Raw genomic sequence first — 46,739 nt, 5'->3', positions numbered from 1 at the left:
TATCAAAAAAGAAAGGACGAAATTTGTCCTTTCTCGAGCTTAGCTTTTCATCAACCCACTACAGTTGACAAAGAGCCATAATTAGAAGGAATCGATCAAAGAGGGTTATTAGTCTTTAAAATTCCTTTGGAAGATGAGGAGAGACAAGATTGAAGTAATGGCTGCCAAGAAGAGGAAGGCAGTTGCTTCTTGTTCCCCAGTTGCAGGGAGTTCTCTTTCCTTGTCTTCTTTGATTGTAGCTGTAACAGGAGCTTTTTCATCTTTTGATGATGAATTGTCTGTTACGACTGGAGCAGGTTTTTCAGTCTCTCTTGGTAGAACATACTCAGGAAGAGTCACAACTGGTGGCGCTTCTGTTCCAACTGAGCTTTGTTTGCTACCTACCTCAATCACTCGATTTTGTGCTGGAGTTGCTTCTGTTTGGAGAACCTTGCGATTGTTACCGTTCACTTCAACATACTCGACTAAGAGACCGTCTTTCCCTTCTGATAGAACTTGCTCTTTTCCTTTGTCTAATTGTGGGTTTTCGCGACGGATAGTCTTGAATGGTACTACCTTATTGACGATTTCCAAGCTTGGAAGTGTAAAGACAAGGTCTTTAACCCCATCCTCAGGACTTGAAGAAGTAATTGGTTTTTCAGGTTGCGCTGGAGTTTCCGGTTGAGCTGGTTTTTCAGGCTGAGCAGGTTTCTCAGGTTGAGCAGGTTTCTCAGGTTGAACTGGTTTTTCAGGTTGAACTGGTTTTTCAGGTTGAACTGGATTCTCAGGTTGAGTCGGCTTTTCCGGTTGAGCTGGAATTTCCGGTTGAGCAGGTTGTTCAGGTTGAACTGGATTCTCAGGTTGAGCTGGCTTTTCAGGCTGAGCAGGTTTCTCAGGTTGAGCAGGTTTTTCAGGCTGAGCAGGCTTTTCCGGTTGCGCCGGTTTCTCAGGCTGAGCAGGCTTTTCGGGCTGAGCAGGCTTTTCCGGTTGAGTAGGTTTCTCAGGTTGAGCTGGTTTTTCAGGTTGAACTGGTTTTTCAGGTTGAGCAGGTTTCTCAGGCTGAGCTGCTTCGAGCTTGCTGATTTGTTCGAGAGCAGTTTCTAGCGCTTGATTGACTGCTTCCTGAGTTTTAGCTTCTTGGATTGCAGCAATGGCTTGGTCAGCAATTGCTAACAATTGCTTCTTAGCTTCCTTGTTGGATCCAAGTTCAGCGCCTTTTTTCTCGATAGCTTTCGTCAAGCTGTCCATAGCCTTATCGTACTCAATTTCCGGTTGTTTTGGTTCAGCTGGTTGTTCAGGTTGTTCAGGTTTAGAAGGTTCTTCAGGCTGCTCAGGTTGCTCTGGACTAGGTTCCTCTTGGCCTCTTTGATAGTTCTCGTCCTTGGATAGGATATCTTGTAAGGCGCTGACAGTCAACATGACTTCTTGAACATCCACAGCTTCGGTACTGAGTTGGTTTCTCAATTTTTCTAGATTTGCTTGGAAAGCTTGGCGTGCAGTAGCCGTATTTTTCAAACCTGCTGGATCAAAGTTTGACAGATCATCTTTCCATTTTGAGATAGACTGGATGATATCTGCCTTGCTGTAGAGTTCACTGCCTTCGCCACGAGTGATAAATTGGTCTACCTGAATACCGATATTTCGAGACAAATCGTTTCGATCAGGATCGAGTTGAAGGGTGACTGCGTGCAAGTTTTCGTCCAGACCTTTTAGGCTAACCAGAGTTTGATTGCCTTGGCGTTGGGCAGCGTGACCGCTAAAGTATTTCTTACCATCAATAGTCGAAGCATTTCCCATCCCCTCTTGGTAAGGAACTTCTTTGCCGTCGAGGAATACCTTGTAGATACCATGATTTGGATCAACATAGCCCTTGATATCAAGTCCAGTACCGTAGAAGTAAGCTGTTACGGTTGTCTTTTTCTTTTGTTCATCAGTTAAGCGACCAAAGGATGCCCAAGACTCCGTTTTTTGGTACTTGTCTGCCGAATTGGTTTCATGGTGCCAGCCAGGACTGTAATCCAACTGACTAGCTTGGTCATCATAACTTGTTTGATCCTTGATCAGCAATTCAGCTTTCATCACTTGGATTGTTGCATCGGTAGCAAAACCGAGCAAGGCACCATCAGAAACAGAAGTGAGCTTGGCTTTAAAGTCAAAGATAGAGTCGGCTTGTTCTGTAAAGTCAATCGTTGGGATGGTCACAGTCTTTTCTGTTTCTCCATCTTTAAAGGTCACATCTTGAGTTGTATCTTGGTAAACTTTACCGTGAACCCCAGTTCCAGGTTCTGTGATAAAGCGAACAGTAGCAGTTCCCTTGCTTCCACCAACACGTTTAATCTTAACAGTGACTGGTTTTCCTTTTTCGACTTCGTAGTTGGTAGACTCGAGTTCAAACATTCCCTTGCTATCATTGTTTAGGGTGTAGATCCCTTCTGTAGCAATTGGTTCGCCTGTTTTATTAACGAGAGTAATAGTGTGTTGGCCTGGTGCTAAATCACCTGTCTCAAAGACTTTTTGGCTGCGTTTACGGCTTGCGTTCTTAGTTTGTACATCTGCAACCTTTTGACCATCAACATAGACGGACATTTCTCCGTGCCCTGGATCGACTGTAGAGACGACATAGGCCTTGGTTCCTGTGAAGGTATAGCTGACTTTGGCATCTTTTTGATTGGTCCACATAGAAGTGCCACGAACACCTTCAGATTCATTGTACCAAGTTGTACCGGCTGTATCCGCTGTTGTATTTGAGTGGTATTCAAGTCCAAGAGGGTAGCCGTCTGTCTTTTCGATACTACTTGGTGTTTTGTAGACAGAGAAGTTGGTCAAGATTGGAGTTGCTTGAGCACCAGTGATAGTTACACGGATTTTTTGTGCTTCTACAGGTTTACCTTGAATCAAGCGACGGTAACCAACAGTTGAACCTTCCCCGTAAGTCACCCAGCGTCCGTTGATTTCGACTTCAATCTTGAAACCAGAGATACGTTGACCTTTGGCGATATCTTCTTTGAGTTCGACAACGTCAAAGCGTCTCTTTTGTCCTAAATCGACTGTGAAACTACCAGTTGTGGCATCATTTGAGAGCGCCCAGCTAGTATCATCTTTACCGTCAGTCAGGTGACTTTCTTTGTAGAGGTGGTTCTGACGAGTAGAACTTGCTGTTACAGTGGCCCCTTTGGCAAAGTCAGTCGCATACATTTGGTCTAGGGTTGCTTTGAATTCCTTCAAGCGAGCCACATCCGCATCTGCGAATTTTCCTTCTTTGTTTGGTGGAATGTTGAGAAGGAGTGGGGTTCCACGACCAACAGATTTGAAGTAGATATCCATCAACTCTTTGAGTGATTTCGGCTGTTGATTGTCATGGTAGAACCAGCCAGAACGAATCGAAACATCAGCTTCCCCTACAGAGTACATGTCACCATCAGGGTCACCATGGTTGAGGTATTCATTTTTTACATCATCTGTGATGTTGGCTCTCTTGACTTTATGCCAGACAGGGTCACCTGCGATACCACGTTCATTTCCGATCCAGCGAACGCTTGTCGGTTGAGCAGAGAAGATGGCGATATCTCCTTCAGCTTCTTTGATATATTTGAACCATTCATCAAAGGTATAGGTCACTTTTTGGGCACCGCTACCACGCGCACCGTCCATCCAAACCTCGATAAATTTCCCTTTATTTCCGTATTTTGGATTTCCAAGGATTTCTTTCAGTTGGTTGAGATAGTATTGGTTGTATTCCTTTTCGGTTGCGACATGGTATTTTGGATGATTGGCATCCCATGGTGACAAGTAAACACCCATATTCATGTCGTACTTGCTAGCAGACTTGGAAACTTCTTCGAGAAGGTCACCCTTTCCATCTTTCCATGGACTAGCAGCTACGGTATGATCCGTATACTTAGAAGGGTAAGCAACGAAACCGTCGTGGTGTTTAACAACCATAATGGTTCGTTTGAAGCCCGTTTCCTTCAGAGTACGAATCCACTGGTCAGTATCCAAGTTGGTTGGATTGAAGTATCGGGGGTCTTCTTTCCCATTACCCCATTCAGAATTGGTGTAAGTGTTCATTCCGTAGTGGATGAAAGCTGCCAATTCTTCCTTGTGGTAATCGAGTTGAGCCTTACTTGGAAGAGGTCCATGGTTGCCAATCTCAGTTTCCTTATCTTCTGGATGAGCTACTGGTGGTGTAGGAGTCATTGGATTAGCTGTATCAGCGACTGGCTCGTATTCAAAGACGACCTCATTCACCCCTTTTTGCTGGATCCTTGCTTCCAAGCTAGCTTTGACTGGACGGTAGCCAGCAATGTCTTTTGCATGGAAGGTGTTGACAAAGGAAACGTCGTACTCTTGGCCGTCATTGTTATCAACTGTCGCTTCCGCTAGTTCAGTAGTGGTTCCTTTTTGACGGTAGTAAACTTTGAAAGAGCCTTTGTTGGCTTTATAGACCACCTTGATGACACGTGTACCGGCAGGCGCTTTGCTGACAACATTGTAATCTTCAGCCCAAGTATCTTTTAGTTGTTTATTGACCGCTACACCATCAATGGATACAATTTCGTATTTATCTTTATTCTTCTGATAGAAGTCCGTCTTCTCGATTTCTTTTTTGAAATTGTAGTCAAATGGCGAATCAACAGCTGTCTGTTCGATAAAAGTATCATTATCTTTGACAGGATTTCCTTCTTCGTCTTCGTGTTGGATAACCACACGTCCGTATTCAACTCCCTTGGTTAAGGTAGCGATTCCATCTTGGTTGAAGGAATATTCGTTGCTTCCGATAACAGCTGTTTCGTTCCGAAGCATACGCCCCTCATCAGTAAAGTAGTAACGATTTCCGTTGTCTCCCTGGTACCAGCCTTTCACACCATACTTGGCAATCATGTCCTTCACCCATTTCAGTTGTTCAGGTGAAAGGACGAGTCCGCCACCAAAGCGATCCTTTTCAGCCACACCATTGTCAACGGTTCCGTGTTGGTGAATCCCCAGAACTTTTCCTTGGCTATCGACAATCCCGCCACCAGACAAACCAGATACAGAAGTGGTTTGGTAGGTGATACCAGTCGTTCCCTTATCATCGTAGGGCTCAACAGATCGGATAGTACCGTCTGCCTTGTAAAGCTGACCAGCTAGGATAGGTTGTTTCAGTTCTTTTGAGCTCGAGTCAGTTGGGTAGCCAATCGTACTGATGGCTTCTCCCGGCTGATGTGTCTTGTGCTCCGCTAAAGGCGCAAAGGTTGCTGCTTTGTTTGGACTAGCAATCGGAAGAGGAATAGGAGCTTCTACAAGAGCAAGGTCATTCTTATAGCCTTTTCCAAACTCTTTCTTGTTCCAGAAATGGATGTCCTTTTCTCTGAATAAAACCGTAGTTCCAGAAGATGGAAGTGAGTTTTTCTTTTCGCTGTTTGAACCAACGTTATAGTAGAACTGGGCAGATTTTCCACCACGAATGTGACCTTCGCCAGTTTCTTTATTGGCCTCTAGGAAGTTATGAGCAACGGTAAGGATTAGATTAGGAGCTACAAAGATACCAGATCCTGAAACGAGGTAGCGTTGTTCTCCTGCGTTGTAAGTGCTGTAAACCATAGTAGCAGCAGTAGCAGGTTGTCCCTCGTAGTTGATATGTTTGAGGTCTTGACCACCGTTAATGATAGCACGGTTTCCGTTCTCAGTTTCTTTTGGAGCTTCTTCCTTATCCTTTAGAATGCTCTTAGTTTCTACTTTTGGACTAGCTTTTTTGTCAACGATAGTTGTCGTGTCGAGTTCTTTGACAGGTGTGTCTGGATAGGCACGGTCTTGAATTTCTTCAGGGAGCAAATCAGCACTGCTGGTATCGGCAGCAGGTGTTTCTTGTTTTTCAGCTTCTACACGGTCTTCTTCTTTGACTGGTTCAGCCTTGGTCTCTTCTATATCTGCTACTTGTTTAATTTGCTGATCTAAATTGGATGTCGTGGTAGGAGACGTTTCGTCTGCACGCACAGTTCCAGAAGCAAAAAATGCCAGTCCGACGATAACAGAGGCCACTCCTACAGTCAACTTCCGAATGCTAAAAGTTTGCCCTTTTTCAAAAAGGTATCGATTCATAATATACTCCTAGTTTTTAGAAAGGCAGTCAGCTACTGCCCAAGCCCAAGTCTGACTTGGTTACAACTTGATTTAATGAAAAAACTCTCTGATAATTTGTAAGCCACCTTACCTCCTGTTTATAAAGCGCTTTCATTTTAAGATAAAAAAATTTAAAAGGTCATTTCTCCCTTAAAATGACTGAAAACTTTTAATATAACAAATATACTAAATTAATGAAAGAATTGCAAGAGCAAAAAGCAAAAAAATAAATATAAATTAAAGAAAATCAGTTACTTTTTAAAGAAAAAACGCATCCTTTCATGGCTCAAACTAAATGAAAGGATACGTTTTAAAAAGAAATTAGAGTATTTTTTGGAGAGAATCTTGGATGGTTTGGGGGTCTGTTTTGGAAGAGAAGCGCTCAAGGACTTGCCCATCTCGACCAATGAGAAACTTAGCAAAATTCCATTCGATTCGTTTTCCTAGCGGGCCAGACTTCTGGTCTTTTAGCCAAACATAAAGAGGATCTGCTTCCTTGCCGTTGACCTTGATCTTGGCAAAGCGAGGGAAAGTGGTCTGATAGTGTAGGCTACAGAAACTATTGATTTCCTCTGCGCTGCCGGGTGCTTGTCCCATAAACTGATTGCAAGGGAAATCTAGGATTTCAAAGCCCTGATCTTGATAGCGTTCATAGAGTTCTTGAAGCCCCTGGTACTGGGGCGTTAAACCACATCCTGTAGCAGTGTTGACAATCAAGAGAACCTTGCCACGATAGCTCTCCAGGGGAGTTGCTTGGTTGTTTTGGTTCAAAACGGAAAAATCATATACGCTGGTCATGAGAGCCTCTTTTCTTTTTCTACATTGTAACAGTTTTTACCCTTTTCGTCGAGTTGGATGAGAGAAGTTGTTGAAAAAATACACAATTGTAGATAAATCAGGACAAAATGATGCTCCTTTTATGAAACATGGTATAATAGGCCTATATAGCTAAATGGAGTGTACTTATCACTAGGGAATCAGAAAAAGGATAAAACAGCCATGTCAACAGTAAAAAGTGATATAAATCTTGCGCAAACATATGCGACTCAGCTTAAAAATGCTTGTCAATCGTTAACAGCGATCGCTGCGGCTAGTCAGGATGACTTAACGACCCTTCAAGGGAATAACAAGGCTCATCAATGTCTGACAAAGGATCAAAATCTAGCTAGTCAGATAACAGCCGCTGTCACCCTAACTTCCGAACGACTTCACTCTGTAGCGAGTGATTTTGAAGCGCTAGATAAGGCTGCGGCCAATGGTTTTGGGAGTCATACATGAGCACGTTAGATGAGTTGAAGAAAAGAGAGCGAGAACTCTTGTACCAGCTAGAAGACAATGGAAAAGAGAAATACCGCACTAAAGAACTGATAGAAACCTTTGAAGGATATGATAGAGCTAGCCACCGTTATCAAAGTGATTTGTGGGAGGCAGCCTATCAGAGCCGATACGCAGGACAGTTGGAAGAAACGCTCCTGCAAAGAAATCAACTCAAAAACCAAATCTTTGAGGACCTCACCTACCACATGGATGATTTGAAGAAAGAAAAGTTCCGATTAGAGGGAGACTTGGATGCGGTTTACTATGAAAGGCGCAAGGAACTAGAAAGAGAGGAGGAGACGCGTCATGGGCATTGATATGTATTTGGAACAATCGCAACTACAAAGTTCAAGTGTAGCGACCATGTGTCAATCTCAGGTGGAGGCTTATCAAGCCTTGCAATCAGCCATCCAAAAGTTTTCAGAGGATAAGGAAAGTCTAAAGGGCGACGCTTATGATTCGGCTAGAAGTTTTTTTGCAAGTGTCTTATTGCACTTGAGCAAAGGGGGACAACTCTATGCAGAAACCTTCTCTCAAGCTATCAAGAAATTACCAGAAGACTACCAAACGATGGTCGACAGCAAGAGTTGGCGTGAGGATGATCTGCTTGATAAGATCCGCCAGGAAGAGCAAATGATCGCCTATCTGGATGAAGTCAACCAATCCCTTTCTTCCTTGACCATGGATAGCGAAGAAAAAGGGAGATTGAGACGTAGTAATGTGGAACTCATGCGAGGACACCACGCGAATAAACGTGTCTATGAAACAATCTTGAGAGACCTGCGTGCCTATGATAGCTATTCAGGAGGACTGTTCGATGAACTAGACAGTATCGATGTGCAGTTGAGTCGTGGGCTGGCCCAGATCGAAACGAGCTGGGATGCCAAGACAGGCGTCTTTAAAGTCCCATCTGACCTGACTTGGGCAAACTACCTGACTGCCTATTCTGATACAAAGGACTTGAAGCTCAGTCGCCAAGAGAAGGCCTTTGTCCAGACCATGATGGCAGAATACGGCTTTGATGCAGAGACAGCCCAACAGCTCTTGACCATCAAGCAAGGGATAGATAAGAAATTCCCAACCTCAAGTCAAGAGTTCCGTGACTATATCTTTTTGCGTGTCGTCGGTGCGGCCAACTATGATGACTTTAAGTGGAACGAAACGGCAGGTGGATTGTGGCAATATTTTTATTACGAATTTGTGAGTGATCCGAATACAGGCCAAAAATTGAGAACTTTGAAACCAGTTCTTGAAATCTTTCAAGAACTGGGGTTGAAAGAAGAAAAGGCAAAAGAACTGTATTATAACCTTAGACTGCAGCATACACTAGCTGGTGGAGGGAGTGATTCGGAGACAATGAAGTCAAGAGACTTGTCAGAGTATAATGAAGCGAAAGATAAGTATGAAAAAGTTTATGGCAAAAATAATAAATTTGACGAATTTTGGGACAGCAAGTTAAAGGCCTATTCTAACAATGGAGCAGGTCATGCAGACTTCGCCCACCAGTCCATCACTATGGCGACTCATCTTAATCCTAACCAAGCTCAGTTATCCGATCTCTATGGCGGTAGAGAGCGTGTCAAGGACCTTTCTGGCTGGGAGGGAGATACGACCTTTAATGCAAACGATATGAAGCCAAGTATCGGAGAGGATGACTACAAGGCGGATTTGGACTCGGTTAACCTTATCGGCCGTATGCAAAATGGGCAATCCTATGACCAAGCCATCTCTTCTTACTATGCTGAACTTCAAAAAGACTCCTCTCAGAGAGAAAGAGAATTCCTAAAAAATAAGGATTGGGATACAGTCAGAGATACTATTTATGATAGTTTGCGACCAACGGATATTAAGCTAGATGGAGAGGATGCTCTTAAAGCATATATTGAAAGAAAATATCCAGGAGTGTCCAAGTTTTTAAATCGCTTGGAAGCCGTGGCGGACTAGGAGGAAGTCTATGAAGAAAATACTAGGTGTTTTAACAATAATTGTATTACTTGTATCAGTTTGTTTTTACTTTTTTCCTAAACAACCTAAAAACGTTTTTGATGAAATCTATCAGGAAACAGAGAAAACCTATCTAGGAAATAATGTCTTTAACAAGTTGAAAGATGTTGAGACACATAAATATCAAGAGTATAGTGATGATTCTAAATTTTATCCAAGTGTTGTCTATGAGGGAAATGCTTTACCAGATAGCTATGAGAAAATTGCTATAGATTTTAATTTTAAATCCGAAGCTCAATTAAGCTTGATTTCATTTGAAAAACGAATAGAGTCCAACGTTAGTATAAAAATGTGGACTGTATATTCTCATAAAGAAGGTAATTTAAAAAAATTTGTAAAAATAGTTTTGAAGAAGGCAGATACGAAAAATTACATCGAAGACGAAGCTCAGGTAAAATCCTACCTAGAGCAGTATGGTATCACTGCCAAGGATTTGGATTCTTACTACGACGAAATCGTCAACCAGAAAGTCTTGAAAGATTGGTGTACCTTTTATGACAGTAAGTATTCTCCAAGCAACTATGGCGATGTCAAGATTGAAACCCAGTGGGAGAATTGGTGATAACATGAAAAAAATATTAGGTCTAATAGGGTTATATGCACTAATTGTATTATTTTGTTTCTACTTTTTTATCCATCAACCTAAAAATATCTTTGATGAGATTTATCAGGAGACGGAGAAAACCTATCGGTCAAATAATATTTTAAGAAAAATAGATGGCTTTGAAATCAGAGAAGTTTGGCCTAATGATAGTGAATACTTTGCATACACCCCTTCTGGGAAGTATCAAACTCGTCTTGGAGACTATAAAGATATAAGTATTAGCTTTAATTTTGGAGAAGGTATCAAAGGGATGACGATACGTTTTGAAAAAAGGATTAATTCGGATATTACTCTATGGTATTCAGCACACTATAATATAAAAAAGAAAATTCTCAAAAAAGGGCTTGCGATTTTTGAAGAGCCAAGGCAACCAGGTCAATATCTAGAGGACGAAGAAAAAATAAGAGAATATCTCAGAAAATATAATATTTCTAAAGAAGAATTAGAGCAAGACTATGACAAAATCGTCAATCAAAAAGTCTTGAAGGACTGGTGTTCGATTTATGACAGCAAGTACTCGCCAAGCAACTATGGTGATGTCAAGGTTGAAACCCAGTGGGAGAATTGGTGACGAGGGTCAGTAGATATTTTGGAAAATATCCTATGAATTGAAGTGGAAATCCCACCTAGAACGAACTAGGTGGGATTCTTTACCTATAAAATGAGAAATTAGCGAATCTTGCTCTATTTTTTAACGTGTTCCGATAAAAAGGCATAGGTCATGCTTCCAAAGATAGCAGCAATACTCAAACCAAATACCAGTAAAGGGATGAGGATATCTGTTTGAAAAAGTTTTTCTAAAAAAATAGAAAGAGGAATTTGTTGGACATAGAGTTTATGGAAACATAGCAAAGTAAATAAACCAATTAGAATACCGAAAAACACAATCCAACTCCGAAATTTGATTTGAGCTTTGCTATAGGTTTTGAGGATGATTTCTGATTTGTCATCCTTTTCAAGATGAAGCTCTTGTACGGCTCTTTGAGCTTTTATACTCATGAACAGAATGAGTCCAAAATAGAGGTAGGGCATGGCATCTCGAACCAACTCTATGAAGCGTCCAAATAGGAGATAGAACAAGAAGAGTAGGAGGGAGGAGTATACGATTTGGATCAAGGCACGGGCACAAGCCTTGTAAATCATCTCTTGACGGCATTCATCAAAAGGCCCTTGTATGTGAAAGAATAGTTTGAGTAAGCGAGTGGTGAAATCTTCTTTTTTCATGGGAGTGATCTCCTAAATGAGCGATTTTTGATTGACTTCTTTAAAGAGTTGATAGAGAGTATAGAAGTAAACCAAACTAAAAATGATACAGATTATTAGAAATACCAGGTATCTCCAATCCATAGGATTTGTTAAAAGTTGTGGAAAGGATACGAGGATAAAACAGAGAGATGCGTTTAGAAGACGTATTTTTTTTGATTGGATTTTCTGGAATCTCTGTCCCTTGTTCAATACAGGAAGGAATAAAAGAAAGATAATCAAGAAAGGATGCTCAATATGTCCAGAAAGTAGGAAAAAGGTAACAAAGATACTGATAAAAACATGACTGATCAGTAGTCTAGCTAGTGATTTCATAAGGGACCTCCTAGTCGTCTTCTTGGTCTTTCTTGGCTTTTCGAATGCGAAGAGAGACGATAATTTGTATGGTCACTCCGAAGAAGAGGGTAGCTAGGATAGTTGATACAAAATGCCCTGTATTTAAAAGAGAACCAAGATAATCCTTGCTATCATCGGTTAGGACATTCAGAAGCGGTATTCCAAAGAACATGCCCATGCCATAGATTAGACCGGCTTTTAGACCCGGAAGATGTAGCTGTTTGCTTTCTTTTTGACTCAGCATTTCGGGATCAATAGCTGTGATGCCCGTTTTCTTGGTTTGGGAGATCACATAGAGGGCAGCTACCATCGAAATGCCAAACACCACGAGAGGATAGCCGATAGCGACAATTTGCGGGTATTTATAAGCAAGGACAAAGGGAATGAGATTACCTAAAGTCATGAGGTAAAAGAGAATCACAAAGATTTTATTTCCGATGCGGTCAGCTTCGCGTCGTTTGTGTTCATCAAGTGGTCCTGAAATGCCATAAATGCGTTTGATAAGTTTTTCAGTGAAGGTTTCTTTTTTCATGAGTTTGCTCCTTTTTTAAAAATTATCCTCCCAAAAGAGACTGTTGAGGTCAGTTTGGAGGCTGCGGGCGAGATTGAGACAGAGTTCCAGGGTTGGATTGTACTTGTCGTTTTCAATCATATTGATGGTCTGTCTCGAGACACCGATATCTTTGGCGAGTTCGAGCTGGGAAATGCCTAGTTCTTTGCGAAATTCTTTCACACGATTCATCTGTTCTCCTTTCTGATTTGTGTCGTATATATTTGACTACATTATATTCTTCTATAGAGCGAATGTCAAGCATATTTGACATATTTCTTAAAGAAATCTTACTTGTTTTTTGTCTATTTGTCTGACAAGTGCAAGCTGGTCAGATTTGTGGTAAAATAGATAGGATATGACAAAAGAATTTCATCATGTAACGGTCTTGCTTCATGAAACGATTGATATGCTTGACGTAAAACCTGACGGTATCTACGTTGATGCGACTTTGGGCGGAGCAGGCCATAGCGAATATTTATTAAGTAAATTGAGCGAAAAAGGGCATCTCTATGCCTTTGACCAGGACCAGAATGCCATTGATAACGCGCAAAAACGTTTGGCACCCTATATCGAAAAAGAGATGGTAACCTTTATCAAGGATAACTTCCGTCATTTGCAGGCACGTTTGCAGGAGGCTGGTGTCCAGGAAATTGATGGAATTTGTTATGACTTGGGAGTGTCCAGTCCTCAGCTAGATCAGCGTGAGCGTGGCTTTTCTTATAAAAAGGATGCGCCACTGGATATGCGCATGAATCAGGAAGCTAGTCTGACGGCCTATGAGGTGGTCAATCATTATGACTATCATGACCTAGTTCGGATTTTTTTCAAGTATGGTGAGGATAAATTCTCTAAACAGGTTGCCCGTAAGATTGAGCAAGCGCGTGAGTTGAAACCTATTGAGACAACGACAGAATTGGCCGAGATTATCAAGTCCGCCAAGCCTGCCAAGGAACTCAAGAAAAAAGGTCATCCAGCCAAGCAGATTTTCCAAGCTATCCGTATTGAGGTCAATGATGAACTGGGTGCTGCAGATGAGTCCATCCAACAAGCTATGGAATTACTAGCAGTGGACGGAAGAATCTCAGTCATTACCTTTCATTCGCTGGAAGACCGTTTGACCAAGCAATTGTTCAAAGAGGCTTCAACAGTTGAGATACCAAAAGGCTTGCCTTTCATTCCAGATGAGCTCAAGCCCAAGATGGAATTAGTCTCTCGTAAACCAATTCTACCAAGCAAGGAGGAGTTGGAGGCAAATAATCGTTCCCACTCAGCCAAGCTACGAGTAGCTAGAAAAATTCACAAGTAAGGGGATAAAATGGTAGACAAAAGAGAAACGACGAGCCAATTGCTGCAAGCTCGTATCAAGAGATTTTCGCGTGTTGAGAAGGCTTTTTACCTTTCGATTGCCATTACAGCCCTTGTCTTAGCCATCAGTGTGGTTTATATGCAAACCAAGCTCTTGCAAGTCCAGAGTGAATTAACAACTGTTAATACTCAGATTGAAGAAAAGAAGACGGAGCTAGATGATGCTAAGCAAGAAGTCAATGAATTGATCCGTTCAGAACGACTGACAGGGATTGCGAATTCGCAAGACTTGCAATTAAATAATGAAAATATCCGATCGGGGGAGTAGTATATGAAAACCTGGAAAGAAAAAATAGTACACTTTGCCATTAAGAATCGCAAAACTACCCTTGAAAACCGCAGACGAGTTGGGAAGAGCCTCAGTCTCTTGGCCGTTTTTCTCTTTGCTGTTTTTTTGGTTAACTTTGCGGTGATTATTGGTACGGGGAAAAAGTTTGGTGTTGACTTGGTCAAAGAAGCTAGTAGGGTCCACCAAACGACTCGAACAGTCCCTGCTAAGAGGGGGACCATTTATGATCGTAATGGAACGCCAATTGCAGAAGATGCAACCTCCTACAATGTTTATGCGGTCATTGATAAGGATTATAAGTCTGCGAATGGAGATATTCTATATGTTGAGGAATCTCAGTACAATAAGGTAGCCGAAATTTTCCATAAGTACTTGGATATGGAGGAGAGTTACGTCAAGGAACAACTCTCACAACCAAATCTCAAGCAGGTTTCCTTTGGTGCTAAAGGAAATGGGATTACCTACGCTAATATGATGTCCATTAAACAAGACTTAGAAGCTGCCAAGGTCGAGGGTGTCAATTTTACCACTAGTCCCAATCGAAGTTATCCAAATGGGAAATTTGCTTCATCCTTCATTGGTCTAGCTCAGCTCCATGAAAATGAAGATGGTTCAAAGAGCCTTATTGGAACATCTGGTATTGAAAGTTCCTTGAATAGCTTGTTAGCAGGGACAGACGGTATTATTACCTATGAAAAAGACCGTGTAGGAAATATCGTACCAGGTACAGAACTGGTATCGCAACAAACTGTGGATGGCAAGGATGTTTATACAACATTGTCTAGTCCGCTACAATCTTTCATGGAAACTCAGATGGATGCCTTTCTAGAAAAACTAAAAGGCAAGTATATGACTGCGACCTTGGTTAGTGCCAAGACCGGTGAAATCCTCGCTACCACCCAACGACCTACCTTTAATGCAGATACTAAAGAAGGAATCACTGAGGACTTTGTTTGGCGTGATATTCTTTATCAAAGTAACTATGAACCAGGATCAGGCATGAAGGTTATGACGTTAGCTTCTTCTATTGATAATAATACCTTCCCAAGTGGAGAATACTTCAATAGCAGTGAATTCAAAATAGCGGATGCGACGACTCGAGATTGGGATGTTAATGAAGGTTTGACTACTGGTGGGATGATGACTTTCTTACAAAGTTTCGCTCACTCCAGTAATGTTGGAATGAGTCTACTTGAACAAAAAATGGGAGATGCTACTTGGTTGGATTATCTAAAACGCTTTAAATTTGGGGTTCCAACTCGCTTTGGCTTGACAGATGAATACGCTGGTCAACTTCCAGCTGATAATATTGTTAGTATTTCTCAAAGCTCATTTGGGCAAGGAATTTCAGTGACACAAACACAAATGCTTCGTGCCTTTACAGCTATTGCTAATGATGGAGTTATGCTGGAGCCAAAATTTATAAGTGCTATTTATGATACTAACAATCAGTCTGTACGTAAGTCACAAAAAGAAATAGTAGGAAATCCTGTTTCCAAAGAGGCAGCAAGCACAACTCGAAATCACATGATCTTAGTTGGGACGGACCCTCTATATGGAACTATGTATAATCACTACACAGGAAAGCCAATTATAACAGTTCCTGGACAAAATGTAGCAGTTAAATCCGGTACGGCTCAAATCGCTGATGAGAAAAATGGAGGATACTTGGTTGGTTCTACCAATTATATTTTCTCAGTTGTGACTATGAATCCTGCTGAAAATCCTGATTTTATCTTGTATGTAACGGTTCAACAGCCTGAGCATTATTCAGGTATCCAGTTGGGAGAATTTGCCACCCCAATCTTGGAGCGGGCTTCAGCTATGAAAGAATCTCTCAATCTTCAATCTCCAGCCAAAAATTTAGATAAAGTTACGACAGAATCTTCTTATGCAATGCCTAGCATCAAGGATATTTCACCTGGTGAGTTGGCGGAAGCCTTACGCCGAAATATTGTGCAACCAATCGTTGTAGGTACTGGAACAAAGATTAAAGAGACTTCTGTAGAAGAAGGGACCAATCTTGCACCAAACCAACAAGTTCTCCTTTTATCGGATAAGGTAGAAGAAATTCCAGACATGTATGGCTGGAAAAAAGAGACTGCCGAGACCTTTGCTAAATGGTTGGATATTGAACTGGAATTTGAAGGTTCAGGTTCCGTTGTTCAGAAGCAAGATGTTCGGACTAATACAGCTATCAAAAACATTAAAAAAATTAAATTAACTTTAGGAGACTAATATGTTTATTTCTATTAGTGCTGGAATTGTGACATTTTTACTAACTTTAGTAGGAATTCCGGCCTTTATCCAATTTTATAGAAAGGCGCAAATTACAGGCCAACAGATGCATGAGGATGTTAAACAGCACCAAGCAAAAGCTGGGACGCCAACAATGGGAGGAATAGTCTTCCTCGTAACAAGTGTTTTAGTTAGTTTAGTTCTTGCACTTTTGACTAATCAACTAACCAACAATGTCGGAATGATCCTCTTTATTCTCGTTTTGTATGGTTTGGTTGGCTTCTTAGATGATTTCCTCAAGGTTTTTCGTAAAATCAATGAAGGGCTCAATCCTAAACAAAAGCTCTTGCTTCAATTAGTAGGAGGAGTTATCTTCTATCTCTTTTATGAAAGAGGAGGGGATGTCTTAAATGTATTTGGGTATCCATTGCACCTAGGCGTTCTTTACATTTTCTTTGCTCTCTTCTGGTTAGTTGGTTTTTCGAATGCTGTTAACTTGACTGACGGAATTGATGGGTTGGCAAGTATCTCAGTAGTGATTAGCCTATCTGCCTATGGAGTCATTGCTTATGTACAAAACCAATTGGATATTCTCCTAGTGATTCTTGCCATGATTGGTGGTCTTCTTGGTTTCTTTGTCTTTAACCATAAGCCTGCTAAAGTTTTTATGGGAGATGTGGGAAGTCTTGCTCTTGGAGGAATGTTGGCCGCTATTTCTATGGCGTTACACCAAGAATGGACCTTGCTCTTGATTGGGATAGTGTATGTTTTTGAAACAACATCTGTCATGATGCAAGTTACCTACTTTAAGTTGACTGGAGGAAAACGTATCTTCCGGATGACACCAGTTCATCACCATTTTGAGTTGGGTGGATTTTCAGGTAAAGGCCAAGCCTGGAGTGAGTGGAAGGTCGATTTCTTCTTCTGGGGAGTGGGCTTGCTTGCTAGTCTCGTGACCTTAGCCTTTTTATACCTACTGTAAAACTAACTTTTGATTACAAAATAAAACAGGATGAAGGGGATCTTCATCCTGTTTTTGTGTGCTTAAAGGTTAGTTGGAGTCATCCTTTCTCCCTTTTAACATAAAAGTGGCTGTGAGGGCTAGGCTGAGGCCTGCTAAGAAGAGGAGTGGGTTGGACGCATCTCCTGTTGCTGGAAGTTGTTCTTTAGGAGAATGATTTCCAGTTTTCGCAAGGCTAGGACTAGATGAAAGTTGTTCAGTCTCGTGTGTCAAGGTTTCTTCATCTGAAGCACTTGGTTTTTCCTCTGTGTTAGAGGTTGTTCCAGCAGCTTGATAGACGACAGCATAGGTGCTGAAATGACTAGTGATGAATTCTACCTTTCTGTCTCGAACGGTGAAATCAAGGACTTGCAACTCCTTGGTCGGAGTAATATAGTAGACCTTTTCTACGTTAGCTGAAATAGGCAAGCGAACTAAGACAGAGCCTTTTGGCTGCAAGCTATGATCTGTTGGATTTTTCAGTTGTAGGTCGTAAGCATCATAGGTCTTGCCAAAGAGTTCCTGAGCTAGGACACGTCGGCTAGAGATATGAGAAATTCCTTCTAAGTCAGTGACTCCACCAATAATTTCTACTCCAGTTTCCTTATCTTTTAAGACTCGAACTGGATAATCAGGAAGGGTAAGGGTTGGAGCAGCCTGATCCCCACTAGTTCCGATAGGGTCAGTGTACTCAGATTTTTCAACAGTAGGAGCTTCCTCTTGACCTGCCGTTCCGATAGGCTCGGTGTACTCAGGTTTTTCAACAGTAGGCGCATCTTCTTGCCCTGCCGTTCCGATAGGCTCGGTGTACTCAGGTTTTTCAACAGTAGGCGCATCTTCTTGCCCTGCCGTTCCGATAGGCTCGGTGTACTCAGGAATTTCAACTGTTGGAGCTTCTTGTTCTCCCGCAGTTCCGATAGAATCAGTGTATTCAGGTATTGTCACTGTAGGCGGTTCCTCTTGCCCTGCCGTTCCGATAGGCTCAGTGTATTCAGGAATGTCAACAGTTGGAGCTGGTTCGTCTTGCCCCGCAGTCCCGATAGGTTCAGTGTACTCAGGTTTCTCTACAGTAGGAGCTGGTTCATCCCCCTTGCTTGTAGTTAGCTGCTTCTCGTCAACTTTCTTTTCATCCTTTTTAGTAAAGACGGCCACGATGGGGCTGCTTGTGGCATTTCCTTGAATGGTATAAGCTTCAATGACATTTCCAGCTTTGCGATTGGTTTCGTCAGGGATTGGGATTTGAACTTGATTGTCTTGGATTGATAGGATAGTCTGATCCCCACTGGTAACCAGATGCGTTTCATCCACCTTACGCAAAACTAGAGGATCTTTGACACCTGGGAAGGTCACTGCGATGGCTTCCCAATCTCCAGCTGGTAGGCTTAAGGAAATGGTTTTGTCATTTTCCTTAAGAGGTGCGATACTTGGGCTATCTAAACCAACAGCTGGAGCTTTGATGATATCAAAGGAGTCTAGAGAGATTTTCTTGCGACCTTCTGGCGAATCTGGATCAACTTGTAATGTCAGGGTATGCGGACCGTCAGTGAGATTTGTAAATTCGCCAATAAAAGCTCTCTTTTCAGTTGCACCTGAAGTGTAGAAGTCTAGACTTGGCATTTCTTTGCCATCTAGTGTAACACGTGCTCGTCCAAGAGCGAGGCTCTTTAAGCCAAAGATACGAATACCCGTCCCTGTAAAGGAAATAGTTGCCTGAGCTTCTGAAGCTGCACTAGAGTCGCTATTGTTAATATCAGCGTACTTTTCCGTGCCTCCGTAGAGTTCAGGGTCAGACCAGTCCTTAAACTGGGAACCATACTGGATACGCGAATCACGATCATCCATTTTTTCAATCGTATTGCCTGTTCCAGCTAGGATCTTGAAGTAGTCTAAGGAAATTTTTGAGCGCTCACTACCACGTCCTTTGTGCTCACGTTTAACACTAAGAGTCAATGTGTGAGGTCCGTCAGATAATCCTGCGAAGCGACCGATGAGACTACCTTTTTCAGTTGTCCCAGCAGTATGGAAGTCAAGCTCCCCGACCTCTTTGCCATCAATTTTAGCAGTGGCAAGACCTAGTTCAGACGATTTCAGTCCATAGATTTCGATACCATCGCCAGTGAAAGGAATGGTGGCAGTGAGGTCTTCGTCTGTGTAGTCTCCTTTTGAAAGGTCAGCAAATTTCTCTGTTCCTCCAAATAATTCTGCGTCTGCCCAGTTTCCAAAGGCGGCTCCGTACTGGATACGGCTATCTCGGTCGTCCATCAACTCGCTATAGGTTTCGACAGTGGCCTGTTCAGATACTTGTGTGGAAACTTCGCCCAGCATCGCCTTGACGGTATAAGTATAGGCATGTTGAGGATTGAGTGATCGGTCGATAAAGTTAGTTTGATTGGTTACAAATTCTCTAGTTGCAGGGGTTTGGCCAGATTCATTTTTTACTTGTCTTTGGATGACATAGTGGGTAGCGCCTTCTACTTGGTTGAAGGTGAGTTCGGCAGTGACTCCATTTTGTCGAACTGCTGTCAGACTGGTTATGCGACCAGGGAAATGTTCAAAGGTAATGACATCACCTTTTTGTGTTGCCAGTTGGATGCGGCCATCTTTGAGGACAGTTGCCTTGACTGCTTTGCCATTGACCTTAACCTGACTGGCTTCGATATTTGGATAGTCTACAACCAAGTCTCCACCGACATTTGAAAGGAAGGACAAGCTTTGCAGATTTTTATCTTTCCACTTCATGCTGACTTCAAAGTTACCACGGGCAATCAAGCCAGAAACTTGACCGTCTTTCCATGCATCTGGAAGGGCTGGCAATGGTGCAATATAGCCAGTGTGTGATTGGAGAAGCATTTCGGCCATCCCACTAGTTGCCCCAAAGTTTCCGTCGATTTGGAAAGGCGCGTGGGTATCCCAAAGGTTTTCTAGGGTTGAATACTTGAGCTGTTCAGCGAGCAAGCGATGGGCACGGTTACCGTCCAGCAAACGAGCCCAGAGATTGATTTTATTGGCCTTAGACCAACCAGTCCCACCATCTCCACGGTGGTTCAAGGTAGCACGCGCAGCTTCTAGGTATTCGGCTTGGTCCTTGCTAAAGAGTGTACCTGGGAAGAGACCAACTAGATGGGAAACGTGGCGGTGGTGATTTTCAATCCCTTCATTTGTGAATTGCGGACTGTCCTCCTCGTACCATTCCTTGATGCGCCCCTCTTTATTGATATGAAGTGGTTTGAGTTTGTCAAATTTAGCCTTCACTTCTGTCACCAAGTCTTGGTCGACATTGAGATGATTAGCTGCCTCCATATAGTCGTGGAAGAGTTGCCAAACTAGAGATTGGTCAAATGTATTCCCAATCGTGATAGTTCCATGCTCTGGTGAGTAGGATGGAGAAGAAACCCAACGGTCACTGGCCTGGTCATAGTGCAAGAAGGAGTTCCAGAACTTAGCTGTTTCCTTGAGCATTGGATAAATCTTTTCTTTGAGATAAGTCTCATCCTTGGTGAATTTGTAGTAATCATAGACGTTCTGCATCATCCAAGCATTAGCAGCTGGAGACCAACCCCAATAGTAATTCCAACCAGGCGTAGTCCAGCCAAATGGTGTCGCCTGGGTGTGGACCAGCCAACCATTTTCTTGTCCGTCTTTGGATTCGATACCAGCGTATTCCTTGGCAGCAATACGACCATAGTAGCGCATGTCGTCAATGTAATTGATCATGGGCTTGGCTGTTTCAGCAAGGTTGCTCATGTAGGCGGGCCAATAGTTCATTTGCAAATTGACATTGAGGTGGTAGTCAGCGTTCCAAGGTGGATTGTCTACAGCATTCCAGACTCCTTGTAGGTTGGCAGGAAGGGCATCTGTCCGATCACGAGACGAACTGATGAGTAGATAACGTCCGTATTGGAAGAAGAGTTCTTCCAGTTTTTGTCCTTTTTCTGGGTTATAGCCTTGAAGGGCCTCTTTTGTCGTTTGAGCAGTCTTGTTTCCACCTAGGTTTAGTTTAACGCGGTTAAAGAGACTTTGATAGTCCTTGATATGGTCCTTTTTAAGTGTCTCGTAGTCTTTGGCCTTAGCTGCTTCGACAATCCCTTTAACTGTTTTTTCGAGGTCAATGTCTTTTCGATAGTTGGTTTTTGGATTCTGAGCAAAGTTAGTCTTGGCACTGAGATAGAGGGTTGCATAACTTGCGCCTGTAACGGTCAGAGTTTCGTCCTGAACAGTCACCTTTCCGTCCGTTTTAATTCCTAGATAGGATGCAAATTGGAGGCCGTTATCTTTGACAGTTCCCTTTAGAAGGATTCCGTTTGCATCTGTAGTGACATGACCATTCTTATAGTTAGAATATTCCCAAGAGTAGTTGCCATTAGCAAGCAAATCTTCTGTCAAACTGTTCCAAAGGGTAAAGTCAAGTGTCTTGTTTCCTTTTTTGGTCAAGTGGGTCACAGTGACATCATCAGGATAGCTGGAGAAGGTTTCGCGTTTGAAGGTCGTCCCATCTTGGGTGTAAGAAGTGGTCGTAGTGGCTTCTGTGATATCCAAACCACGATGATAATCAGTTACAGTATCTAGTTCTTTCTTCTGGTTATTAAAGACCATGAAGATATCTCCAAAGGCTAGGTAACGTCCATACTGGGCGTTGTTTGGTCCAACTAGATTTTGTTCAGCTAGCTGTTTTGCTTTTTGGCGGTCACCAGCTTCGAGGGCTTTACGTATCTCTGCTAAGACCTTGTAGCGATCCTTGTAGTTTCCTCCATTATAGTCGGTGCTATCGGGTTGTGGTCCTCCTGACCAGAGGGTCTTTTCATTGTACTGGATTCTTTCTTCGCCAATCAGTCCAAAGACCTTGGCTCCCATCTCGCCATTTCCGACAGGAAGGGCTTGTTTTTCCCATCCATCGTAGGAAGGAGCTGTTGGCTGATCGTAGTTGAGTTGATAGTTTTCTTGCTTTGTCACAGGCTGATCTGCTTTTTCAGGTTCCTTATTTTCTTTAGCTTCTACAATGGCTTCTTCACTAGCTTGACTATTTGTCTTCGGAGTCTCCTCAGCTGGCTTGCTTTCGGAAACTACTGGACTCTCGGCTAGAGACGGATTTGTAGTTTCAGTCGCTTCAGCTGCTTTGGGTTCACTATCAGGCTTAGTGATAGCTTCGACAGAGGTTGGTTCAGTTTGCTTAACCTCAACACTGTCTGCGGCTACAGTGTGGTTGACTAGAAAAACAGCCCCCAGCAAAACAGAAGCAGTCCCAACCGTTAGTTTGCGGATGCTATAGCGACAGGATTTCTCCCAAAATCTTTTATCCATAGAAATCTCCTTTAGTATTTGGAATCGTTTACATTTTGTAAAACAAATCCCTATATTTTTGTTTCTATTTACCTCCCATTCTACTGGTCATCTAGCATTTGTCAAGAGGTTTTTGGTGAAAAACATATTTGAGATTGCTTTTTCTTAAAATAGTAGAAGAAAGAGAGGAAAGGGTGGAATTATTCGTAATTTCATAGTTCAATCTGATTATAAGACTAGCTTAGAATTGACTTAAACCCCTCTTGAAAGCGTAAAACAAACTAGTCAGGAAAGTCACTTTATGGTATAATATAGAAGACTCAAAAAGAAACAGGAGAAAAAGAATGGATTTACTTTTAGCAATTATCTTGATTGTGTTAGCTTTTCTAGGAGGAGCTCTTGGAGGGATGTACTTGGTTCGTAAGCAAATCGAAAAAGAATTTGCGGACAACCCACGCTTGAACGCTGAGGCAGTTCGTGCTCTTTTGAGTGCAAATGGTCAAAAACCAAGCGAAGCCAAGGTACAACAAGTTTACCACCAAATTATCCGCCAACAAAAAGCAGCTCTTGCTAACAATAAAAAGAAATAAATAGGAAAAGTCTGGGATGAAAGTTCCAGACTTCTCACTATGTTCAATAGTTCTCAAGGATAAGACTTTTTCCTTGCATTCTATTGATATTTGATTATGATTAAAAGAGAGGCAGTTGCCATTCTATCAACCCGTCTATCCGTTCATTTAGGACAAGGAATCATAATGAACTATCAATCAGAAAAAAGACTAGAAAGAAGACTGTATGGATAATCGACCAATTGGTTTTTTGGATTCAGGTGTCGGGGGCTTGACTGTTGTTCGTGAGCTCATGCGCCAGCTTCCCCATGAAGAAATCGTCTATATTGGAGATTCGGCACGGGCGCCTTATGGTCCCCGTCCTGCTGAGCAAATTCGTGAATATACTTGGCAGTTGGTCAACTTTCTCTTGACCAAGGATGTCAAGATGATTGTCATTGCTTGTAATACTGCGACTGCGGTCGTCTGGGAAGAAATCAAGGCTCAACTAGACATTCCCGTCCTAGGTGTGATTTTGCCAGGAGCTTCGGCAGCCATCAAGTCCAGTCAAGGCGGGAAAATCGGAGTGATTGGAACTCCCATGACGGTACAATCAGACATCTATCGTCAGAAAATTCATGATTTGGATCCAGACTTACAGGTGGAAAGTTTGGCCTGTCCCAAGTTTGCCCCCTTGGTTGAATCTGGTGCCTTATCAACTAGTGTAACCAAGAAAGTGGTTTATGAAACCCTGCGTCCCTTGGTCGGCAAGGTGGATAGCTTGATTCTGGGTTGTACCCATTATCCACTCCTTCGCCCTATCATCCAAAATGTCATGGGACCAAAGGTTCAGCTCATCGATAGTGGGGCAGAGTGTGTACGGGATATCTCGGTTTTGCTGAACTATTTTGAAATCAACCGTAGCCGAGATGCGGGACCTCTTCAACATCGTTTTTACACAACAGCCAATAGCCAAAGTTTTGCCCAAATTGGAGCAGAATGGCTGGAAAAAGAGATTCATGTGGAGCATGTAACTTTATGACAAACAAAATTTACGAATACAAGGATGACCAGGACTGGTATGTCGGTGTCTGGGATGTCTATGGAGGCATCTATAGCCTTATCAAAGATCCTCTCGAGCTTGATTTTATAGATTTAGCGCGGATTTTTCGTGACGAGGAAAATGGCTTTCCAATTACGATAACGGTGATGCGCTGGTCTTCTAATTTTCGTCTGCTCTCCTTTATCGTTGAGATTTTAAATGCAGAAGCAGGTCGCAATCTAGAAGTCATCCAACGTCAGGGTGCCCTGCTCTTGATTGAAAATGGACAGCTTTTGCATGTCGAATTGCCTAAAGAAGGAGTTGAAGTGGAAACCTTCTTTGAAACTAGCAAGGTCAGAGAAACTCTGCTCATTGCGACTCGTAACGAAGGAAAGACCAAGGAATTCCGAGCTATCTTTGACAAGTTAGGCTACGATGTGGAAAATCTCAATGACTATCCAGATCTGCCTGAAGTTGCTGAAACTGGCATGACCTTTGAAGAAAATGCTCGACTTAAAGCAGAAACTATTTCCCAATTAACAGGCAAGATGGTTTTGGCAGATGACTCAGGTCTCAAAGTCGATGTCCTCGGCGGTTTGCCAGGAGTCTGGTCAGCTCGTTTTGCAGGTGTGGGAGCAACTGACCGTGAAAACAATGCCAAGCTCTTGCACGAATTGGCTATGGTCTTTGACCTCAAGGATCGCTCAGCTCAATTTCACACAACCCTAGTCGTAGCTAGTCCAAACAAGGAAAGCTTGGTTGTCGAAGCTGACTGGCCAGGTTATATCAACTTTGAACCCAAGGGTGAAAATGGTTTTGGCTATGATCCGCTCTTCTTAGTAGGAGAAACTGGTAAATCATCAGCCGAATTAACCCTTGAAGAAAAAAATAGTCAATCCCACCGTGCCTTAGCCGTTAAGAAACTTTTGGAGGTATTTCCATCATGGCAAAGCAAACCATCATTGTAATGAGTGACTCCCATGGCGATAGCTTGATTGTCGAAGAAATCCGTGACCGCTATCTGGGTAAAGTTGATGCCATTTTTCACGATGGTGACTCAGAACTCCGTCCAGACTCTCCGCTCTGGGAAGGCATCCATGTCGTCAAAGGAAATATGGACTTTTATGCTGGCTACCCAGAACGGTTGGTGACTCAACTTGGTCCAACCAAGATCATCCAGACGCATGGACACTTGTTTGATATCAATTTCAACTTTCAAAAGTTGGACTATTGGGCTCAGGAAGAAGATGCCGATATCTGTCTCTATGGTCACTTGCATGTGCCAAATGCTTGGATGGAAGGAAAGACTCTTTTTCTAAATCCAGGCTCCATCAGCCAACCACGAGGGACTATCAGAGAATGTCTCTATGCTCGAGTGGAGATTGATGACAGCTATTTTAAAGTAGACTTTTTGACACGTGACCATGAGGTTTATCCAGGCTTGTCCAAGGAGTTTGCTCGATGATTGCCAAGGAATTTGAAGCATTTTTATTGGAGCAGGAAGAGACTTTTCTTACCCCTGCTGAGAATCTAGCAGCTTTGATTGATACCCACAATGCTGATCATGCGATTTTAGTGTTGAGTCAAATCACCTATACTCGTATCCCTGTTGTGACATTTGACAAACGCTTTGTCGGAACCATTGGTCTGAGAGACATTTTGGCTTATCAAATGGAGCAAGGTTTGACAGATGAACAGATGGCAACGACAGATATCGTCAATATGACCAAGACAGATGTGGCAGTCGTCGCTCCAGACTATAACATCACTGAAGTCCTCCATAAACTGGTGGATGAGCCTTTCCTGCCTGTTGTGGATAGTAATGGCATCTTCCAGGGGATTATTACGCGCAAGTCCATTCTCAAAGCACTTAATGCCCTCTTGCATGACTTTAGTAAGGAATATGAGATTCGATGCAAATGAGAGATAGGATTTCAGACTTTTTAGAGGGAAAGCAGGGTTTGTCTGCCAATTCCAAGCAGTCCTATAAGTATGATCTGGAGCAATTTATAGACATTGTAGGTGAGCGGATCTCTGAAACTAGTCTCAAGATTTACCAATCCCAGCTAGCCAATCTAAAAATGAGTGCCCAGAAGCGAAAACTTTCGGCCTGTAATCAATTTCTCTACTTTCTCTATCAAATAGGAGAGGTGGACAGTTTTTACCGTCTGGAATTAACCAAACAAGCTGAAAAGAAGACTGAAAAGCCAGAGATTCTAGACCTAGACTCTTTTTGGCAGGAAAGTAATTATCCAGAAGGACGCTTGCTGGCGCTTCTTATCTTGGAGCTAGGGCTCTTGCCTAGTGAGATTTTAGCCCTTAAGGTTGCAGATATCAATCTGGATTTTCAGGTGTTGCGAATCAGCAAGGCTTCCCAACAGAGGATTGTCACCATACCCACGACCTTGATTCCAGAGCTAGAACCCTTGATGGGGCAGACCTATCTCTTTGAAAGGGGAGGGAAAGTCTATTCTCGTCAGTGGGCCTTTCGTCAGCTGGAGTCCTTTGTCAAGGAGAAAGGTTTCCCAACCTTATCCGCTCAAGCCTTGCGGGAACAGTTCATTCTAAGACAGATAGAAAACAAGGTCGATTTGTATGAAATTGCAAAAAAATTAGGATTAAAAACAGTCCTGACCTTAGAAAAATATAGATAATGGATATTAAATTAAAAGATTTTGAAGGACCCCTAGATCTGCTCTTGCACTTGGTTTCTAAGTACCAGATGGATATCTACGATGTGCCCATTACAGAAGTCATCGAACAGTATCTAGCCTATGTCTCAACTCTGCAGGCCATGCGTCTGGAAGTGACTGGTGAGTACATGGTCATGGCCAGTCAGCTCATGCTGATCAAGAGCCGCAAGCTCTTGCCAAAGGTAGCAGAAGTGACAGATTTGGAGGATGACCTGGAGCAGGATCTCCTCTCCCAAATCGAAGAATATCGTAAGTTTAAACTCTTGGGTGAGCACTTGGAGGCTAAGCACCAAGATCGGGCCCAGTATTATTCCAAAGCGCCGACAGAGTTGATTTACGAGGGTGCGGAGCTTGTACATGACAAGACGACCATTGACCTCTTTTTGGCTTTTTCAAATATCCTAGCCAAGAAAAAAGAGGAGTTCGCTCAGAACCACACGACCATCTTGCGGGATGAGTATAAGATTGAGGACATGATGGTTATCGTGAAAGAGTCCTTGACTGGACGAGACCAGTTACGTTTGCAGGATTTGTTCAAGGAAGCTCAGAATGTCCAAGAGGTCATTACCCTCTTTTTGGCTACCCTAGAGTTAATCAAAACCCAGGAACTGACCCTCGTGCAAGAGGAGAGTTTCGGAGATATCTATCTCATGGAAAAGAAGGAAGAAAGTCAAGAGGCACAAAGCTAGACTTGATAGAGAGGAAAGATGAGTACTTTAGCAGAAATAGAAGCGCTCTTGTTTGTGGCAGGTGAAGATGGGATTCGGGTTCGTCAGTTGGCTGAACTCCTGTCGCTTCCCCCGACAGGCATCCAGCAGAGTTTAGAAAAATTAGCCCAAAAGTATGAAAAAGACCAGGATTCGAGCTTGTCCCTGATTGAGACAGCGGGAGCATACAGATTGGTGACCAAGCCTCAATTTGCAGCGATTTTGAAGGAATACTCCAAGGCACCCATCAACCAAAGTTTGTCTCGGGCTGCTCTTGAAACCTTGTCCATCATTGCCTACAAGCAGCCGATTACCCGAATTGAGATTGATGCTATTCGTGGGGTTAACTCGAGTGGAGCCTTGGCAAAGTTGCAGGCTTTTGACTTGATACAAGAAGACGGGAAAAAAGAAGTGTTGGGTCGCCCCAACCTCTATGTGACTACGGATTATTTCCTAGATTACATGGGGATTAACCATTTGGAAGAACTGCCAGTGATTGATGAGCTTGAGATTCAAGCTCAAGAGAGCCAATTATTTGGTGAAAGGATAGAAGAAGATGAGAATCAATAAATATATTGCCCACGCAGGTGTGGCCAGTAGGAGAAAAGCAGAAGAGCTGATCAAGCAAGGCTTGGTGACGGTCAACGGCCAAGTGGTGCGTGAACTAGCAACGACCATCAAGGCTGGCGACAAGGTTGAAGTTGAAGGACAACCTATCTACAACGAAGAAAAGGTCTACTATCTGCTTAACAAACCACGTGGAGTGATTTCCAGTGTGACAGATGACAAGGGCCGCAAGACTGTTGTTGACCTCTTGCCCAATGTCAAAGAGCGCATCTACCCTGTGGGACGTTTGGACTGGGATACGTCAGGGGTCTTGATTTTGACCAATGATGGGGACTTTACAGACGAGATGATTCACCCACGTAATGAGATTGACAAGGTCTATGTCGCGCGTGTTAAAGGTGTTGCCAATAAGGAAAATCTTCGCCCCTTGACTCGTGGAGTGGAGATTGAGGGCAAGAAAACCAAGCCAGCTGTTTATGAAATTCTCAAAGTAGATCCAGTTAAAAATCGCTCTGTAGTACAGTTGACTATCCATGAAGGGCGCAACCATCAGGTTAAAAAGATGTTTGAAGCTGTCGGCCTCCAAGTGGATAAGTTGTCTCGGACACGTTTTGGACATCTAGACTTGACGGGGCTTCGTCCAGGTGAAGCTCGTCGCCTCAATAAAAAAGAAATCAGCCAACTACACACCATGGCGGTAACCAAGAAATAATGAAACGAATTTTAATAGCGCCAGTACGCTTTTACCAACGTTTTATCTCACCAGCCTTTCCACCCTCTTGTCGCTTTGAGCCTACTTGTTCCAACTACATGATTCAGGCTATTGAAAAACATGGTTTCAAGGGTGTTTTGATGGGCTTGGCTCGGATTTTGCGTTGTCATCCCTGGTCGAAAATAGGAAAGGATCCCGTCCCAGATCACTTTTCACTCAAACGGAATCATAAACAAAAAGAATCAGCCTGATTCTTTTTGTTTACTCTAGAAAGGAAGTTGGAAGATTAAGATTTCCACTACCCTTCTCCTATAAAAAGTGGTAAAATGGAGGACAGAAAGAAGGAACTGATATGACAACATTATTTTCAAAAATCAAAGAAGTAACAGAAATCCCTGCAATCTCAGGTCATGAAGCGCCTGTCCGGACTTATCTTCGTGAAAAGATGACACCGCATGTGGATGAAGTGGTGACAGATGGCTTGGGCGGTATTTTTGGTATTAAACATTCAGAAGCTGCGGATGCACCGCGTGTTTTGGTCGCTTCTCACATGGACGAAGTTGGTTTTATGGTCAGCGAAATCAAGCTAGATGGTACCTTCCGTGTCGTTGAAATCGGTGGTTGGAATCCCATGGTGGTCAGCAGCCAACGCTTTAAACTCTTTACTCGTGATGGTCGTGAAATTCCTGTGATTTCAGGTTCTGTTCCGCCACATTTGACACGTGGAACAGGTGGACCAACCATGCCAGCTATTTCGGATATCATTTTTGATGGCGGTTTTGCGGACAAGGCTGAAGCAGAAAGTTTTGGAATCCGTCCAGGTGACACCATCGTACCAGATAGCTCAGCGATCTTGACAGCCAATGAAAAAAATATCATCTCAAAAGCTTGGGACAACCGCTACGGTGTTCTCATGGTAAGCGAGCTAGCTCAAGCCTTGTCAGGTCAAAAACTTGGCAATGAACTCTATCTTGGCTCCAATGTCCAAGAAGAAGTTGGTCTCCGTGGCGCTCATACTTCCACAACTAAGTTTGACCCAGAAGTCTTTCTGGCAGTTGATTGTTCACCTGCTGGTGATGTCTACGGTGGGCAAGGCAAGATTGGGGATGGCACCTTGATTCGCTTCTACGATCCAGGTCACTTGCTTCTCCCGGGTATGAAGGATTTCCTTTTGACAACGGCTGAAGAAGCTGGAATCAAGTACCAATACTACTGTGGAAAAGGCGGAACGGACGCTGGAGCAGCTCATCTGAAAAATGGTGGTGTCCCATCTACAACTATCGGTGTCTGCGCTCGTTATATCCATTCTCACCAAACTCTCTACGCGATGGATGACTTCCTAGAAGCTCAAGCTTTCTTGCAAGCCTTGGTGAAAAAATTGGATCGTTCAACGGTTGATTTGATTAAAAATTATTAAACATAAGGGAGGTGCCGGATGGCGGAAGCAAATCTAGAAAGCTTAATAAAAGACCTCTACAACCATGCCCGTCAGGGCTTGAGTGACGATTTAGTCGCTGCTCTCCTAGAGACTGCTAAGAAACTGCCTACTACAAATGAGCAGTTACTAGCAGTCCGTCTCTCAGGACTGGTCACCCGTGAATTGCTCACCAATCCCAAACACCCAGCACCTGAATTGATCAATTTGGCGCGTTTTATCAAAAAAGAAGAAGCCAAGTACAGAGGCACTGCAGTTTCTGCTATTATGTTTGGAGAGCTATTTAAAATGCTTTGATTCCATTGTGAATCAAAGCATTTTTTTATGTCAGAAAAGCCATTCTTGATGAGGAGACGAAAAAAACCACCTAAATTAAGGTGGCTTCTTACCTTTTAAATTTGTTCAGCAATGACCTTTTCAGCAAGGTTCATGGCGTGGTCAGACACACGAGTGTAGTGGGAAATGATGTCGATGAAGTTGACCCCGGCTTGTGTAGAACACTCACCCTTGTTAAGGCGTTTGATATGGGTCTTTCTGAGAATGCGTTCCATATTGTTGATTTTTTTATGGCGTTCAATTAGACTTTGAGCTTTCTCAGTGTCGTTGTTTTCCACACTATCAAGGGCATCTTTGATGAACTCAGTGGTAGCGTGATAAATCTCAGCTAGCTCTTCCAAAGCGGCCTCAGAGAACTGAACATTCTTGCGTTGGAGATAGTCTGTTAGGTTGATTAACCCTTCTGCGTGGTCTCCAATCCGTTCCAAATCACGGGATGAATCCAGGATGTTGGTGAGCACTTCGCTTTCTTTCTGGCTAAGGGCTTCACTTGAAAGAGTAATAAGGTAACGAGTCAATTTTTCATCAATGGTATTGATGGCTTCTTCTGTCTTGTGGCCTTTTTCAGCTACCTTTTCATTAAGGTCAATGATGTAGTTGTATGAAAGGTCAAAGGCTTTAGAAGCATAATTTCCCAAGTGAAGGAGTTCTTTTTTGGCATTTCCGAGAGCGATTGATGGAGCTTGTTTAATCAAATGCTCATCAAGATAAAGTGGCTCGTACTTGACAACTTCATCTTCACCAGGGATGAGCTTGGTTACAAAGTAGGCCAAGGCTCCGATGAATGGAAATTGGATAATAGTATTTGTGATATTAAAGGTTCCGTGGGCGAAGGCAATGGTCATTTCTGGAGCCAGATTGAGTGTAGATTCAAACCATTGAATCAAGCCAGTGAAAGGTACAAGGAAGACAATACAGATAACCGTACCAATCACGTTAAAGGCGACATGGGCACCAGCAACACGTTTGGCAGCGATATTAGCTCCAAGAGAAGCAATAATAGCTGTAATGGTCGTTCCGATATTATCACCAAACAAGACTGGTAGGGCACCTTGTAGATCAATCAAACCACTTGCGTAAAGATTCTGTAGGATACCGATAGTGGCGGATGAAGCCTGAATGAGTAGGGTTAGTCCAGTTCCGACAAAGACACCTAGAATAGGACTCTTGCTTAGTTCAACCATATAGTCTCTAAAGACTTGCAGGTCTTTTAGAGGTTCCATTGCACCGCTCATAAGATTGAGAGCGAAGAAGATACCACCTACACCAAAAATGATACGTCCGATGTTATTGATAGAGCGATTCTTGGTGAAGAAGAGACAAATCGCTCCGATGAAAAGCATTGGTAAGGCGTAATCTCCTAGCTTAAAACCGATGATAAAGGATGTAACGGTAGTTCCAATATTGGCACCCATGACAATACCGATAGCTTGACGCAAGGTCAAAAGTCCTGCGCTGACTAGCCCCACTGTAATGACTGTGACACCAGAACTTGACTGAATTAGCGCCGTCATACCGATACCAACTAGCACACCGAAGAACGGATTGCTGGTATATTTGTCAATGTAAAAACGAAGGCGATCTCCAGCAGCTTGTTGCAAACCGTCTCCCATGGTCTTGATACTATATAAGAATAGTCCCAGACCACCTAAAAAGTGAAATAAAATTTCCTGCCAATTAATGGACATTTCTTTTTCCTCCGAAAAATAATCGCGGAATTTCTCCTATTCTATTTTAAAGGATAATAGGAAATCTAACAAGTGTTTAATGGAAATTTTCATAAGAAAAAGGTAACTTTCTCTAAAAATAGAGGATAAATTTACTGTAAGAGAGTCAAATGATAGGATTGTGTCCAAATTTTACTGATTATTATCCTAGTTATAGTTTTTGTGTCAAGTATATTGACATCGCTTTCATATAAGATAAAATGAAGATGATCCTGTTCGGGTGGTGCCCACTAAGAACAGTTGCTTTTTATCTAAAAAGTAAAGCGCTTACTTTTTATTATATTAGGAGGATAAGATGAAAGATCTATTTTTTGAAAAACGTTGCCGTTACAGTATTCGTAAGCTGTCCATCGGGGCTTGTTCCTTGATGATTGGTTCAGCTCTATTTGCGAGCCCAGCTCTTGCAGAACAGGTTGCTGTCCCTGAGGCAGTTGCAAATACGAGCGCTCAAGCTACAAGTACTAGTGAGACAACTAATCCAGATACTGCAGCTATCGAAAAGCAATTAGAGGAAACAGAGAACAAAGTAGCTGAGCAACCAATTTCAGAAAACACTCCAGCAATAGCTGATTTTCTCAATGAAAAAGAAGAGGCAAAGCCAGCTCCGACAGATAAAACTGAAAAACCTGCTCAACCAACTGAAAAAGAAGAAATCAAACCAGAGGAAGCTCCTCAAGTGGCTGAGAAGAAGGCCGACAAACCGACTCTAGCAGACGTTCCTAAAAATGAAGAAAAGAGTCTCCGACCAAAAGAAATCAAATTTGATACTTGGGATGATTTGTTGAAATGGGAACCGGGTGCGCGTGAGGATGATCCCATCAATCGTTCCTCAGTTGAACTCGCCAAGCGCCATAGAGGTCAGTTGGTTAACGAAAAAGCAAGCAGAAGAGCCAAGGTTCAGGCGCTAGCAAATACCAACTCAAAGGCTAAAGACCACGCTTCTGTCGGTGGTGAGGAATTCAAGGCCTATGCTTTTGACTACTGGCAATACTTGGATTCAATGGTCTTCTGGGAAGGTCTAGTTCCAACTCCAGATGTCATTGATGCAGGGCACCGCAACGGAGTTCCCGTTTATGGAACACTCTTTTTCAACTGGTCAAACAGCATTGCTGACCAAGAGAAATTTGCCGCCGCCTTGAAACAAGATGAAGATGGCACTTTCCCAATTGCACGCAAACTCGTTGATCTCGCTAAATACTATGGATTTGATGGCTATTTCATCAACCAAGAAACAACGGGGGAATTGGTAGCACCTCTTGGTGAAAAAATGCGCCAATTCATGCTCTATACAAAAGAATACGCAGCTAAGGTCAACCACCCAATCAAGTATGCTTGGTACGATGCCATGACCTACAAATACGGCCGTTACCACGAAGATGGCTTGGGAGACTACAACTACCAATTCATGCAAAAGGAAGGTGACAAGGTCCCTGCAGATCAATTCTTTGCTAACTTCAACTGGAACAAGGAAAAGAATGACCACTCTGTAGAGATGGCAAAATGGCTAGAACGTAGCCAGTATGATGTCTTTGCAGGCTTGGAATTACAACAAGGTGGATCATATAAGACCAAGGTCAACTGGGATGCTCTCTTAGATGAAAATGGCAAGTTGCGCTTGTCACTTGGACTTTTTGCGCCGGATACGATTACCAGTCTAGGAAAAACAGGTGAAGACTACCACAAGAACGAAGACATCTTCTTCACAGGTTACCAAGGGGATCCAACGGCTCAAAAACCAGGTGATAAAGAGTGGTATGGAATTGCCAATTTAGTTGCGGACCGCACTCCAGCAGTAGGCCGGACCTTCACTACCTCTTTTAATACAGGTCATGGTAGAAAGTGGTTTGTAGATGGCAAAGTTTCTAAGGATTCTGAATGGAACTACCGTTCTGTTTCAGGTGTCTTGCCAACATGGCGCTGGTGGCAGACTTCAACAGGTGAAAAACTCCGTGCAGAATATGACTTTACAGATGCCTACAATGGCGGAAACTCCCTTAAATTCTCAGGTGATGTAGCTGGTAAGACGGACCAAGATGTGAATTTGTATTCTACTAAACTAGAAGTAACGGAGAAAACCAAACTTCGGGTTGCCCACAAGGGAGGAAAAGGCTCCAAAGTTTATATGGCCTTCTCTACGACTCCAGACTACAAATTTGAGGATGCAGCTGCATGGAAAGAACTGACTCTCTCTGATGACTGGAAGAATGAAGAATTTGACCTTAGCTCACTGGCAGGTAAAACCATCTATGCAGTTAAACTCTTCTTCGAACATGAAGGTGCTGTAAAAGATTATCAGTTCAACCTAGGACAATTAACGATCACGGACAATCACCAAGCGCCACAAGTACCTACAGGTCTCTCTGTGGTGAAGCAATCTCTTAAGAACGCCCAAGAAGCTGAAGCAGTGGTTCAATTTTCGGGTAACCAAGACGCAGATTTCTATGAAGTCTACGAAAAAGACGGTGACAACTGGCGTTTGTTGACAGGTTCATCTGCTTCAACCATCTACTTGCCAAAAGTTAGCCGTTCTGCTAATGCGACTGGTACGACTCAAGAATTGAAAGTCGTTGCAGTTGGTAAAAATGGACTCCGTTCAGAAGCGGCGACGGCATCCTTCAACTGGGGCATGACTGTTCAGGATACAACTCTCCCAAGACCTTTGGCTGAAAATATTGTTCCAGGGGCAACGGTTATTGGTAGCACTTTCCCCAATACTGAAGGCGGGGAAGGCATCGAAGGTATGTTGAACGGTACCATTACAAGTCTGTCAGACAAGTGGTCTTCAGGACAATTGAGCGGTAGTGTCGATATTCGTTTGACTCAACCACGTCGTGTTGTCAGATGGGTGATGGATCATGCGGGAGCTGGTGGTGAGTCTGTTAACGATGGTTTGATGAACACCAAGGACTTTGATCTTTATTACAAGGATACTGATGGCGAGTGGAAACTAGCTAAGGAAGTCCGTGGCAATAAAGCGCACGTTACGGATATCACTCTTGATAAACCAATCACCGCGCAAGACTGGCGTTTGCATGTCATTACATCTGATAACGGAACACCTTGGAAGGCCATTCGTATCTACAACTGGAAGATGTACGAAACCTTGGACACAGAAAGTCAAAATATTCCAATGGCTAAGGTAGCTGCTCGTTCACTTGGAAACCACCAAGTTCAACTAGGCTTCTCTGATGTTCCAGCAGGTGCGACCATCACCGTTTACGACAAGGCAGATTCACAAACACCAATTGCAACCTTGAAGACTGAAACTGGTGGCGATTTGGCAACAGCACCATTGGCCTTTGACAAACAACCAAATCTCCTCTATTATCGTACCCAACTACCTGGCAAAGAAATCAGTAACACCTTGGCTGTAGCGATTCCGCAGGATGAAAGAAAAATTAAATCTGTTAGCCTTGAAAAAGGACCTAAGAAGACAGTTTATAAAGAAGGTGAAAATCTCGACCTCAGAGGCGGAACCCTCCGTGTTCAATACGAAGGGGGACAAGCCGACGAGCTGATTAACCTTACTCACTCAGGTGTGACGGTATCTGGATACGACGCTCATCAAAAAGGGGAACAAAACCTAACACTTCAATACCTTGGTTTACCAGTGTCAGGTGATCTGAAAGTCCAAGTGACAGGACAAGATGAAGGAAAACCAAAAGAAGTAGCGGGCTTGTATATTACTAAGAAACCAAAAACAGACTATCTAGTAGGGGGTCAACTGGATCTCTCTGAAGGTCGCTTCGGTGTCCTCTATGATGATGAGACGGAAGAAAGTCATGCCTTTACGGATCAAGGTGTTGAAATCACGGGCTATGATGCTCAGAAGACTGGACGACAAACCTTGACCTTGCATTACAAGGGACACACTGCTGAGTTCGATGTCTTGGTTTCTCCAAAAGCAGCTGTCAACGATGAGTACCTCAAACAAGAAATCACTGCTGCCCAAGGTCGCCAGTCAACCCTTGCCTATACCTTCTCAAGTGAGAACAAACAAGCTGTACTAGTAGAGAAACTTAATGCAGCGAAAGCTGTTGCAGAAAACCATGATGCCAGTCAAGAAGAAGTCAACAAAGCCTTGAATGAATTAAAACAAGCAGGGACAGACTTGGATGGAAATCAACGTTATCAAACTGCTAGAGAAGAATTGGAAGGCTTGCTCGAATCCGTCCGTGAAAAAGATTCTCAAGATGAGTTGATTGCCCAAGCTGAAGCTTTGTTGTCTTCACAAACACCAACTCCACAAGCTTTTGCGGACATGAAAGAAAAGTTGAATAAGAAACTAGCACCTGCAGAAGAAAGCAATCATGTTGGAAGCATGGATCCAAATGAAGTGGCTCCAACAGTTGAAGTCCTCCCTGAACTAGTTGTTGAAACTGAAACAACAGCCTTTGAACGTCAGGAGCGACCAAATGCCGAGCTTCTCAAAGGACAACGCCAGCTAGTTCAAGCAGGAGCGGAAGGCCAAGTTCGTCGTCTAGTAGAAGTAGATGCCCAAGGCAATCGCACTCTTCGTTCAACTGAAGTTCTTAAGGAAGCTATCCCAGAAATCACAGAAGTTGGAACAAAAGAAGAGCTAGACTCACAAACAACAGACCAAGCGTCTTTAGCAGCATCGGCAAAAGTTGAAAAGGCAACAAATCAACTTCCAAATACTGGTGTAGAAACAGATGCCAGTCTAGTAGCCTTGGGACTTCTCGGAGTAATGAGCGGCTATGGCTTGCTTGCTAGAAAGAAGAAAGAAGACTAATCGGATTTACGAATTTTGGATTTTCTCATGAAAATTAAAAAACAAGGCTTGACTGTAAAGCAGTCAGGCCTTATTTTAACTAGTTTTTCTTTCAATTATTAGTTATTTGGCAAGGTTTTTCTAGGTTTTATCATAAAAAATGCTAGTTTCAATTATAAGAAAGAACAAGAAAAGTTTAGGGTTTTTCTATCTCTTTTGCTGATTTTGTGATATAATTAACACGTATAAAAAAAGAAGGAGTCATATCTAATGGCAAAATTGACTGTTAAAGACGTTGACTTGAAAGGGGAAAAAGTTCTCGTTCGTGTTGACTTCAACGTACCTGTTAAAGATGGCGTGATTACCAATGACAACCGTATCACTGCAGCTCTTCCAACTATCAAGTACATCCTTGAACAAGGTGGACGTGCAATCCTCTTCTCTCACCTTGGACGTGTAAAAGAAGAAGCAGACAAAGAAGGTAAATCACTTGCTCCTGTAGCTGCTGACTTGGCTGCTAAATTGGGACAAGAAGTTAAATTTATCCCAGGTGTTACACGTGGTGCTGAATTGGAAGCCGCTGTTAACGCTCTTGAAGATGGACAAGTTCTCTTGGTTGAAAACACTCGTTTCGAAGATGTTGACGGCAAGAAAGAATCTAAAAACGATCCTGAACTTGGTAAATACTGGGCATCACTTGGAGATGGTATCTTCGTAAACGATGCATTCGGTACAGCTCACCGTGCACACGCATCTAACGTTGGTATCTCAGCAAACGTTGAAAAAGCAGTTGCTGGTTTCCTTCTTGAAAACGAGATTGCCTACATCCAAGAAGCAGTTGAAGCTCCAGAACGTCCATTCGTGGCTATCCTTGGTGGTTCAAAAGTTTCTGACAAGATCGGTGTTATCGAAAACTTACTTGAAAAAGCTAATAAAGTCCTTATCGGTGGTGGGATGACTTACACATTCTACAAAGCTCAAGGTATCGAAATCGGTAACTCACTTGTAGAAGAGGACAAATTGGATGTTGCGAAAGCTCTTCTTGAAAAAGCAAACGGTAAATTGATCTTGCCAGTTGACTCAAAAGAAGCAAACGCATTTGCTGACTATACTGAAGTGAAGGACACTGAAGGTGAAGCGGTTGATCCTGGATTCCTTGGTTTGGATATCGGTCCAAAATCTATCGCTAAATTCGATCAAGAGTTAACTGGTGCGAAGACAGTTGTATGGAACGGACCAATGGGTGTATTTGAAAACCCAGACTTCCAAGCTGGTACAATCGGTGTTATGGACGCTATCGTGAAACAACCAGGCGTGAAATCAATCATCGGTGGTGGTGACTCAGCTGCCGCAGCTATCAACCTTGGTCGTGCAGACAAGTTCTCATGGATCTCTACTGGTGGTGGGGCATCAATGGAACTTCTTGAAGGTAAAGTTCTTCCAGGACTTGCAGCCTTGACAGAAAAATAAGATTTCATAAATGGATCAAAGAAGAGAGGAGTGAAAGTTCCTCTTTTCTTTTGCTTAAAATAAAAACGCTTCCTCTCAACTATTGCTCATAAAATCAGCCAATTTATGATAAAATGGAAAGAGAAAGTTGAGATTATGAGTTATTTTAAAAAATATAAATTCGATAAATCCCAGTTCAAACTTGGTATGCGAACCTTTAAAACAGGTATTGCTGTTTTTCTAGTTCTCTTGATTTTTGGCTTTTTTGGCTGGAAAGGTCTTCAAATCGGTGCTTTGACAGCCGTTTTTAGCTTGAGGGAGAGCTTTGATAAGAGTGTTCATTTTGGGACTTCGCGTATTCTAGGAAATAGTATCGGTGGCCTCTATGCACTGGTCTTCTTCCTATTAAATACCTTTTTCCATGAAGCCTTTTGGGTAACTTTAGTAGTTGTTCCAATCTGCACCATGTTAACCATTATGACAAATGTAGCCATGAATAATAAAGCAGGTGTAATTGGTGGTGTAGCGGCTATGTTAATCATTACCCTATCGATTCCGAGTGGCGAGACGATTTTGTACGTATTTGCGCGTATATCAGAAACTTTCATGGGAGTTTTTGTCGCAATTCTCGTAAATTATGATATTGACCGCATTCGGCTCTTTTTTGAGAAAAAAGAAAAATAATGTTACATTTTATAACATTATCAATTGACGTTTGTCTTTTTTTAGACTATAATAGACAGAAAGAAGGAAATTGTAAATGAAGGAAAAAGAATTTCGCCGAAATATGGCTGTTTTTCCTATCGGCAGTGTTATGAAGTTGACCGATCTATCGGCGCGTCAGATTCGTTATTATGAAGATCAAGAGTTGATTAAGCCTGATCGAAACGAAGGGAACCGTCGCATGTATTCCTTGAATGACATGGATCGTCTGCTTGAAATCAAAGATTATATCTCTGAAGGTTATAATATCGCTGCCATTAAGAAAAAATATGCTGAACGTGAAGCGAAATCCAAGAAAGCGGTGAGTCAGACTGAGGTGCGTCGTGCACTTCACAATGAACTCCTCCAACAGGGTCGCTTTGCTTCAGTACGGTCACCTTTTGGTCGCGGTTAGGCAACCGCAAGTAGTCATACATTAAGGAGAAAACTCATGCCAATCACAGCTGCAGATATTCGTCGTGAAGTCAAGGAAAAAAATGTTACCTTTATCCGTCTCATGTTCTCAGATATTTTGGGAACCATGAAAAACGTCGAAATTCCTGCTACAGATGAACAGTTAGATAAAGTCTTGTCAAATAAGGCTATGTTTGATGGATCTTCTATCGAAGGTTTTGTACGTATCAATGAGTCAGATATGTACTTGTACCCAGACTTGGATACATGGACAGTCTTCCCATGGGGAGATGAAAATGGAAGTGTTGCAGGTTTGATCTGTGATGTCTATACAACAGAAGGTGAACCATTTGCAGGTGACCCTCGTGGTAATTTGAAACGTGCTCTTCGTCATATGGAAGAAGTAGGATTCAAATCTTTCAACCTTGGGCCAGAGCCAGAATTCTTCCTATTTAAGCTCGATGAAAATGGAGACCCAACACTTGAAGTGAATGACAAGGGTGGCTACTTTGATTTGGCGCCTACTGACCTTGCGGACAATACACGTCGTGAGATTGTGAATGTCTTGACCAAAATGGGATTTGAAGTAGAGGCAAGTCACCACGAGGTTGCGGTTGGACAACATGAGATTGACTTTAAGTACGATGAAGTTCTCCGTGCTTGCGATAAGATTCAAATCTTTAAACTCGTTGTTAAAACCATTGCTCGTAAACACGGACTTTATGCAACCTTTATGGCCAAACCAAAATTTGGTATTGCTGGATCAGGTATGCACTGTAATATGTCCTTGTTTGATGCAGAAGGAAATAACGCCTTTTTTGATCCAAATGATCCAAAAGGAATGCAGTTGTCAGAAACGGCCTACCATTTCCTTGGCGGTTTGATTAATCATGCCTACAACTATACTGCCATCATGAACCCGACAGTTAACTCATACAAACGTTTGGTTCCAGGTTATGAAGCGCCTGTTTACATTGCTTGGGCTGGTCGTAACCGTTCGCCACTTGTGCGCGTACCTGCTTCACGTGGTATGGGAACTCGTCTTGAGTTGCGTTCAGTGGACCCAATGGCAAACCCATACATCGCTATGGCGGTTCTTTTGGAAGTTGGTTTGCATGGTATTGAAAACAAAATCGAAGCACCAGCTCCTATCGAAGAAAATATCTACATCATGACAGCAGAAGAGCGTAAGGAAGCTGGGATTACCGACCTTCCATCAACTCTTCATAATGCTTTGAAAGCTTTGACTGAGGATGAAGTGGTCAAGGCAGCCCTAGGTGAACACATCTATACGAGCTTCCTTGAAGCCAAACGTATCGAGTGGGCTAGCTATGCAACCTTTGTTTCACAATGGGAAGTTGATAATTATCTTGATTTGTATTAATAGCAGAAAAGAGGTTGTCCGAATGGGCAATCTTTTTTATTTTTTGCAATGTTATAAAAGTATTTTGATGCAAATATTAGTATAGGTAATATAGGCAATTCATATTTCTTGGCTTGCTTACAATTATGCATCGGAAACGGGAATATTCTGACAAATCTCAGAAAACGAAATCAAGTTTATGGTTAGAAAAACTGTACAATGATGCTATTTAATGGCGATTTTCTACTTTTAAAAAAAAAATTTACTATCTGACAACGTATTGCTTGTATAAATGAATAGTAAATGATAAAATATTATTTGGAATGAATGAGTCGCAGTTTTTGTTTGATTGTATTAATATGTTATTTACTCAAGACTTATTCGTTGTATTATACTATTAAAGGAAAGGAGATGTTATGCAAAAAGACAAGTGGTGGCTACCATTTTTAGCGGTGGGTGTCATCATAGGTTTAGCGGTGGGTTTACTTTATTACACCCGCCCCACTAAGGATGGAGATATAGGTTCATCGTCAGTTTCGCAATCAACTTCTAGTGATAAGAACAATACGGCTTTGAGTTTAAAAGGTCAACAACTTCCAGAATTTAAAATGACCTCTCAAGATGGCAAATTGATTGCTATCTCGGAACTGTATGATAAACCTATGTTAGTTGTCGAATGGGCTAGTTGGTGTCCGCATTGCCAGAAACAACTACCCATTGTTCAGCAGATGTATGAAAAGTATGGAGATCAAATTCATTTTGTTCTTCTGAATATGAACGAACCAGGAAAAGAAACAAAGGAAACTGCTGATCAGTATATCAAAGAAAAAGGATATACTTTCCCCTATTATTATGACGAAGATCAGTCCGCAGCCGATCTTTTACAGGTTCAAACCATACCAAGTATGTATCTTGTGACAAAACAGCAACAGGTAAAGAATGTATTAGTAAATCATACCACTGCTGAAAATTTCTCGACAGAGTTACAAGAATTGCTAAACTAACATACATTCATTTCGGGAAAAAGGAGGAAGAAGAAATCACAATAGGATTTCAGAGAAAATTATGAGAGATTTCATTAAAAAGGTCTCCATTTTGTTCATGATTTTGTTCATATCTATTCCGTTAGGATTTGCAAGTGTGCTTTTCGGTAGAACGGCTTCAGCAGAAGGTATTGAAACAACACAAGTCGGGAAAAGAACAAAAATCACACAAAGTGGATGTAGCCGTAAAATAGAGACGACAGAAGAAATTAACTGGCGTCTACCAAGAAAACCAATTGACTTGGTTATCTTGCAGGATGCGAGTGGATCTTTTAAAGACACTATTCCTAGTGTTAAAAAAGCCCTCAAAACGTTGACGACTTTTGTCACGGAAGAAGAGTACGACGAGAACAACCCTCGTTTGGTTAAGACTGATAACCCAGACACAACAGACCGCGTCATGATTGCTAGCTTCCAAGGTGCGGACGGATATAACTGGTATAACACCCAAGACTTTACAGGAACTCCGACTATCTATCATGGTTGGGGAGCCGCATATAATTATAAGTATAAGTCTTCTAACTTGACATCAGATGAAAGCACCGTCCATAGCTTCATTGACGACATTAAGGTAAACGGAGGAACTCCAACAGTTCCAGCCATCGAAGACGCTATCAAAGAGTATAACGATAGTAAAGGTAGTATGGCTAACGATCGTAAGACCGTCTTCCTCGTGATTACGGACGGTGTTGCTAATGGTAAACGTAATGCTGATGGTAAGGTTCGATTGGACTATAGTGGCCCTCGTAACACCATTCTTGGGCAAAAATGGAACTTTAGAGGAATTTCTGAAGCTTCCCAAGATATTATAAGTCGTGTGAAGGAAGTAAAAGATGCTGGGGAAACTCTTAAGGGAGTTGTTGGACCAAATGGAACCGTAGTTGTAGGTTTCTGGGAAGACGTTAAGGTTTTTGCTAATAATAAGGACCAGTACTACGATGTTTATAAAAATGGTTTTGGCAATTACTTCGACATCGGAGACGACCGTTCGGTTCAAGCAATCTTCCACGAAGCATTGGAAGGCATGGCTTCTCCGAACAAAACCATCAATGGTAAGGATGTTTCCTTCTATGTTAATGAGCAAAACGACATCGAGAAATTCTCATCTCGTGTATTGAAATCTGTAGGTGCCGCTCTCGTTAAGGAAGACATCAAGGGACAATTTACTGTTACTTCTGGTTACAAGGTCGACGCTGTTCGTATCAACGGTAAGACAATTGTGTCTGAAGTGAAAGATCCTGCCAAGGAAATCCGTGGTAAGATTGAACAGGATGGTGACAATGTTACGATCTCTGTACCAGAAAGTGTCTTCAACCCTGGTAAGAACGACTTTGACTATGACTTGAGTAAAGAAGCTCACGCTGAACAATTAGACGAAGACGATGAACAAGATCCTCCAGCTGACTATAAACCAGCTAAGGAAAAAGTTCCAGTTCCTGAATTGACAGGTACGTTTAAAGTCGGTGACTTTGAAACTCAAAAAATCGGTGGCCACGACGAAACAGTAGAAGTTCAAAAACTTGAATACTGTTACCCAAGTGCTACCAAGAAAATTGTCGATGCAGATGCAAGTAATGACACTGGTACTATTGAAGATCCACTTCAATTGAGCAAAAAACCATCATATGCTGCAAACTTGTCTGCGAAAGACGAGACATTTACTTATACAGTAGATTACAACTTCAACAACGTTCCTTATGAATTTAAGAAAAACGTTATGTTGACTGACCCACTTGACTACCGTTTGGAAGTCGTAGGTCATCATGCTTCTGGACCACAAGGTCAAATCTTGACTCGTGTAGTGAAACAAAATGACGATCTCGGAAACGAACGTGAAGTTGTTGTTGCTGATGTACCAAGTGTGAATGGTTATGAATACTTAGTGCTTCAAAAAGCTAAAATGACCATTACCGTTCGCTTGAAGGAGCAATATCGCAATAATCAAGCGAGCAAAGAATTCATGGCCCTTCTTCAGGATAATGATGGCTTCGGTTTGCTGAACCAGGGTAATATCATGTGGAATGGTGAGGATAATAATCCTGATCCAAGTAAACATGCTAAAACAGCTGACAAACCAAGTACCATTCGCCGTTCAAATCCAGTTTACGTGAAACCTCCAGTTGTAACAGAAATTACGAAGAAGGTTAATGACAAAGAACATGAAGATTTGAAGGCAGAAGAGGAACTCTTTGAGTACAAAGTGACTGTTCCATGGCCAGGCATTGCAGATACATTTAGCCTTACGGATACAGTTGTTTCAGAGTTGGAAGTTCAGGCAGATAGCTTGAATGTAAAACTTGGTGAAAAAGATAATACTGACTTGAAAACTGCTGCAAAAGTTGAAGGTCAAACTGTTTCACTGACTCTTGATAAAACTCAACTCGAAAAGATCTCACGTAAGGTAACGCGTCGTAAGACTAAAGATGTTCAATACCTAGAATTGACCTTCAAGGCTAAGATTCGTCCGGGTGCTGACCTTTCTAAATATAAGGAAGATGGTCAAATTAAAGTACCTAACACGGCAGATGTTTCCTTGAATGATATCAAGAAAACATCGAATAAAGTAACGGTTACACCACCAAAACCACAAGAACCTTCTATTGATAAGAAGATTAATGAGAACTTGGATAGCTTCCAAACGTTTGATGGGCAACCATACAACTACAACATTACAACAGCAGTACCAAGTGATGTTGCTAATTACAAGAAATTTGTGATTCGTGATACACTGGATGCTAATTTGGAACTTGCAGGAGACGTAAGTATTAAAGGTTCTGCAGCGGCACTCTTTGATATCCACACCAATGGCCAAGAGATTACGGCAACGGTGAAGGATGGTCAGTTTGGTGAACTTGCAAAATACTCAACTGTTGAACTAGTCATTCCTGCAAAAGTTAAAAATGGTGTGACAGGCACAATCATTGAAAACAAGGCTTCTATTTCCTTTACAAATGAGAATAATGTAGAGAAAGAAGTTGAATCGAAACCTGTCACCGTAACGCCACCTCCTGTAACGAAGAAGATCAATGAAACTCTTGATCACTTAGATATCGCGACAGGTCAAGCGTATAACTACAACATTAAGACAAAACTTCCAACAGATATTACAGATTACAAGAAATTTGTGATTACAGATACACTTGAAGGAGATTTGTCAGTTATCAATGAAACTTCAAGCAAACCAGTTATCAAAGGAGCAGCTGCAGCCTTCTTCGATGTAACAGTTGAGGGTCAAACCGTGACTGCAACGATGAAGGACTTTGCGAACGCTACAGCTCTTGCTGGTCAAGAAGTGGAATTGATTATTCCGGCTAAGATCAATGATGGAGTGACTCGTATCAACATTCCAAATACTGCGAAGTTCAGCTTCACAGATAAGAACGGTCATAGCGGAGAAAAAGAAACGAAACCTGTCACCGTAACCCCTCCATCAGAACCAGGTGTTGATAAGAAAATCAACGAAACACTGACAGAGGCAACAATCGGGGCAGAAACCGACTTTACTTATAATATCAAAGCGAAATTGCCAAATGATATTACAACGTACAAGTCCTTCGTTGTAACGGATACCTTGGATGAGAACTTGACTCCAGGTCAAGCTGAAATCAAGGGAGCGGCAGCGAAATTCTTCGATGTAACAGTTCAAGGTCAAACCGTGACTGCAACGATGAAAGATTTTGCGAATGCGGGTGACTACGGTAACCAAGAAGTAGAGCTCGTGATTCATGCCAAAGTGAAGAAAGGCTCAACTGTTCCATCTATTGAGAACAAAGCTAAGATTACTTACACCAACAAGAATGACCAACAAGGTGAGAAAGAAACCAAGCCGGTCACTGTTACACCACCACCAATCACGAAGAAGGTGAATGGTCAGGAACACGCAGATCTTGGTAAGTTATCAGAAATCTTTACTTATACGATTGACTCAACGGTTCCACATGTGGCAGATAGCTTCACCATTTCAGATGATATCGTCAAAGAATTGGCATTTGAAGGAGAAGCAACGGTCACTGTTGATGGCCAAGCTGTTCAAGACCTCACTGTAACAACAGAAGGTCAACGTTTGACGGTCACATTTGGTAAAGAGCAAGTGAAACAATATGCTGGTAAAGCTGTACAAGTTTCATTTAAGGCTAAGGTGAAGGAAGGCATTACCTTTGATGCACTCTTAGCGACTTATCCAAATGAATCAAAAGACAAGCCGGTAGTACCAAATACTGCTAGCTACATCATTAATGATAATCCTGATTCTAAGAAAGAATCAAAACCAGTTACAGTTACACCACCACCAACCACTACTCCAGAGCTTAAGAAGGAAGTAAACGGAGCAGAACGTTACGATCTTGCAAAACGTAATGAAGAATTTACTTATACTTTGAAAACAACAATGCCTGCCAGCGCAACTGTGTTTGAGATGACAGACGAGTTGAAAGAAGTTCTAGAATTTGTCGGTGAGAATGCTTCAGCTACTGTTAAACTTGATGGTGAGGATGCAGGATCGAAGGCGACAGTGACACTTTCTGGTCAAGTCATCAAAGTTGCCTTTACAGAAGCTTCTGTAAAAGCAGATGCTGGTAAGTCTATTGAAGTGAATTTCAAGGCTAAGATTAGAGATAATGCCAACTTGTCTGCTTATGTAACCAAAGATGGTAAGACTGAAATTCCAAACAAGGCATCTTACGACATCGATCACAATCCGAAATATCACAAGGATTCCAATGAAGTTCCAGTAACGCCACCAACACCAGAAGAACCAGAAATCAAGAAAGATGTGAACGGCAAAGAAGCTGAAACTCTTGACAAACGTGACCAAGTCTTCACTTACAACGTGAAAACAACAGTAGCGCAAGATGCGACAGCCTTCTCAGTCACAGATACACTAGTAGACGTTCTTGAATTCGCAGGAACTTCAAGTGCTAAATTGAATGGTCAAGCGCTTGAG

35 protein-coding genes and 1 pseudogene are annotated in these 46,739 nt (G+C 42.3%); 28 read left to right on the top strand and 8 right to left on the bottom strand.

The window, feature by feature from the left end; genetic code table 11:
- Window positions 1–108 precede the first annotated feature (108 nt).
- Both ACIY19_RS06800 and ACIY19_RS06795 read right to left on the bottom strand, forming a co-directional pair.
- On the bottom strand, window positions 109–6,060 hold the full coding sequence (locus tag ACIY19_RS06800) for an alpha-L-fucosidase (RefSeq protein ID WP_409003022.1): 5,952 nt from the start codon (window positions 6,058–6,060) through the stop codon (window positions 109–111).
- Between the two features lie 342 nt (window positions 6,061–6,402).
- Entirely contained in the window at window positions 6,403–6,879 is a 477-nt protein-coding gene (locus tag ACIY19_RS06795; RefSeq protein WP_049505165.1) for a glutathione peroxidase, read from the bottom strand.
- Window positions 6,880–7,080: 201 nt separating this feature from the next.
- Between ACIY19_RS06795 and ACIY19_RS06790 the strand changes: the two genes are divergently transcribed.
- Genes ACIY19_RS06790 through ACIY19_RS06770 form a run of 5 tightly spaced genes read left to right on the top strand, consistent with a single transcriptional unit; the run spans window position 7,081 to window position 10,577 of the window.
- Window positions 7,081–7,359 carry a TIGR04197 family type VII secretion effector gene (locus ACIY19_RS06790; protein ID WP_049505164.1) on the top strand — a complete coding sequence of 93 codons (279 nt, stop codon included), beginning with the start codon at window positions 7,081–7,083 and terminating at the stop codon, window positions 7,357–7,359.
- The gene (locus tag ACIY19_RS06785; protein ID WP_049505163.1) at window positions 7,356–7,715 is read left to right on the top strand and encodes a DUF3958 family protein; all 360 of its coding nucleotides are present in this window, start codon (window positions 7,356–7,358) and stop codon (window positions 7,713–7,715) included. The genes ACIY19_RS06790 and ACIY19_RS06785 overlap by 4 nt, the downstream gene beginning before the upstream one ends.
- The gene (locus ACIY19_RS06780) at window positions 7,705–9,342 is read left to right on the top strand and encodes a hypothetical protein (RefSeq protein WP_409003021.1); all 1,638 of its coding nucleotides are present in this window, start codon (window positions 7,705–7,707) and stop codon (window positions 9,340–9,342) included. Before ACIY19_RS06785 ends, ACIY19_RS06780 begins: the two co-directional genes overlap by 11 nt.
- Before the next feature lie 10 nt (window positions 9,343–9,352).
- Window positions 9,353–9,964 (top strand): TipC family immunity protein, encoded by a 612-nt coding sequence (locus tag ACIY19_RS06775; RefSeq protein ID WP_409003020.1) that lies wholly within the window; start codon window positions 9,353–9,355, stop codon window positions 9,962–9,964.
- A gap of 4 nt (window positions 9,965–9,968) precedes the next feature.
- Window positions 9,969–10,577 (top strand): TipC family immunity protein, encoded by a 609-nt coding sequence (locus tag ACIY19_RS06770; RefSeq protein WP_409003023.1) that lies wholly within the window; start codon window positions 9,969–9,971, stop codon window positions 10,575–10,577.
- A gap of 113 nt (window positions 10,578–10,690) precedes the next feature.
- On the opposite strand, the gene ACIY19_RS06765 is transcribed toward ACIY19_RS06770, so the two are convergent.
- From ACIY19_RS06765 to ACIY19_RS06750, 4 genes are read right to left on the bottom strand one after another with little or no spacing between them, the layout of a single operon-like run.
- A complete protein-coding gene (locus tag ACIY19_RS06765; RefSeq protein ID WP_409003019.1) occupies window positions 10,691–11,230 on the bottom strand; it encodes a DUF3278 domain-containing protein in 540 nt (179 codons plus the stop codon).
- Window positions 11,231–11,242: 12 nt separating this feature from the next.
- Window positions 11,243–11,584, bottom strand: coding sequence for a hypothetical protein (locus ACIY19_RS06760; RefSeq protein ID WP_000838131.1), 342 nt, complete (start codon window positions 11,582–11,584; stop codon window positions 11,243–11,245).
- A gap of 10 nt (window positions 11,585–11,594) precedes the next feature.
- Window positions 11,595–12,137: a DUF3278 domain-containing protein gene (locus ACIY19_RS06755; protein ID WP_409003018.1), complete on the bottom strand. Its 543-nt coding sequence runs from the start codon at window positions 12,135–12,137 to the stop codon at window positions 11,595–11,597.
- A gap of 15 nt (window positions 12,138–12,152) precedes the next feature.
- Window positions 12,153–12,347 (bottom strand): helix-turn-helix transcriptional regulator, encoded by a 195-nt coding sequence (locus ACIY19_RS06750; RefSeq protein ID WP_001082471.1) that lies wholly within the window; start codon window positions 12,345–12,347, stop codon window positions 12,153–12,155.
- A gap of 166 nt (window positions 12,348–12,513) precedes the next feature.
- Here ACIY19_RS06750 and rsmH point away from each other — a divergent pair, with 166 nt between their 5' ends.
- The 4 genes from rsmH to mraY are packed head-to-tail and all read left to right on the top strand — an operon-like array spanning window position 12,514 to window position 17,032.
- Complete coding sequence (gene rsmH, locus ACIY19_RS06745) at window positions 12,514–13,464, top strand: 16S rRNA (cytosine(1402)-N(4))-methyltransferase RsmH (protein ID WP_000159379.1); 951 nt, start codon at window positions 12,514–12,516, stop codon at window positions 13,462–13,464.
- Between the two features lie 9 nt (window positions 13,465–13,473).
- Window positions 13,474–13,791 carry a cell division protein FtsL gene (gene ftsL, locus ACIY19_RS06740; RefSeq protein WP_000227931.1) on the top strand — a complete coding sequence of 106 codons (318 nt, stop codon included), beginning with the start codon at window positions 13,474–13,476 and terminating at the stop codon, window positions 13,789–13,791.
- 3 nt (window positions 13,792–13,794) lie between these two features.
- The gene (pbp2X, locus tag ACIY19_RS06735; protein WP_409003017.1) at window positions 13,795–16,050 is read left to right on the top strand and encodes a penicillin-binding protein PBP2X; all 2,256 of its coding nucleotides are present in this window, start codon (window positions 13,795–13,797) and stop codon (window positions 16,048–16,050) included.
- 1 nt (window position 16,051) lies between these two features.
- Window positions 16,052–17,032, top strand: a complete 981-nt coding sequence (gene mraY / locus ACIY19_RS06730; protein WP_000470791.1) for a phospho-N-acetylmuramoyl-pentapeptide-transferase — start codon at window positions 16,052–16,054, stop codon at window positions 17,030–17,032.
- A gap of 69 nt (window positions 17,033–17,101) precedes the next feature.
- Here the strand turns inward: mraY and ACIY19_RS06725 are convergent, their stop codons facing one another.
- Complete coding sequence (locus ACIY19_RS06725) at window positions 17,102–22,348, bottom strand: SIALI-17 repeat-containing surface protein (RefSeq protein WP_409003016.1); 5,247 nt, start codon at window positions 22,346–22,348, stop codon at window positions 17,102–17,104.
- A gap of 323 nt (window positions 22,349–22,671) precedes the next feature.
- Between ACIY19_RS06725 and ACIY19_RS06720 the strand changes: the two genes are divergently transcribed.
- The 12 genes from ACIY19_RS06720 (at window position 22,672) to ACIY19_RS06665 (ending at window position 30,328) form a co-directional block, all read left to right on the top strand.
- Window positions 22,672–22,917, top strand: a complete 246-nt coding sequence (locus tag ACIY19_RS06720; RefSeq protein ID WP_000364980.1) for a YneF family protein — start codon at window positions 22,672–22,674, stop codon at window positions 22,915–22,917.
- A gap of 205 nt (window positions 22,918–23,122) precedes the next feature.
- Window positions 23,123–23,917: a glutamate racemase gene (racE, locus tag ACIY19_RS06715; protein ID WP_000370379.1), complete on the top strand. Its 795-nt coding sequence runs from the start codon at window positions 23,123–23,125 to the stop codon at window positions 23,915–23,917.
- Window positions 23,875–24,885: a nucleoside-triphosphate diphosphatase gene (locus ACIY19_RS06710; protein WP_409003015.1), complete on the top strand. Its 1,011-nt coding sequence runs from the start codon at window positions 23,875–23,877 to the stop codon at window positions 24,883–24,885. Before racE ends, ACIY19_RS06710 begins: the two co-directional genes overlap by 43 nt.
- Complete coding sequence (locus ACIY19_RS06705) at window positions 24,861–25,382, top strand: metallophosphoesterase (protein ID WP_001118939.1); 522 nt, start codon at window positions 24,861–24,863, stop codon at window positions 25,380–25,382. Before ACIY19_RS06710 ends, ACIY19_RS06705 begins: the two co-directional genes overlap by 25 nt.
- On the top strand, window positions 25,379–25,840 hold the full coding sequence (cbpB, locus tag ACIY19_RS06700; RefSeq protein WP_409003014.1) for a cyclic-di-AMP-binding protein CbpB: 462 nt from the start codon (window positions 25,379–25,381) through the stop codon (window positions 25,838–25,840). The genes ACIY19_RS06705 and cbpB overlap by 4 nt, the downstream gene beginning before the upstream one ends.
- Window positions 25,837–26,571 carry a site-specific tyrosine recombinase XerD gene (gene xerD / locus ACIY19_RS06695; RefSeq protein WP_409003013.1) on the top strand — a complete coding sequence of 245 codons (735 nt, stop codon included), beginning with the start codon at window positions 25,837–25,839 and terminating at the stop codon, window positions 26,569–26,571. The genes cbpB and xerD overlap by 4 nt, the downstream gene beginning before the upstream one ends.
- Complete coding sequence (locus ACIY19_RS06690) at window positions 26,571–27,299, top strand: segregation/condensation protein A (protein ID WP_409003012.1); 729 nt, start codon at window positions 26,571–26,573, stop codon at window positions 27,297–27,299. The genes xerD and ACIY19_RS06690 overlap by 1 nt, the downstream gene beginning before the upstream one ends.
- A gap of 18 nt (window positions 27,300–27,317) precedes the next feature.
- Window positions 27,318–27,887 carry an SMC-Scp complex subunit ScpB gene (gene scpB, locus ACIY19_RS06685; protein WP_409003011.1) on the top strand — a complete coding sequence of 190 codons (570 nt, stop codon included), beginning with the start codon at window positions 27,318–27,320 and terminating at the stop codon, window positions 27,885–27,887.
- Window positions 27,874–28,596 carry a pseudouridine synthase gene (locus ACIY19_RS06680; RefSeq protein ID WP_084942783.1) on the top strand — a complete coding sequence of 241 codons (723 nt, stop codon included), beginning with the start codon at window positions 27,874–27,876 and terminating at the stop codon, window positions 28,594–28,596. Before scpB ends, ACIY19_RS06680 begins: the two co-directional genes overlap by 14 nt.
- Window positions 28,596–28,847, top strand: a complete 252-nt coding sequence (gene yidD, locus ACIY19_RS06675; RefSeq protein ID WP_000821620.1) for a membrane protein insertion efficiency factor YidD — start codon at window positions 28,596–28,598, stop codon at window positions 28,845–28,847. The genes ACIY19_RS06680 and yidD overlap by 1 nt, the downstream gene beginning before the upstream one ends.
- A gap of 101 nt (window positions 28,848–28,948) precedes the next feature.
- Window positions 28,949–30,013: a glutamyl aminopeptidase gene (pepA, locus tag ACIY19_RS06670; protein WP_409003010.1), complete on the top strand. Its 1,065-nt coding sequence runs from the start codon at window positions 28,949–28,951 to the stop codon at window positions 30,011–30,013.
- A gap of 18 nt (window positions 30,014–30,031) precedes the next feature.
- Window positions 30,032–30,328, top strand: a complete 297-nt coding sequence (locus ACIY19_RS06665; RefSeq protein ID WP_409003009.1) for a bacteriocin immunity protein — start codon at window positions 30,032–30,034, stop codon at window positions 30,326–30,328.
- 95 nt (window positions 30,329–30,423) lie between these two features.
- Here ACIY19_RS06665 and ACIY19_RS06660 read toward each other — a convergent pair whose 3' ends face one another.
- Window positions 30,424–32,055 (bottom strand): Na/Pi cotransporter family protein, encoded by a 1,632-nt coding sequence (locus ACIY19_RS06660; RefSeq protein WP_409003008.1) that lies wholly within the window; start codon window positions 32,053–32,055, stop codon window positions 30,424–30,426.
- Between the two features lie 334 nt (window positions 32,056–32,389).
- On the opposite strand from ACIY19_RS06660, the gene ACIY19_RS06655 reads away from it, so the two are divergent.
- The 7 genes and pseudogenes from ACIY19_RS06655 to padA all read left to right on the top strand — a co-directional run.
- A complete protein-coding gene (locus ACIY19_RS06655) occupies window positions 32,390–36,847 on the top strand; it encodes an endo-beta-N-acetylglucosaminidase (RefSeq protein ID WP_409003007.1) in 4,458 nt (1,485 codons plus the stop codon).
- A 249-nt stretch (window positions 36,848–37,096) separates the two neighbouring features.
- The gene (locus ACIY19_RS06650) at window positions 37,097–38,296 is read left to right on the top strand and encodes a phosphoglycerate kinase (protein ID WP_409003006.1); all 1,200 of its coding nucleotides are present in this window, start codon (window positions 37,097–37,099) and stop codon (window positions 38,294–38,296) included.
- Between the two features lie 135 nt (window positions 38,297–38,431).
- The gene (locus ACIY19_RS06645; RefSeq protein ID WP_409003005.1) at window positions 38,432–38,959 is read left to right on the top strand and encodes an FUSC family protein; all 528 of its coding nucleotides are present in this window, start codon (window positions 38,432–38,434) and stop codon (window positions 38,957–38,959) included.
- 76 nt (window positions 38,960–39,035) lie between these two features.
- Window positions 39,036–39,392 (top strand): transcriptional repressor GlnR, encoded by a 357-nt coding sequence (gene glnR, locus ACIY19_RS06640; RefSeq protein ID WP_000659548.1) that lies wholly within the window; start codon window positions 39,036–39,038, stop codon window positions 39,390–39,392.
- Between the two features lie 36 nt (window positions 39,393–39,428).
- Window positions 39,429–40,775 (top strand): type I glutamate--ammonia ligase, encoded by a 1,347-nt coding sequence (gene glnA, locus ACIY19_RS06635; RefSeq protein ID WP_409003004.1) that lies wholly within the window; start codon window positions 39,429–39,431, stop codon window positions 40,773–40,775.
- A 395-nt stretch (window positions 40,776–41,170) separates the two neighbouring features.
- Window positions 41,171–41,758, top strand: a complete 588-nt coding sequence (locus ACIY19_RS06630) for a TlpA disulfide reductase family protein (protein WP_070696344.1) — start codon at window positions 41,171–41,173, stop codon at window positions 41,756–41,758.
- A gap of 61 nt (window positions 41,759–41,819) precedes the next feature.
- Window positions 41,820–46,739, top strand: a pseudogene (padA, locus tag ACIY19_RS06625) (LPXTG-anchored isopeptide-forming adhesin PadA); the annotation flags it as partial.

The organism is Streptococcus sp. ST14 (assembly GCF_046098195.1).
Taxonomy (GTDB): domain Bacteria; phylum Bacillota; class Bacilli; order Lactobacillales; family Streptococcaceae; genus Streptococcus.
This window is presented reverse-complemented; position numbering and strand designations above follow the sequence as displayed.

Coding starts and splice junctions, on each gene's coding strand:
- ACIY19_RS06800 (WP_409003022.1), bottom strand. CDS start 6,060: ATGAATCGATACCTTTTTGAAAAAGGGCAAACTTTTAGCATTCGGAAG.
- ACIY19_RS06795 (WP_049505165.1), bottom strand. CDS start 6,879: ATGACCAGCGTATATGATTTTTCCGTTTTGAACCAAAACAACCAAGCA.
- ACIY19_RS06790 (WP_049505164.1), top strand. CDS start 7,081: ATGTCAACAGTAAAAAGTGATATAAATCTTGCGCAAACATATGCGACT.
- ACIY19_RS06785 (WP_049505163.1), top strand. CDS start 7,356: ATGAGCACGTTAGATGAGTTGAAGAAAAGAGAGCGAGAACTCTTGTAC.
- ACIY19_RS06780 (WP_409003021.1), top strand. CDS start 7,705: ATGGGCATTGATATGTATTTGGAACAATCGCAACTACAAAGTTCAAGT.
- ACIY19_RS06775 (WP_409003020.1), top strand. CDS start 9,353: ATGAAGAAAATACTAGGTGTTTTAACAATAATTGTATTACTTGTATCA.
- ACIY19_RS06770 (WP_409003023.1), top strand. CDS start 9,969: ATGAAAAAAATATTAGGTCTAATAGGGTTATATGCACTAATTGTATTA.
- ACIY19_RS06765 (WP_409003019.1), bottom strand. CDS start 11,230: ATGAAAAAAGAAGATTTCACCACTCGCTTACTCAAACTATTCTTTCAC.
- ACIY19_RS06760 (WP_000838131.1), bottom strand. CDS start 11,584: ATGAAATCACTAGCTAGACTACTGATCAGTCATGTTTTTATCAGTATC.
- ACIY19_RS06755 (WP_409003018.1), bottom strand. CDS start 12,137: ATGAAAAAAGAAACCTTCACTGAAAAACTTATCAAACGCATTTATGGC.
- ACIY19_RS06750 (WP_001082471.1), bottom strand. CDS start 12,347: ATGAATCGTGTGAAAGAATTTCGCAAAGAACTAGGCATTTCCCAGCTC.
- rsmH (WP_000159379.1), top strand. CDS start 12,514: ATGACAAAAGAATTTCATCATGTAACGGTCTTGCTTCATGAAACGATT.
- ftsL (WP_000227931.1), top strand. CDS start 13,474: ATGGTAGACAAAAGAGAAACGACGAGCCAATTGCTGCAAGCTCGTATC.
- pbp2X (WP_409003017.1), top strand. CDS start 13,795: ATGAAAACCTGGAAAGAAAAAATAGTACACTTTGCCATTAAGAATCGC.
- mraY (WP_000470791.1), top strand. CDS start 16,052: ATGTTTATTTCTATTAGTGCTGGAATTGTGACATTTTTACTAACTTTA.
- ACIY19_RS06725 (WP_409003016.1), bottom strand. CDS start 22,348: ATGGATAAAAGATTTTGGGAGAAATCCTGTCGCTATAGCATCCGCAAA.
- ACIY19_RS06720 (WP_000364980.1), top strand. CDS start 22,672: ATGGATTTACTTTTAGCAATTATCTTGATTGTGTTAGCTTTTCTAGGA.
- racE (WP_000370379.1), top strand. CDS start 23,123: ATGGATAATCGACCAATTGGTTTTTTGGATTCAGGTGTCGGGGGCTTG.
- ACIY19_RS06710 (WP_409003015.1), top strand. CDS start 23,875: ATGGCTGGAAAAAGAGATTCATGTGGAGCATGTAACTTTATGACAAAC.
- ACIY19_RS06705 (WP_001118939.1), top strand. CDS start 24,861: ATGGCAAAGCAAACCATCATTGTAATGAGTGACTCCCATGGCGATAGC.
- cbpB (WP_409003014.1), top strand. CDS start 25,379: ATGATTGCCAAGGAATTTGAAGCATTTTTATTGGAGCAGGAAGAGACT.
- xerD (WP_409003013.1), top strand. CDS start 25,837: ATGAGAGATAGGATTTCAGACTTTTTAGAGGGAAAGCAGGGTTTGTCT.
- ACIY19_RS06690 (WP_409003012.1), top strand. CDS start 26,571: ATGGATATTAAATTAAAAGATTTTGAAGGACCCCTAGATCTGCTCTTG.
- scpB (WP_409003011.1), top strand. CDS start 27,318: ATGAGTACTTTAGCAGAAATAGAAGCGCTCTTGTTTGTGGCAGGTGAA.
- ACIY19_RS06680 (WP_084942783.1), top strand. CDS start 27,874: ATGAGAATCAATAAATATATTGCCCACGCAGGTGTGGCCAGTAGGAGA.
- yidD (WP_000821620.1), top strand. CDS start 28,596: ATGAAACGAATTTTAATAGCGCCAGTACGCTTTTACCAACGTTTTATC.
- pepA (WP_409003010.1), top strand. CDS start 28,949: ATGACAACATTATTTTCAAAAATCAAAGAAGTAACAGAAATCCCTGCA.
- ACIY19_RS06665 (WP_409003009.1), top strand. CDS start 30,032: ATGGCGGAAGCAAATCTAGAAAGCTTAATAAAAGACCTCTACAACCAT.
- ACIY19_RS06660 (WP_409003008.1), bottom strand. CDS start 32,055: ATGTCCATTAATTGGCAGGAAATTTTATTTCACTTTTTAGGTGGTCTG.
- ACIY19_RS06655 (WP_409003007.1), top strand. CDS start 32,390: ATGAAAGATCTATTTTTTGAAAAACGTTGCCGTTACAGTATTCGTAAG.
- ACIY19_RS06650 (WP_409003006.1), top strand. CDS start 37,097: ATGGCAAAATTGACTGTTAAAGACGTTGACTTGAAAGGGGAAAAAGTT.
- ACIY19_RS06645 (WP_409003005.1), top strand. CDS start 38,432: ATGAGTTATTTTAAAAAATATAAATTCGATAAATCCCAGTTCAAACTT.
- glnR (WP_000659548.1), top strand. CDS start 39,036: ATGAAGGAAAAAGAATTTCGCCGAAATATGGCTGTTTTTCCTATCGGC.
- glnA (WP_409003004.1), top strand. CDS start 39,429: ATGCCAATCACAGCTGCAGATATTCGTCGTGAAGTCAAGGAAAAAAAT.
- ACIY19_RS06630 (WP_070696344.1), top strand. CDS start 41,171: ATGCAAAAAGACAAGTGGTGGCTACCATTTTTAGCGGTGGGTGTCATC.